The sequence below is a fragment of the Lonsdalea quercina subsp. quercina genome, assembly GCF_000688655.1.
GTDB lineage: Bacteria > Pseudomonadota > Gammaproteobacteria > Enterobacterales > Enterobacteriaceae > Lonsdalea > Lonsdalea quercina.
Genome location: NZ_JIBO01000004.1, coordinates 115,344 through 173,014, shown reverse-complemented (window position 1 = coordinate 173,014; position 57,671 = coordinate 115,344). Strand labels below are relative to the sequence as shown.

Below are 57,671 nucleotides of genomic sequence, written 5' to 3'. Positions count from 1 at the left end.
AGGCTTTCCTCGCGAGCCAGCGCCAATGTTGTCAACGCTGCCTTCGCACGGTCACGCAGCGCTTCAATCGTTTCTTCATCCAGCCCGTCAATCTCAAGCAGTTCTTTGATCGGCACATAGGCCAGCTCTTCTAAGGTGGAGAAGCCTTCTTCCACTAGAACAATGGCGAATTCTTCGTCGATGCTTAGATGCTTAGTAAAGACATCAATCGCCGCATGCGCTTCGGCCTGATGTTTGGCCTGCAGGTCTTCAATCGTCATCACGTTCAGTTCCCAGCCGCTGAGCTGTGATGCCAGGCGAACGTTCTGACCGTTACGGCCGATAGCCTGAGCCAGGTTTCCTGACTCTACGGCAATGTCCATGGTGTGATTGTCTTCATCTACCACGATAGAGGCAACATCTGCGGGCGCCATGGCGTTGATGACGAACTGAGCAGGATTGTCATCCCACAGGACGATATCGATACGCTCACCACCCAGTTCACTGGAAACGGCTTGAACGCGCGCGCCGCGCATACCCACACAAGCGCCGACGGGGTCGATGCGTTTGTCGTTAGTCTTAACGGCTATTTTAGCGCGTGAACCTGGATCGCGGGCCGCAGCTTTGATTTCGATGACTTCTTCGCCGATTTCCGGTACTTCAATGCGGAACAGTTCAATCAGCATTTCAGAACGAGAACGACTGACGAATAGCTGAGCACCACGCGCTTCAGGGCGAACCGCATACAGTACGCCGCGAATACGGTCGCCAGGGCGGAAGTTTTCACGCGGGAGCATATCTTCACGGCCAATCACCGCTTCGGCGTTGCTGCCGAGATCCAGAGAGATGTTATCGCGGGTGACTTTCTTAACAACGCCGGTAACGATTTCACCTTCTTGCTCGCGGAACTGATCGACCACCATGGCACGTTCAGCTTCACGCACTTTCTGTACGATAACCTGCTTGGCGGTTTGGGTGGTGATGCGGTCGAAAGTCACAGATTCGATCTGGTCTTCGACATAGCCGCCCAGCTCAATGCTTGGGTCTTCGAATTGCGCTGCTTCCAGCGTAATTTCACGGGTGGGCTGCGTCACTTCATTGACGGCTACCCAACGGCGGTAGGTGTCAAAATCGCCGGTTTTGCGGTCGATGCAGACACGGACGTCAATTTCCTGCTCGTATTTTTTCTTGGTTGCCGTTGCCAGTGCGATTTCCAATGCTTCGAAAATCTTTTCACGCGGAACAGCTTTCTCATTGGAAACTGCTTCAACAACAGCCAGAATCTCTTTGTTCATCCTAGTTGCCTCATCCAAACTTTAAAAGTGGGGTACCAGATTCGCTTTCTGGATGTTGCTCAGCGCGAACACTTCATCTTTGCCTTCCACCGTTACCGTGATCATCTCACCTTCAACGGCTTTGATTATTCCTTGCCATTTACGGCGGTTCTGGACAGCCATACGCAATACCAGACTCACTTCTTCACCGAGGAAACGCACGTAGTGTTCGGCCGTGAATAAAGGACGATCCAGACCTGGCGAAGATACTTCCAGGTTATAAGCCACGGTGATCGGATCTTCAACATCCAACACCGCACTGACCTGATGGCTGACATCAGCACAATCATCAACAGTGATCCCATCGTCACTATCAATATAGATACGCAGCGTCGATTGGCGACCCCGGACGAACTCAATGCCCACCAGCTCAAAGCCTAATGCTGCAACGGGTGCTGAAATCATCTCTGTTAACTTTTGCTCTAATGTGGACAAGCCCACCCCCAAGACATAAAAAAAGGGCTTAATAGCCCAGTAATTCTGTTGTCAGATAACAAAAAACCCCGATATACGGGGCTTTATGCAACTGGACCCTATTACCACGGATAACCGCGGTATAACTTACCATTAAGAATTCTTTCAAAACCGACTGTGGAATCAATTGAAACTTACTGAGCAGCTTTGAAAGAAAACCTAAAGGAAAGTTAATTGGTTGCGGGGGCCGGATTTGAACCGACGACCTTCGGGTTATGAGCCCGACGAGCTACCAGACTGCTCCACCCCGCGTCCGAAAACGTGGCAAATATTACGCTGATAACCGCAAAAAAGCAAGTTATCTATAGGATTGGTACCGAGGACGGGACTTGAACCCGTAAGCCCAATTTGGGCACTACCACCTCAAGGTAGCGTGTCTACCAATTCCACCACCTCGGCATCACTTCTTACTTCTATAACTGGCAACAATTTTTGTTGCCGATAACGCTGTATTACTTAGGAATATCGCTCGACGGCGTAGCTGGTGCCGTGTTCTGCTGAGTTTGCGCCGGCTCAGGCTGACTTAAACTTTCCCATTCACTGCCTTTTTGGCTGTGGTTAGAACTCATATTGCCCAGAATCAGACTGATGACAAAGAACAACGTTGCCAAAACAGCCGTCGTACGGGTCATGAAATTGCTTGAGCCGTTTGAGCCAAACAGGGTAGCTGACGCACCCGCTCCGAACGAGGCACCCATATCGGCACCTTTACCTTGCTGCAGCATGATCAACACAACCAGACCAATGGATACCAGCAGGAAAATAACTAAAAGCGCTTCGTACATAGATGTACCTATTACTTTATCCCCAACTTTTCATGAGGATGCTGAATTCTTGCGGCTTAACCGCTCGCCATCCGCAGTCGGAATACAAAAGCTATCCCTTATAAAGCGGGTTTGAATACTAACCAAAGCATTCTGTCTAAGCAAGGCTAATTTGGCTCGCAATGATTGATTGGGGAAAAAAACAGCGACGGAATTGACTTGTTCGAGAAGTCTTTAATTATCTAGCTGATTCTTCAGAAATTTAACGCCATCAGCGGACACTAGAATTTTGCCGATGACGTTTCCATTTTAGAGGAGATGTTATCCCACCGCTTTCACGGCATCGGCAATCGAATTGGCTAAAGCCGTCACCGTAGTCTCATCTTCACCTTCAACCATGACTCGGATCAGCGGTTCGGTGCCCGATTTACGTAACAGGACACGACCGCGACCGCCGAGCTGTGACTCCGCATCCAGCGCAGCCTGTTTAACCGCGTCGCTTTCCAGCGGATCATCTAGGCCGGCGAAGCGGACGTTGACCAGCACCTGTGGAAACAATTTCATGCCGCTACACAAATCGTGCAACGTCATGTGGTTGCGGGCCATTGCGGTCAAAACTTGCAACCCTGCGATAATACCGTCCCCCGTGGTCGTTTTATCCAGCAGGATAACGTGGCCTGAATTTTCAGCGCCAATACGCCAGCCTTTGGACTGCATCAGTTCTAACACATAACGGTCCCCGACCTTGGCTCTAGCGAACGGAATGCCAAGCTGTTTGAGAGCAAGCTCCAGACCCATATTGCTCATCAACGTACCGACAGCACCACCACGGAGCTGGCCTTGGCGTAAGCCTTCGCGTGCGATGATGTACAGAATTTGATCGCCATCGACCTTGTTACCCTGGTGGTCGACCATAATCAGACGATCGCCATCTCCGTCAAAGGCCAAGCCCACATCGGCTTTTTCAGCTAGCACCCGACTCTGAAGCTGCCTTACATCCGTTGCACCACACTCTTCATTGATGTTCATTCCGTTGGGGTTACAACCAATGGTGATCACCGTCGCGCCCAACTCTCTCAGCACGCTGGGCGCAATGTGATAAGTCGCGCCGTTGGCACAGTCCACCACGATTTTGAGGCCGTTAAGGTTAAGCTCGCTCGGGAAGGAGCCTTTGCAGAATTCGATGTAACGACCTGCCGCATCCACAATTCGGCTCGCTTTACCGAGTTCGGAAGACTCAACGCAGGTGATTGCCTTTTCCATTTCGGCTTCGATCGCTTCCTCAACTTCGTCAGGCAATTTGGTGCCGTCGATGGAAAAGAACTTGATGCCGTTATCGTAGAACGGGTTATGGGAAGCCGAGATCACGATGCCAGCTTCCGCCCTGAAGGTGCGAGTCAAATAGGCTACGGCGGGCGTTGGCATCGGCCCCGTGAAGGACGCCGATAACCCCGCGGCAGCCAAACCGGCTTCCAGCGCAGATTCAAGCATATAACCCGAAATTCGGGTGTCTTTACCAATGATGATCTTTCTGGAGCCATGTCGAGCCAAAACCTTCCCGGCCGCCCAGCCCAGCTTTAATACGAAATCGGGGGTAATGGGAGAGTCACCGACTTTGCCACGAATACCGTCAGTACCAAAATATTTACGGCTGCTCGTCATCTTTTATTCCTTAGCTGAAAGTGTAGCTTCAACAACACGCATAGCATCCACGGTTGCTTTTACGTCATGAACTCGAATGATCCTGGCTCCCTTTAGCGCAGCAATTACTGCGCAGGCGACACTGCCATAAACACGTTCTTTAGGCGGAACGTTAAGCAGTTGGCCAATCATTGATTTTCTGGACATCCCCACCAGCAGGGGCAAACCAAATTGATGCAGGCTTTCCATATGAGCCAGCAAGCTATAGTTGTGCTGCAGGTTTTTGCCGAATCCAAATCCGGGGTCGAGCAATATTTGCTCGCGAGGAATTCCTGCAGTGGTGCAGCGACTGAGATGATGCTCGAAAAAGGTGACAACATCCTTCATCAGGTCATCGTAGTGCGGAGCCTGTTGCATCGTTTGCGGCAATCCTTGCATATGCATTAGGCATACGGGAAGTTGAGTCTCGGCGGCGGCACTCAACGCGCCCGTTTCCTGCAAAGAGCGCACATCGTTGATCAGATGCGCTCCAGCGGCCGCCGCCTCAGCGATCACTTCCGGTTTTGAGGTGTCGACGGATATCCATACCTCAAAGCGTTGCGACAATGCTTCTACGACGGGGATTACGCGGTCCAGCTCTTCCGAGACGCTGACTTCATCCGCACCAGGCCGTGTTGACTCGCCGCCGACATCGATGAACGTTGCGCCAGCCATGACCATATCCTGTGCATGAAACAGCGCTTTATCGAGAGNATTGTGTTGGCCGCCATCGGAAAACGAATCCGGCGTCACATTCAAGATGCCCATCACCTGCGGGCAGGAGAGATCAATGACCGATCCCCGAGCGTTCAATTTCATTCCTTCTTCCTCAAAACCACAGCCCGCCCATGGCGCTATGCCTGGACGTAATCAGCAAAAAACCCCGGCAAGCCGGGGTTTATAAACTACTGGTGTCAGTTTCAACAACACGCTGTCACACCGCGCTTACTTGTCGCTCAATGGACCTGACATAGCATTGCCCGTGCCAGGCTTCTCCGGTTCATCAACCGGGGTCGGCGCATTAGGCGTTCCGCTATCATCAGAGTTGTTATTGTTGGACGAAGGTTCTTCCCAGCCAGCCGGCGGACGAACATCCTTGCGCCCCATTAGATCATCGATCTGCGGCGCATCGATGGTTTCATATTTCATCAATGCATCCTTCATGGAATGCAGGATATCCATATTCGCCATCAACAATTCGCGAGCACGTTGATAGTTACGTTCGATCAAGGCCTTAACTTCCTGATCGATGATGCGAGCCGTTTCGTCCGACATGTGTTTCGCTTTCGCCACGGAGCGACCGAGGAAAACTTCCCCTTCTTCTTCCGCATACAGCAAGGGTCCCAGCTTTTCTGAGAAGCCCCACTGCGTCACCATGTTACGAGCGATAGAGGTCGCAACCTTGATGTCATTGGAAGCCCCCGTAGAAACATGCTCAGAACCATAAATGATTTCTTCAGCCAGACGACCGCCGTACAGCGTTGAGATCTGACTTTCCAGCTTCTGACGACTGGCGCTAATCGCATCACCCTCCGGGAGGAAGAAAGTCACGCCCAGTGCGCGTCCACGCGGAATAATGGTCACTTTATGAACGGGATCATGCTCAGGCACCAGGCGTCCGATGATGGCGTGACCCGCTTCGTGATAAGCAGTCGACTCTTTTTGAGATTCCGTCATCACCATAGACCGGCGTTCTGCACCCATCATGATCTTATCTTTGGCTTTCTCAAACTCGACCATGGAGACGACACGCTTGCTGCCACGTGCGGCGAACAATGCTGCTTCATTGACCAGGTTAGCCAAGTCGGCGCCGGAGAACCCCGGCGTGCCGCGAGCAATGACAGAGGCATCAATATCCGGTGATAGTGGTACGCGACGCATGTGAACTTTCAGAATCTGCTCACGACCACGGACATCCGGCAGTCCTACAACAACCTGACGGTCAAAACGACCTGGACGCAGTAATGCGGGGTCCAGCACGTCAGGGCGGTTCGTTGCAGCAATGACGATGATACCTTCATTCCCCTCAAAACCATCCATTTCCACTAGCATCTGGTTCAGCGTCTGCTCACGTTCATCGTGACCGCCACCCAAACCAGCGCCACGCTGGCGACCGACAGCATCGATTTCATCGATAAAGATGATGCATGGCGCTGCTTTTTTCGCTTGTTCGAACATGTCACGAACACGAGATGCGCCCACGCCCACGAACATTTCGACAAAATCAGAACCGGAAATGGTGAAGAATGGGACTTTAGCTTCACCCGCGATAGCTTTCGCAAGCAAGGTTTTACCGGTACCAGGAGGGCCGACCATCAGCACGCCTTTCGGAATTTTACCGCCCAACTTTTGGAAACGGCTAGGCTCACGCAGATATTCGACCAGCTCGGCCACTTCTTCTTTGGCCTCATCACATCCGGCTACGTCCGCAAACGTCGTTTTGATCTGGTCTTCGGTGAGCATGCGTGCTTTGCTTTTGCCGAACGACATGGCGCCTTTGCCACCACCGCCCTGCATTTGACGCATGAAGAAAATCCAGACGCCGATCAAAAGAAGCATCGGGAACCATGAGATAAAGATCGAAGCCAACAGGCTCGGTTCTTCTGGCGGTTCGCCGACTACTTTTACGTTTTTAGTCAGAAGGTTATCCAGCAACTTGGGATCGTTGACAGGAATATAGGTCGTGTATCGGTTGCTGTCTTTTTTGACCACAGTGATCTCACGCCCATTGATTCGTGCTTCACGGACCTGATCCTGATTCACTTCAGTTAAAAAGGTTGAATAATCCACCCTACGGCCATTCGACTCGCTGGGCCCAAAGCTCTGGAATACAGACATCAGCACGACTGCGATGACTAACCAGAGAATCAGGTTTTTCGCCATGTCACTCAAGGGATTAACCTCATATTACAACTGTGTTAAAAAATAGCGTAAGGGTACTACAGTTTACGCCCTGTCGCTACAATGTACACCTCGCGGGACCTGGCCCGGGAGGATTCAGGCTTACGCGTCTTCACCGTCGTAAACAGGGATCGTACTTCACGCAAATACTCGTCAAAGCCTTCTCCCTGAAATACTTTAACGACGAAACTGCCGCCCGGAGCCAAGATATCTCGACACATCTCCAACGCAAGTTCCACCAGATACATGGAACGCGGAATATCGACTGCCGGAGTACCGCTCATGTTAGGGGCCATGTCGGACATCACCACCTGAACTTTCTGATCGCCAACCCTTTCGAGCAACGCTTTCAGTACCATTTCATCGCGAAAGTCGCCCTGAAGAAAGTCGACGCCCACGATAGGATCCATCGGTAAAAGATCGCAGGCAATAATCCGACCTTTGCCGCCGATTTGGCTGACGACATACTGCGACCAACCGCCTGGAGCGGCCCCCAGGTCCACCACGGTCATACCGGGTTTAAACAGTTTGTCGCTCTGTTGTATAGCATCAAGTTTAAACCAAGCGCGTGAGCGAAGCCCTTTTTTCTGCGCTTGCTGCACATATTTATCGCTAAAGTGTTCCTGCAACCAACGACTGGAACTCGCAGAACGCTTTTTGTTAGCCATCTATTTTCCAACTATTCTTAATTAAGGCGCTTTTGTCGTACCGAACGTCTCATTGGGTGCCAACCAACCACTCTACAATGGTGATAATGATGAGATGGCGGTAGAATGACCCGTTTTCAATCCCAACCTAAGCAAAAAAGACCATGAATCTGAGTAACAAACAAAAACAGCACCTGAAAGGCCTGGCACATCCGTTGAAACCGGTTGTCCTGTTAGGCAACAACGGCCTTACCGAGGGTGTACTGGCTGAGATCGAGCAGGCTTTAGAACATCACGAACTGATCAAAGTAAAAATCGCTGCTGAGGATCGTGAAACCAAAGGGTTAATCGTCGATGCGATCCTGCGCGAAGCCAAAGCCGTCAAAGTCCAGGTCATTGGCCACACCTTGGTGCTCTATCGTGCCGCTAAAGAACGGAAAATTGTATTGCCACGATAACATTTTTTACCTCAGGTTACTTTGCATTGACTGCAAAGTGCCATGACCTCTGGTAAGAGAAAAGGCCGCATGCGGCCTTTTTCTTTTCTTTACAAATACTGTCGATATCACGAGCAATCAAAGGTACTCGACCTTCAAAATCTCATATTCCACCAGCCCCCCTGGGGTGTTGATGGCGACGATATCGTCTTCTTCTTTGCCGATTAAGCCGCGCGCGATGGGCGAGTTAACCGAGATAAGGTTTTGTTTGAAGTCAGCCTCATCATCGCCAACGATGCGATAGGTCTGTTCTTCTTCTGTATCGACATTCATCACTGTAACAGTGGAGCCGAAAATAACACGACCGTTAGCGGCCATTTTAGTGACGTCGATCACCTGAGCGTTTGAAAGCTTCGCTTCAATTTCCTGAATGCGGCCTTCGCAGANCCCCTGCTGCTCACGGGCTGCGTGGTATTCCGCATTCTCCTTCAGGTCACCATGTTCGCGCGCGTCAGCAATCGCCGAAATGATTTCTGGTCGGCGAACCATTTTCAAATACTCAAGTTCTTCGCGTAACTTTTCAGCACCACGTAACGTCATCGGAAACTGTTTCATATTGTCTATACCTCTAAAAATCCATAGGACTTAAATCACCGTCTTCCTGACGCGATAGAATTAACGTGCGACGGGGTGTCTTTTTTCTGCAGCGTACCCCTGGCAATTCAAACAAAAGCGGCCCAGCCCGGAAATAATTTTTCCAGGGCAGGCTCGGTTTTGCATTTTGATACGTATTTTACCCCAGAGTTCCATGGGGATCATCGTTTACTTTAGCCTACTTAGGGCCGTAGTATTGCCACACGTTACCCTGTGCTAAACCGAGATTATGCGTTTTTTATCTATTGTTACCGGCCTTCTCTGCACCTGTATTCTGCATACTGCCTCGGCTGCCGCCCCGGTAGAGGACTATATACAATACCTGCCTCACGGCGCCAATCTGGCGTTAGTGGTGCAGAAAGTCGGGGCGCCATCTCCCGCGCTTGATTATCACAGCCAACAAATGGCGCTCCCGGCCAGCACGCAAAAAGNCATTACTGCATTGGCGGCATTGCTCCAGCTCGGTCCTGACTTTCGGTTTACGACCACAATGGAAAGCGCAGGCTCCGTCAGTAACGGCGTTTTGCGTGGAAATCTGATTGTGCGTTTCAGCGGCGATCCAACGTTGAAACGCCAGCAGATTCGTTCCATGGTACAGGGATTGAAAAAAAATGGTATCCACGAAATTACCGGCGATGTGCTAATCGATACCTCCGTATTCGCCAGTCATGACAAAGCACCCGGCTGGCCGTGGAACGATATGACACAGTGTTTTAGCGCGCCCCCTGCCGCTGCCATCGTCGATAGAAACTGCTTCTCGGTATCGCTCTACAGCGCTCCCAACGCCGGTGAGAATGCTTTCATTCGCGTAGCCTCTTATTACCCCGTTCAGATGTTTAGCGAAGTCAGAACGCTCGCGAAAGGCTCACCCGACGCGCAATATTGTGAACTTGATGTTGTTCCGGGAGAACTCAATCGCTTTACCCTTACCGGCTGCTTAACGCAGCGTTCAGACCCCCTCCCCCTGGCATTTGCCATTCAGGATGGCGGCAGTTATGCCGGCGCAATCGTAAAAGATGAATTGCTGGAAGCGGATGTCCGTATTGGCGGCAGCCTGCGCAGGCAAACCCGGCCGGGAATAACGGGAACAGTTTTGGCACAGACGCAGTCCGCCTCACTGCATGAACTCCTGACCATCATGCTGAAAAAATCAGACAACATGATTGCGGACACCGTTTTTCGCACCATCGGGCATGAACGATTCAATGTGCCCGGCACCTGGCGTGCAGGCTCGGATGCGGTGCGTCAGATCTTACGGCAGAAAGCAGGCGTCGATCTTGGCAACAGCGTCATCGTGGATGGTTCCGGCTTGTCGCGCCACAACCTCCTTGCGCCCGCTACCATGATGCAGGTGCTGCAATATATCGCTCAGCACGATAATGAGTTGAACTACATCAAGATGCTGCCGTTGGCGGGATATGACGGCACGCTTCGCTATCGAGGCGGATTACATGAAGCAGGCGTAGACGGCAAGGTTTCAGCAAAAACGGGAGCATTGCAGGGCGTGTACAATCTGGCTGGCTTTATCACGACGTCCAGCGGTCAGAGAATGGCCTTCGTACAGTATCTCTCTGGGTACTCCGCAGATGACGAGAAAACGCGTCGTGTTCCTCTGGTTCGCTTTGAGAGCAGACTCTACAAAGATATTTATCAGAACAATTAAAGCGCGTGGAAGCCTAGATAAAAAACACCCTTATCTGCATAAGCAGATAAGGGTAATTGATACAACAAGCAAACTTTTATTATTCGTGAACAACGTCAGGCTTAATGCTGGTAGATAATCTCCACGCCATCATCGTCTTCTTCGTCCCAGTCATCGTCCCACTCTTCTTCTGCTTCGTCTTTCACCGTTTCCAGCTGTTCACGATGATAGTCATCCCACATGAACTCCACTTTCTCTGGTGTCGATTTCTCGTCTTCCGCCTGCATTTTCGGCTGAGTTTTGAGGAAACTCATCACATCCCAACAGAGCGCATTGACGCCATCACGACTCGCGGCGGAAATCAGATAATAATGACCTTCCCNCGCCAACGCGGCCGCGATATCACGTGCGCGTTTTTCAGCTTCGTCTTTGTCCAGCAAATCGCTTTTGTTAAAGACCAGCCAGCGCGGCTTCTCAGCCAGAGTTTCACTGTACTGATGAAGTTCGTTGATGATGACTTTCGCGTTTTCGATCGGATCGGACTCGTCTATCGGCGCCAGATCAATCAGGTGAAGCAGCACGCGGCAACGTTCCAAATGTTTCAGGAACCGGATACCCAGACCTGCGCCTTCGGAGGCCCCTTCAATCAGGCCTGGGATATCAGCGACGACGAAGCTTTGTTCGCTATCCATACGCACAACACCCAGGCTCGGAACCAATGTTGTAAACGGATAGTCTGCCACTTTAGGTTTAGCCGCAGACACAGCACGAATAAACGTTGATTTACCCGCGTTCGGCAAACCCAACATCCCTACATCGGCCAACAGCAGCAGCTCCATCAGCAGTTCGCGTTCTTCACCCGGCGTGCCGTTCGTTTTTTGACGAGGCGCCCGGTTAACTGAGGATTTAAAGCGGGTGTTGCCCAGACCGTGCCATCCCCCTTTCGCTACCATCAGGCGTTGCTGATGACGGGTCATATCCCCCAAAATTTCCCCTGTGCCAGTATCTTTAATACGGGTCCCGACAGGAACTTTGATGGTGATATCCTTACCCCGTTTGCCGGTACAGTCGCGGCTTTGACCATTCTGACCACGTTCTGCGCGAAACGATTTTTCGAAGCGATAGTCGATCAGGGTGTTCAGGTTTTCATCGGCAACGAGATAAACGTCGCCACCATCGCCACCGTCCCCACCATCCGGGCCGCCGTTAGGGATATATTTTTCACGACGGAAGCTAACACAACCATTACCACCATCGCCAGCCACCACCAGAATGTTGGCTTCATCTACAAACTTCATGAACTCTCTCCGCAAAAAAACCAATAGAGAATAATTGACTTTTTTTGACTGTTATTGGTTCTCTTTGGCGTAACTCTTTGATTTTATTAAGGGCAGCTTTTGAAGCCATCCGTCACTGAAAACGACGCAGTCAGAACCATCACGGTAAAATGGGCGCTGATTGTACCTGCTTAGCGCGAAGATTTCACCTGTATTAAAAATAAACAGTCATCACGGCCNGTGAGGATTGACCGACAAGCCGAATCATTTACCGTCTGAATTGATGCCCGGGACTTCGCTTAACTGCTGTTTTATCGGAAAAAAACGATGCCCAATCGCTGAAAACATCGCCCCAGCCACGACCACGAACGCACCGATGTAACCGATAAAATTTAGCGAGAGAGGTGTAAAGACTAAAGGCCACCCTAATGCCAATAAATCGGAAAACATCAATGTAAACAGAGGGGTTAGAGTAATAATGGCGCTGACCTGAGCCGCCTGCCAACGTGCCATTGCCTCTGCCAGCGCACCATATCCTACAACTGTGTTTACGCCGCAAAAGACCAGGCACGCCAGTTGCCAACGACTCAGTTGAAACACGACGTCAGGTTTTGCTATCGGCGTGATAAAAATCACGCACAGTACGTAGAGCAGAAACAGGAGCTGTTGGGATGACAGTCGTCGTAGAAGGACTTTTTGAGCGACGCCATAAGTGACCCAAACCGCCGCGGCCCCCACACCTAATAGGACGCCCAACGTGTAATCACTCAGACGGGTAAAAATCTCAATTAGGCTGGTGTTGAAAAACATCAACAAACCGCTCAATAGCGTAATCGCGCCAATCACCTGAGTCACACGCATTTTTTCTTTCAGAATGAGAACGCTGGCAAACATCATCCCAACTGGGGAGAGTTGGCCGATAACTTGAGAAGCCGTGGGGCTAAGATACTTTAATGACGAGCTGAATAGGACAAAGTTGCCCAGCAGCCCGCACGTTGCGATAAGCAGCAATACCCACCAACGCCGACGCCGTAGCAAACGAAGTCGGGGCATCGTTCCTCTTAAGTAGAGAAGGATAAAAAGCCCGAACGAAGCCATCAGAAATCGATACCAAACAACGGTATATGGATCCATAACACTTAAAACTTGCTTCATGGCGATGGGCAAAGCGCCCCAGCAAACAGCCGTGGTTAAAGCCAGGCAGAGCCCCAAGCCAGCATTCTGTTTCATAGTGTTATCCGCAGCGGATGATATTTACAGTATCGCCAAACGAAAAAAGCCCTGCAACATGTGCAGGGCTTTTAAAAGGCTTAGAAACTGTAATTATTCAGCAACGATGCTGATAAATTTACGGTTTTTAGGACCTTTGATTTCGAACTGAACTTTACCGTTGGACAGTGCAAACAGCGTGTGGTCTTTACCACAACCAACGTTAGTACCAGCATGGAACTTGGTACCACGCTGACGGACGATGATGCTGCCTGCCAGAACGGATTCACCGCCGAAACGTTTTACGCCCAGGCGTTTACTTTCTGAGTCACGGCCGTTACGAGTGGAACCGCCAGCTTTTTTATGTGCCATTATTCGCTCTCCTAAAACTTAAGCGCTGATGCCGGTGATTTTCACCTCAGTGAACCACTGACGGTGACCAGCTTGTTTACGGTAGTGTTTACGGCGACGGAACTTAACGATTTTAACTTTCTCGCCACGACCGTGAGCAACAACTTCAGCCTTGATTTTACCGCCATCGACATAAGGAACGCCGATTTTGATGTCTTCACCATTAGCGATCATCAGAACCTGGTCAAACTCAACGGCTTCACCAGTTGCGATATCCAGCTTTTCCAAGCGAACGGTTTGACCTTCGCTTACTCGGTGTTGTTTACCACCACTTTGGAAAACTGCGTACATATAAAACTCCGCTTTCCGCGCACCCTATTGACTTTGGAAGTGCGCTATAAATATTCACAATAGGGCGCGAATTCTACGCAAAAATCCGAAGCATGACAAGTGCAGAATCGAGCAACATGAAGAAAAAGGATACAAGCCATTAACTGCCGTTTATCTGCGTCATTTTTCAAGTACAATCAACACAACCTTTTCTTATTTAACGCCGATCAAGAACATCAGTACGGCGATAGCGTTGAAGAAATCAGCTGGCAGATACAATGAATCTAGAACAAATTACAGCGTTGAGCTCCAAGGATATGTCCGCCGTTAATAAGATTATCCTGGAACATCTGTCCTCCGATGTCGCGCTTATCAATCAGTTGGGCCATTACATTGTCAGCGGCGGTGGGAAACGCATTCGGCCGATGATTGCTGTTCTGGCTGCCAGAGCTTTAGCCTACCAGGGCGACAAGCACGTTACCGTTGCGGCATTAATCGAATTCATCCACACCGCTACCCTCCTGCATGACGACGTGGTCGATGAATCCGACATGCGTCGGGGAAAAGCAACCGCAAATGCCGCCTTTGGCAACGCTGCCAGCGTCTTAGTCGGCGACTTTATCTATACACGCGCTTTTCAGATGATGACAGGGCTTGGTTCGTTGCAGGTTCTTACGGTGATGTCCGATGCGGTTAACGTCATCGCGGAAGGCGAGGTACTGCAGCTGATGAACTGTAACGATCCTAACATCACCGAAGACAGCTATATGCGCGTGATCTACAGCAAAACGGCACGCTTATTCGAAGCCGCCTCTCGGTCTTCCGCTATTTTGGCTGGCGCGACCGCAGAGCAAGAGAAAGCGTTGAAAGACTACGGACGTTATTTNGGAACCGCATTTCAGCTGATTGACGACTTGCTTGATTACAGCGCTGACGGCGAAACTCTGGGCAAAAACACCGGCGACGACCTGAATGAAGGCAAGCCTACCCTACCGCTGCTGCATGCCATGCGTCATGGTAACCCACAGCAAAGCGCTATGATCCGCGAGGCGATTGAACAAGGCAATGGTCGTCATTTACTGGCCCCGGTGCTGACGGCGATGCAGGAGTGCGGTTCGCTCGGCTATACACGCCAGCGAGCGGAAGAAGAAGCAGACAAAGCCATCAGCGCACTGCAATGTCTGCCAGAAACCCCTTATCGCCTAGCCTTAGAAGGGTTGGCGCACATGGCCGTTCAGCGAGAGTTCTGAACGTCCCCTTGGGTGTCGCTCGCTTGCGGCGAGCCGCCCAGTCGAGACAACATCGCCAGAGCACCTTCATGCAGAATGTGATTTATCAGTTGTGTGCGTTCGCTTCCTGTTAATTGGTGATAAACCTGAATCCACGTCGACAATAACTCAGTCTCTGCCGGCGTGGCATACTCTGGGACAGGTGACTCCTCCATCATCAGTGAATGCTTAACGCTGTCGGGTAAGCTCCAGATAGCGTATTCCACGCCTTTCCCCTGCACGCCTTTACGNCGCCGTTTCTCCCAGCCGTTTTCTTTGGCCTTCTTATTCAGCCCCTGTCGGGACGTCGGTAATCCGGCCACACCCAATAATTCTTTAGTCGCAAACCACTTTTTATCCATATTTCCCTCCAAGTTGGCCTGACATTCCATGCTTAGCAATTCCCAATAGAACGAGAATAGACAATAGGATTACATAAAGTTTCCACATAATAGATCAACATAAAGGAAAGCTCTAATCATTAAACATAAGAAGAGACGTAATGCGTTAACGTAATCTAATGCGAGGAATCAGGCGCGAGCAATGAGGGGATAAGCGCAGGAAGCGCTGCCATTCCTGTAACAGGAATGGCAGAAAGATCATTCAGAGGTCTCGTTTGTAATGGGTGAGGTAGAAGGTGAGCACAACCCTAACTGTTTAAGAGTCGCATAGACGCCTTCTCGCATAATGTAGCTAATCAACTTTTCGCGCTCAGAGACTGAAAGTTGTTGATATATCTGCATCCACACCGGTAGCATATCCGATGGCTTCGCTGAATATTCTCCGGGTGTTTCCTGCATCAGCAATAAGGACTGCTGTACAGATTCGGGCAAGCTGTGGATGGAATATTCAACACCTCGCCCTTGCACACCTTTTCTGCGACGTTTTTCCCAACCATCTTCTCGGGCACGTTTATTCAATCCTTGCCGTGATTTAGGGAGTCCGCCGATGCCAACCAACTCGCTGGTCGCAAACCACTCTTTTTTCATGTCCATTTCATCCCGATAGTGCTACTCATTACAAAAAAAGATTTATTGGGAAATTATTTTGGAAATAATTAGAAAACTGATGATATATTATTTCCAAATAATGGTTTTTTAGTTAATGAAACCATTTAACCCAATTCGTTAGTTATACCACTAATACACTGTCGTCTTATAGCACTAAGGGAAGGATTATGAATTCAAGGAAACATGACTGGCACCCTGCTGATATCATTGCGGCGTTAAAGAAAAAAGGGACTACCCTTGCCGCGGTATCACGGTCTGCTGGATTAAGTTCGTCCACGCTTGCTAATGCTATATCTCGCCCATGGCCGAAAGGAGAGNGGCTGATTGCGGATGCGTTAGGGATACATCCTGCCGAAATCTGGCCCAGCCGTTACTATGATCCGGAGACAAACGAACTGCTCGATCGCAAAAAACTGATTCGACCGCAATGAATAAAAAAACCGGAGAAAAGATTCTCCGGTTTATGTTCAAGTCTTAGACGTACAGTAACGGTTATTGTTCGACGAAGGCGACGCCCATCGCAATATCTTCTTTCAACGTCTCCAGCATCTCATCTAGGGAACGCTGCTCGAAGTCGCTAAGAGAGCCAATAGGCATATACTGGGCAACGCCTTCTTTGCCCAGTAACAAAGGCTGGGCGAAGAAGCGGGCATAATCGCCATCGCTTTCAACATAAGCACATTCAACAATATCGCTTTCGCCTTGCAACGCTCGAACCAAAGAGACGCCGAAACGCGCGGCGGCTTGGCCCATAGACAAGGNCGCAGAGCCGGCTCCGGCTTTAGCTTCAACCACCTCCGTGCCAGCGTGCTGAATGCGCTCTGTCAGCTCAGCCGCTTCCTGTTCGGTAAAGCTGACTCCAGGGATCTGCGATAACAGCGGCAAAATGGTCACGCCGGAGTGACCCCCAATCACGGGCACTTCGATGTCCTGGGGGTTCTTGCCTTTAAGCTCCGCGACAAAAACATTGGACCGAATGATATCCAGCGTTGTCACACCGAAGAGTTTGTTTCGATTATATACCCCTGCCTTTTTTAACACTTCTGCGGCAATAGCCACGATGGTGTTTACCGGATTCGTGATAATCCCAAGACAGGCGTTTGGGCAAACTCGAGCGACTTGTTCAACCAGATTGCGGACAATGCCGGCATTGACGTTAAACAGGTCGGAACGATCCATGCCCGGCTTGCGAGCAACACCGGCGCAGACCAGAACGACGTCAGCCCCATCCAATGCGGGAGTCGCATCCTCACCGCAGAAACCTTTGATGTTTACCGCTGTGGGTATGTGGCTCAAATCTACAGCAACACCTGGCGTTACGGACGCAATATCATAAAGCGATAACTCTGAGCCTGAAGGAAGCTGGGTTTTGAGAAGAAGTGCCAGAGACTGACCGATACCGCCGGCGGCTCCAAGAACAGCAACTTTCATCTTAAACTCCTTATTTTATTATCATTAGTTAAATATGCCGTGGATTTGTTTCGTTACAAACGTCCGTGCTCATAATAAAAAGTAGAATCAGGCAACCAATCAGCGCATCAAGGGCGCAGCGTGGCTCATAATAAATTAAAACGCACACAGGTTATAAAAATGTAACTAAGGTAACTAAAGTAACAGGCGCTGCTTCCACTCATTACCCAGGTAGATACAGATTAATCACGGCAAACAAACAACAACCCTAAGCAATTGCATAACATTCCAGTTACCTTTGTGTGAGCAGGCGCACATTCTCCAGTTTTATTTTCGACTAGCAACTATTTCCTCAACAAAGCCCGCCACATCGATTGACTAGGCGCCCAGATTGCATAAAAATTCATTCCACAGCATAATATCGTTATGACTAACAATGATGGACTGCAGCCAAATGCGTCATTCAACAAAGCAAGAAGATTTGGTGAAAGCGTTCAATGCGCTATTAAAAGAAGAAAAATTCAGTTCTCAGAGCGAGATCGTGCAAGCCCTGCAGGACGAGGGATTTGAAAATATTAACCAGTCCAAAGTATCGAGAATGCTCACCAAATTCGGCGCAGTTCGTACGCGTAATGCCAAGATGGAAATGGTGTACTGCCTCCCCGCTGAACTTGGCGTACCGACCACATCAAGTCCGTTAAAAAATCTGGTACGGGATGTGGACCTCAATGAATCCGTCGTCGTCATCCATACAAGCCCGGGTGCCGCTCAGCTCATCGCCAGGTTATTGGATTCATTGGGAAAATCAGAAGGGATACTGGGGACGATCGCCGGAGATGACACCATATTCACCACACCGGCCAAAGGGTTCAGCGTGGAGCAGCTCCACGAGGCTATTCTTAACTTGTTCGAACAAGAGCTATAAGCCGTCTTACAAAGACGGCAATTCAGCCAGCGGCCAACGCGGCCGCACCGTTACGCCTAATGACGTCACGCCACCTTGCTGCAAACGGATAGCGCCCGCGTAGGCGATCATCGCACCATTATCCGTACAGAACTCAGGACGGGCATAAAACACTTCGCCACCGCGTTTAACCATGACCTCAGCCAGTCTTTCCCGCAACGTACGGTTAGCGCTGACCCCGCCGGCGATGACGAGCCGTCTGAATCCGGTGTCATCGAGCGCTCGTCGGCATTTGATCGCGAGCGTATCCACCACCGCATCTTCAAATGCGCGCGCGATGTCCGCCTTAGTCTGCTCGTCTTTACCCTGTTTGCGGATAGTATTTGCAGCAAAAGTTTTCAGCCCAGAAAAACTGAAATCCAGTCCAGGCCGGTCGGTCATCGGACGTGGAAAAGTGAAGCGCTCCGCCTGTCCGGACTGAGCCATTTTTGACAACAGCGGACCTCCGGGATAATCGAGCCCCAGCAGCTTGGCCGTTTTATCAAACGCTTCTCCAGCCGCATCGTCGATTGACTCACCCAGCAAACGATATTCGCCGATCCCCGTTACGCTGATTAACTGAGTGTGGCCACCCGAAACCAATAAGGCGACAAAAGGAAATGCGGGTGGATTATCTTCCAGCATGGGAGCGAGCAGGTGCCCTTCCATGTGATGTACCGGGATGGCCGGCACATTACACGCGAACGCCAAGGAGCGCCCGACCGTCGCGCCGACCAGCAGCGCGCCGACCAGACCAGGACCAGCAGTGTAGGCGATTCCGTCGATATCTTTACGCTGCAGCCCGGCTTCCTGCAGTGCCGCCTGAATCAAGGGTACGGTTTTACGGACATGATCGCGGGACGCCAGCTCAGGAACGACACCGCCATAATCCGCGTGCAGCTTTACCTGACTATATAGCTGGTTTGCCAGCAGTCCGGCTTTCGTGTCATAAATCGCGACTCCCGTCTCATCACAGGACGTTTCAATACCCAATACGCGCATTGCTGTTTTTCACTCTCGGTTACGGTTAACAAGCGGCTTGCTTCAAGCGGCGAATAGTCTACCATAAGCGCTCCCATTTGAGCGTGGACATAAGACCGCGAGGTTTGTTATTGCCGCAGTGCTTTACAACGGCCTCGTAGTTGCAGTAGAATTCCGCACCATTTTGAAAAGGCTGGCACCAGGTCAGCGACAAACCGAATTTATTGAGGTGAGAGGCACATGCCGGTAATTAAAGTACGTGAAAACGAGCCGTTCGACGTAGCTCTGCGTCGCTTCAAGCGTTCCTGCGAGAAAGCAGGTGTTTTGGCCGAAGTTCGTCGTCGTGAGTTCTATGAAAAACCGACAACTGAACGTAAACGCGCTAAAGCATCTGCAGTAAAACGCCACGCGAAGAAACTGGCTCGAGAAAACGCACGCCGCACTCGTCTGTATTAATTTTAGGAGGTGCCGCCTCCGATCGCGTGATTAATCCGCAGACTTAGCAGTTGCATACGAAGGCCGTGCATTTCCGAAAGGAATGCGCGGCTTGTTGTCGTTTATAAGCTATGAATCAGGGGCTTATGGCTGGACGAATCCCNCGCGTATTTATTGGTGACCTGTTGGCTCGCACCGACATCGTCGACTTGATCGACGCACGCGTGAAGCTGAAGAAACAGGGCAAGAATTATCACGCGTGTTGTCCATTTCATCACGAGAAAACCCCTTCGTTCACCGTTAACGGCGACAAACAGTTCTACCATTGTTTTGGTTGCGGCGCCCATGGTAACGCCATCGATTTTTTGATGAATTTCGACAGGCTGGAATTTGTTGAGACCATTGAGGAACTGGCGACCATGCACGGCCTTGAAGTGCCTTACGAGGCGGGTTCGGGGCCCNCTCAGATTGAACGTCATCAGCGACAAAGCCTGTACGAGCTGATGGATCAATTAAGCACGTATTACCAACATACTCTACATCAGCCAGCCGGCACCCCAGCCAAAACCTATCTGGCGAAACGTGGTCTCAGTGACGACATCATCAGGCATTTTGCGATTGGATGTGCGCCGCCCGGTTGGGATAACGCGTTAAAACGTTTTGGCCGCAGCAGCGAAGATAAAAGAACGCTGAACGATGCGGGCATGTTGGTGACTAACGATCAAGGGCGCACTTACGATCGTTTTCGCGAGCGCGTTATGTTTCCTATTCGGGACAAACGAGGGCGCGTGATCGCCTTTGGCGGTCGAGTATTGGGGGACGGTGTTCCCAAATATCTTAACTCGCCGGAAACGGAAATCTTTCATAAGGGTCGCCAGCTTTACGGCCTGTATGAAGCCCAGCAAAAACACCCCGAGCTAAGACAGCTATTGGTGGTTGAAGGGTATATGGACGTCGTCGCTCTGGCTCAGTTCGGCATTGACTATGCCGTAGCTTCGCTGGGAACGTCAACGACTGCTGATCACATTCAGTTGCTCTTCCGCGCCACCGACCGTGTTGTCTGCTGTTACGACGGTGATAGAGCCGGACGGGATGCGGCATGGCGCGCGCTGGAAACCGCCTTGCCTTATCTGGACGATGGACGCCAGCTGCTGTTCATGTTTTTACCTGATGGCGAAGACCCGGACACGCTGGTGAGGCAGGAAGGGAAAGCCGCTTTTGAGCAGCGTATCGAACAGGCAATGCCGCTATCTTCATTCCTGTTCGACACGCTGTTGCAGCAGGTCGACATGAGCACGCCGGATGGCCGCGCCAAGCTGAGTACGTTGGCACTGCCGCTAATTGGTCAGGTGCCGGGCGAAACGCTGCGGTTGTACTTACGCCAGCAGTTGGGCAAAAAACTGGGATTGCTGGATGATTCCCAGCTTGATCGTTTGATGCCCAAGACGACGGAGCATTCATCGTCTTATCAGCCTCCACGGCTAAAAGTCACAACTATGCGTATACTGATAGGACTTTTAGTACAAAATCCCCGGCTGGCGGCCGAGGTACCGGCGCTGGCGCTGGAAGGTAGCGACGAAAGTAAAATGGCGGGATTGGGCTTATTCCTCGATCTGGTTCAGACCTGCAATGAAAGTCCAGGCATGAGCATGGGACTGTTGTTGGAAAAATATCGCGACAGTCAATATCGCAAACAGCTTGAAACCATGGCCGCCTGGAACCATATGATCGTAGATGAGGAGATCGAGGAAAAATTCAGGATCAGCCTGGCTGAACTTTACGATCAACTGCTGCAGCTTCGTCTGGACACGCTGATAGCCCGAGACAGAACACACGGGCTTAGTGCGGAAGAACGAAAGGAACTCTGGTCATTGCAGCTGGCCCTTACAAGAAAAAACTGATTACCGAGGCTTAATTGCCGATGAATAGTAGGGTTGAACCCTACAGAGTGCCGTGACGGGGGCTGCGGCGATAGCAAAAACCCCTACTGTTATTGTCAGCGATTACGCTGACCGACACCAACCCAAATACTCTGAAGTGTGGATACCGTCTTATGGAGCAAAACCCGCAGTCACAGCTCAAGCTTCTTGTCACCCGTGGTAAAGAGCAAGGCTACCTGACCTATGCTGAGGTCAATGACCATCTGCCGGAAGATATCATCGACTCCGACCAGATCGAAGACATCATCCAGATGATTAATGACATGGGCATCCAGGTGATGGAAGAAGCACCGGATGCAGATGACCTTCTGCTGGCAGAAAATACCAATGACGCAGACGAAGATGCGGCAGAGGCAGCTGCGCAGGTGTTATCCAGCGTTGAATCCGAAATTGGCCGCACGACCGACCCTGTGCGCATGTACATGCGCGAAATGGGTACCGTTGAACTTTTGACGCGTGAAGGTGAGATTGATATTGCCAAACGCATTGAAGATGGAATTAACCAAGTTCAGTGCTCTGTGGCCGAGTATCCGGAAGCCATTACCTATCTGCTGGATCAGTACGACCGCGTTGAAGCAGGCGAAAGCCGCTTGTCCGATTTGATTACCGGTTTTGTCGATCCCAATGCGGAAGAAGACATCGCACCCACCGCGACTCACGTGGGTTCCGAGCTTCCTAGCAAAGAACTCGATGATAACGATGACGATGATGACGATGACGACAGCGATGACGACAACAGCATCGATCCAGAACTGGCTCGCCAGAAATTTGCCGAGCTGCGCGATCAGTATGAAGTGACCCGTCAGACCATTAAGGCTAACGGTCGCAGTCATGCCAAGGCCGCACTGGAAATTCTGAATCTGTCCGAGGTTTTCAAACAGTTCCGTCTGGTGCCTAAACAGTTTGATTTCTTGGTCAACAGCATGCGCACCATGATGGATCGCGTGCGTACGCAGGAACGTCTGATCATGAAGTACTGCATCGAGCAGTGCAAAATGCCGAAGAAAAACTTTGTGACGCTGTTTGGCGGCAACGAAACCAACGATAAGNGGTTTGAAGCCGCTCTGGCCTTGAATAAACCGTGGTCTGAAAAGCTGCGCGAAGTGCAGGACGACGTTCATCGCAGCATGTTGAAACTGCAGCAAATCGAAGAAGAAACCGGACTGACGATCGAACAAGTCAAAGACATCAACCGTCGTATGTCGATAGGTGAAGCGAAGGCACGCCGTGCCAAGAAAGAGATGGTTGAGGCGAACCTGCGTCTGGTGATCTCTATCGCCAAGAAATACACCAATCGTGGCCTGCAGTTCCTGGATCTAATTCAGGAAGGGAACATCGGTCTGATGAAAGCCGTAGACAAATTCGAATACCGTCGTGGTTACAAGTTCTCAACTTACGCCACATGGTGGATTCGTCAGGCCATCACCCGTTCCATTGCAGACCAGGCGCGTACCATCCGTATCCCGGTGCATATGATTGAAACCATCAACAAACTCAATCGTATATCGCGTCAGATGCTGCAGGAGATGGGTCGTGAACCGACTCCGGAAGAGTTGGCGGAACGTATGCTGATGCCGGAAGACAAGATCCGTAAGGTGTTGAAAATCGCTAAAGAGCCGATCTCGATGGAAACACCGATCGGTGATGACGAAGATTCGCATCTGGGCGACTTCATCGAAGATACCACGCTGGAGCTGCCGCTGGACTCAGCCACGTCTGAAAGCCTGCGCTCCGCAACGCACGACGTTCTGGCGGGCCTGACGGCGCGCGAAGCGAAAGTGCTGCGTATGCGCTTCGGTATCGACATGAACACCGACCACACGCTGGAAGAGGTCGGCAAACAGTTTGACGTTACGCGCGAACGTATCCGTCAGATTGAAGCCAAAGCACTACGTAAACTGCGTCACCCCAGCCGTTCTGAAGTGCTTCGCAGCTTCCTGGACGACTAATTCTGTCTGTTTAAGTATAGGATCGGCTTGCCGGTCCTATACTTACCCTTCCCTTACCCTTCCAACAGACATACAGGCAAAAAAAATGAAAACCCACTACCTCAACGCAGGCATCGCTCTTGCGGCATTGCTCTCCTTTTCTTCCTTCGCCGCCAACCACGCACTGAGCGGTTGTCAGGCAAAAGAGCACAACATCGAGCAGGAAATCTCTCAGGCCAAAGCGCATGGTAATCAAANCCGTATTGCCGGACTGGAGAAAGCGCTGAAAGAAGCCAAAGCGAACTGCACGGATAGCGCGCTGCTTCAAAAGCGTCAGCAAAACGTCGATGAAAAACAGCGTAAGGTTCAGGTGCTAGAACGGGAAGTTCAGGAGGCTAAACAGTCTGGGAAAGCGGAAAAAGTGAGTAAGAAAAGCGCCAAACTGGAAGAGGCGCGCCATGACCTGAAGCAGGCTCAGAAAGAGCTTAACCACTAATTCAGCATCCCCCGGTTGCTTGCATATCATCCTCCCTTCGGCACGACCGGGTTTCTTTATTTCCTCTCCACCACTAGGCATGCAACGCTTGATATAGCTCTCGGTAAGATGCCGTTAGCGAGTCCAGCGTCGCGCGATTCAAGCCGCTTGGATTCGGCAAAACCCACACCTGAGTCTCTCCCAGAGAAGTGTCTTGCCGGCCCCAGCCCACTTGACTTCGACCAAATGCCTGAGAATAAGCCTGCTTCCCTAACACAGCGAGCGCTCGCGGCTGATATCGCATGATCTTTTCACGTAATAGCTCCCCACCCTGCTTTAGCTCGTGACGAGCCAACTCCGAGGCTTCTACGGTCGGTCGCTCTACTAGCATAGTGATTCCACAGCCATAATTCGGCAGGAGTCCCTCCTCTTCCGGCGCTAATTGACGTTCGGTAAATCCTGCCTTGTGAATCACCCGCCAGAAACGATTGTTGGCATTCGCGAAAGGATAGCCGTGATGAGCCGTAGAAAGCCCCGGGTTGATACCACAAAAAACCACCTGCAGATGTGAAGCCAGAATATCCGTAATCATCTCACCCTCGTCATGTTATCTCTGATGTTTAAGACAAATTCCAGCAGTAATAACAACAGGCTAGCCCTGTTTAGAAAACCGCCACCTAACTGTATGTCTATAGACCTACCTATAAAGGGTAACGTATAATCAGCACCCGCTGGCCCCTTAGCTCAGTGGTTAGAGCAGGCGACTCATAATCGCTTGGTCGTTGGTTCAAACCCAACAGGGGCCACCAATTTTTAGCTTTAGAATCACATATTTAAGCCACTCTCGCGAGTGGNTTTTTTGTTGCTTAAATATAAATTGCCAGCAAAATGGCAGCAGAGATTTTCATAAGCCCAATAAAAAACCCGCCGTAGCGAGTTTATTTGTCAAAAATTCATATGCCCCTGGCCATCATTTGATGGATGCGGAGCGGCATGTTCAATCACTCCTGAAGCAACGATGTAGCGCACGATGGTTTCATGAGTCATAAAGGTCGCGCCACAATTAATAGCCGGCACTGGTGATACAGTCTGCTCGTCTCACGAGAGATAGAGCGGCTGCTCTTGGCATAAGCGGCGGTTTGGCAAAGCAGGCAATATCCCGCAGCGGTGTTTAATCATGACACTGGCAGGACATAGGTAGCCGTGTAATAATTGATCATCGGTCTATGGTGCAATGCCGCCGGTTATATCAGGACGGCTCAAGCCTTTCCGACACGACACCCTATTCCATTGATATCGTTAATTTTATAGTAAAAGGATTATTACTATGCCGGGAGCCGCCCGTCTAAACGATATCGGCAGTGGTCACGCGTGTTTTCCAGCGACCCCCGTCGTCGCAGGTAGTCAGGACGTTATCATCAATGGNCAGCCCGCCGCACGACAAGGTGACGGCGTTCAGCTCCACGGTTGCCCCTGCCCCAACGTGCCCCACGGTCTTCATCCGCGTCAAATAGCCGCTGGCTCTTCTACCGTCATCATTAACGGTAAGCAAGCCGCCCGTATCGGCGACGAGATCAACTGCGGCGGCAATATCGTGAGCGGAAGCAGTAACGTCATTATCGGGAATATCCCTTATCAATCTCCGGTAGCGGGCTGTGCTCAACAATCCGCCCAGCGGCGTGATCCGCTCCTCGCTTTATCGCCTATGTTGACCACCCCGCCGGTTTTTGCGAAATCCTGCCTGCGCGGTGAAGGCTGCACAGACGCGGGAACGGAGAAAGAGACGGTTGATAACTTTGGGCAGATGGCGTTATTTGCTCAGCCTGTCGTCGACGATTGCTGTGGGTATCGTCCCCCTCACGCAAACAAACCGGTGGTGCAGCACGCACAAGCTGCGAAGAAGAAAAAGCCCTCTCAGTTCACTGAACCGGCCGCGGCATCAACCCCCGTTCAACTCACTGGCTCGGAGCCCTGGTATAAAACGCTTTATTACCTGATGTCCTCAAAGGAAATAGCAGTAACGCCGACGCCATTGGCTAAATCAGCCATCGAACCAGTTGCCGCAGCAGTCCCCGTCGCTACGATGTCTGCCGGAAATACGGNGGCAACCCGAGCCGCCGTCACCACGATGACACAGGTTTGGGGGCAAGTGACATTGACTGAAGGCACACTGGCAGCATCAACTACGGTGCCTTTACTCGGTGTGCTGTTTTCCGCGTTGTACAGCCCAGCCGTTGGCGAAGGGAGCGACAAGGTGCCGGGACGTGATGAGCACTGGCTGGAAGACACACTACGGCAGAAAGGCTGGGCAGGAGAAACCGCTACGACCCGCGTGCGCTTTTTCTGGCGTCCCGACATTCACGGCAATATGCAGGTCTACGGCGTACATACCGGCGAAGGCACGCCGTACGAAGGTGTGCGCGTCGCGAATATGGTGTGGAAACCCGAGCAAAGCCGCTATGAATTTACGCCCGCACCGGGCGTCGACGGCCCCAAAATCACCTGGACGCCCGCCAATCCGGAGGGCTCTGAGCCACTATCGCAGACAGAAACGCCGGTCGCCCCTATCGATCAACCGACCATCCTGGTACACCCGATCCCGGACGGCACAGAGGAGACCACAACGCCGCCGTTCCCGATGCCGGATGAGCGGGACTTCAATGACTGGATACTGGTATTCCCAGCGGACTCAGGCATAAAGCCGATTTATGTTTACCTGAAATCGACAGCAAGAGATGAGCCGGGCATCGTGACTGGACAAGGAGAAGTACTGACCGGCGAAGGGAAATGGCTGGACGCCGCCAGTTCAGGGCTGGGCGCACCAATACCGGCCCAAGTTGCCGATAAACTACGTGGAAGAGAATTTAAAACATTTGACGCATTCAGAGAAGCATTTTGGTTAGCAGTTTCAGAATGTCCTGAATTATTAGAACAATTCAAAAGATCTAATCAGGTTTTGATACAGGCAGGAAACGCNCCTTNCCCCATTCCGTTAGAGCAAGTCGGGGGAAGAAAAACATTCGAGCTCCATCATGTTAAGAACATACAACATGACGGCCCAGTGTATGACGTCGATAACCTGAGAGTTAATACACCTAGAAATCATATCAATATACATAAATGAGAGTAGAAACAAATGAAACTCAAAGAAAATATTAACGATTATACAGAGAATGAATTCATCGATTTTTTGAAAGAGTTTTTTGAAAACCCTAAAAATCTGAAAGGTAAAGAATTAAAAAATCACATAGAGAAATTAGTTTCTCACTTCGACAAAATTGTCGAGCACCCAGAAGGTAACGGTCTAATTTTCAACCCACCCGATGATCGAGATGACTCACCTGAAGGCGTGATCAACGAGATAAAGAGGTGGCGAAAGTCGCAAGGCCTTCCGTTATTTAAAGACTCAAAATGATCATGTAGGGCTGACAAATCACTGTCGGCCCCCATACACCCTAAGACTTTATATGTTGGTAGTCACCCCAGACAAGATATCACAGCGCCAAAAAGTGTAAACTCACTGGCTCGGAGCCCTGGTATAAAACGCTTTATTACCTGATGTCCTCAAAGGAAATAGCAGTCACGCCGACGCCATTGGCTAAATCAGCCATCACGCCAGTTGCCGCCGCAGCAGTCCCCGTCGCTGCGATGTCTGCCGGAAATACGGTGGCAACCCGAGCCGCCGTCACCACGATGACACAGGTTTGGGGGCAAGTGACATTGACTGAAGGCACACTGGCGGCATCAACTACGGTGCCTTTACTCGGTGTGCTGTTTTCCGCGTTGTACAGCCCAGCCGTTGGCGAAGGGAGCGACAAGGTTCCGGGACGTGATGAGCACTGGCTGGAAGACACACTACGGCAGAAAGGCTGGGCAGGAGAAACCGCTACGACCCGCGTGCGTTTTTTCTGGCGTCACGACATTCACGGCAATATGCAGGTCTACGGCGTACATACCGGCGAAGGCACGCCGTACGAAGGTGTGCGCGTCGCGAATATGGTGTGGAAACCCGAGCAAAGCCGCTATGAATTTACGCCCGCACCGGGCGTCGACGGCCCCAAAATTACCTGGACGCCCGCCAATCCGGAGGGCTCTGAGCCACTATCGCAGACAGAAACGCCGGTCGCCCCTATCGATCAACCGACCATCCTGGTACACCCAATCCCGGACGGCACAGAGGAGACAATTGTAATCCCCCCTGAATTTAGTCTTACCGCGTAATAGAGTTCTCTGGCTAAAATACAACCAATGGAGGCTCATCATGAAGAAAGCGCGTTTCACTGAAACTCAGATCCTGCGGGTTCTGAAAGAGGTTGAAGGGGGTCGACACGTGAAGGATGTTTGCCGCGAAAACGGTGTGTCGGAAGCCAGCTATTATAACTGGAAAGCCAAATACGGCGGCATGGTGTCCTCCGATATTAAACGAATGAAAGAGCTGGAAGAAGAGAATCGCCGATTAAAGCAAATGTATGCATCCCTCAGCTTAGATCATGTAATTCTTAAGGATGTTGTAGCAAAAAACTCTAGCGGTGCCTGAAAAGCGTGAGCTGGTGCGTTATGTCATGACGGAACATCAGGCCAGTGAGCGACGTGGGTGCCGCATTATCGGTATTAGTCGAAGTCTGTTGCATTACCGCCCGAACACGACACGGGATCTGCCGGTGGTCGAGGCACTACAAAAATTGGCGCATCAGTATCCGGCCTATGGCTTTGGACTAATGTTCAATAAGTTACGCCAAGCAGGATTACCGTGAAATGCAAAACAGGTTTACCTTATCTACTGTCTATTAAAACTCAATTTTCGACGCAAAGGAAAAAAACGCCTACCTAACAGGCATCCACAACCGTTGGTTTTTCCGCCTAAAATGAACCACTGTTGGTCAGTTGATTTTATGAGTGATGCCTTGATCGACGGGCGGCGATTCAGGTTATTTAACGTCATTGATGACTTTAATCGGGAAGCGCTGGCCATCGACGTTGATTTAAATATACCGGCTCATCGTGTTGTGCGTATTCTGGAACGATTAAGCGCAGAACGAGGCTACCCGGCTTTTATACGAAGTGACAATGGGCCAGAACTCACTGCCGTTGCTTTAGCCGAATGGGCAGAATGACATGGTGTGAAACTCGATTTTATTCAGCCAGGCAGGCCGATGCAGAATGGATTTATTGAGCGATTTAACAAAACGCTACGAACAGAAATACTCGATAGGTATCTGTTCAGAACACTGTCAGAAGTCCGCGTGCTAACAGAAGACTGGCGCACAGAATATAACGAAGAACGCCCGCATAGCTCACTGGGTGATATGCCACCCGTTATCTATGCGAGGCAAACATTGGCCGGAGATCCTCACTGGCGGTGGTACTAAAAAACGGAGGGACTACAGGATTATTTACGCATTAAGCGAAATGCTGCATTCGCTTAATGACATCACAGTAAGAGCGGCCATGTTCACTTCTACCAAGCCTTTCTTCTGTTTACCCTTCGGTTGATGAGCAATTTTCCATACTCAATCAGGTTTCAAGCGGTTTCTTTGTTGATTCCAGTGCGGCGGCAGTACTCATCTAACGGCAGGTACGGCTCAGGGAAGATAATTGTAATGTTAGGACACATAAGGCAAACTCTCGTTCAGCACCCACACGGCAACGTGGGGCAATAATTGGTACATCACGAAAACAGGAGAAAGGCCATTTTGTATTTTACTGATTTTCAATAAATTAATTTGTTAATTCGATATTGGGATTCGTGATGCAAAAAACCACCTTTGGCCTTAGCTTGGAAAGTGGCCCCATTCTAGACAGGGTGATCACTGCGTATGGCTTTACCTCAAAGATGATGCTTGTTGAGCATCTTGGCACGGCAGCCAGTAGCCTTTCAGGCCGTTACAAACGCGGTGGATTTCCTGCAGATAGAGTGGTGAGGTGTATGGCGGAGACAGGTGCAAGCCTTGAATGGCGTGTAACCGGAAAGGGTGAAAAGCTCGACCAAACAGAATCAAATCTTCTTGAGATACCACGGCAAAAAATTGTCGACGGCCAGCTTTATGAGGCGGGTGTTTACATGTTTGATAAAGCCTCTTTTTTACGCGGTAACCTGCTGCCGACCAAACCCGCTTGCGTAATTGAAGGCGATTCTCAATACATCATTGAGCAGCACTTCCCGGAAATTTATGACGATACCTGGCTGGTAAAGATCGAAGGTAAAGCAAGTATCCGCATATTGACGCGTATACCTGTTAAAAAAGTACGCGTCAGCGGCGTTGGGGTTTCTTTCAATTGCTTAATCGAAGATATAAACATTCTTGGCAGAGTTGCATTAACCATAAAATAATCAAGGAATGAAAATGATTGACTACAAAACAGCATCAAAAGAACAGCTGAAAGCAGAAATGAAACGACTGAGCTCTGTCGTATCGGATGTGCCGTTCGCTACCAAGAAAGAGTTTTTCCATCTTCCTGAAATACTAAGCGAAGGTGAAACACCTTTAGCGGTAGCAACTGGAATAATGGATGGCAACACATGGTTAATTACGCTGACAAATAAGCGTGTCATATTTTTAGATAAAGGCATGCTCTATGGGGTTAAGCAGATCGATGTCAACCTAAGTAATATCGTCAGTGTGGGAGGAAAGACAGGAATACTTCTAGGTGAAATTCTCATTTCTACTAGCGGCCAGAATTACACTATAAAAAACGTAATGAAAGCATCTGTTATCCCTTTTACAAACTTGATAAACGAAACCCGTAATAACCAAAGAGAACCATCACAAAAGCCGCAGCAGCCTACTGAATCATCGATTTCTTTTGATGAAAAAATAGAAAAAATCAAAAAATTGGCTGCAATGAAAGAAGACGGAATTTTGACTGACGAAGAATTTCAAATACAAAAACAGCGTATTCTGAACGATTAAATGCGTGTTGTCGCTGAGAATCCCGAGCTAATAGAGCAATTCGTGCCAGCTAACAAGGCCCTGATCGCAAAAGGGCGATCTCTCTATGCAATACCTTCAGAGCAGTTAGGGAAAAGAGCTGTATGTAGGTTCTTCATATTGAACGTATCGTTAACGGAGGGGCTGTTTACGACATGGATAAAATATTTATCGTTACGCAAAAACTGCCTGGCATGATTCATTCCAAGAGGGGAATATGACAACCATATATCAAAACTTGAATGACTATACGCAGGATGATTTCCTTCAATTCGTTAAGGATATTGTGGGGGCGAATTCATCAACTAAAGATGAACATTATGCTTGGGTTCGTCACTTCGAACTGCGTGATCCGGACTTTACCCCACCAATGCACACAACACCTCACCACGACGTTGCCGTAAAGAGAGCGTGAGAATAAGAACGTGGCGCGCAACCCTATGCCCTCCGAGTTAAATAAACATCTTCATAATAACAAGGGAAAGTTTCCGGCATAACGGAGAAAAAAACGGGCATAGACCTTGCGATACATTGAGGCCAATTATTAATTCGTCACCTCTCTCATCTTATTTAATTAAGGTATCTTTTGACACCGTTTCATTATTAACTGACTGATATATCGCAAGCCATCATGAATTAAATAATGGAGGGAACAGGATAATGTATCCTATAGTCATCCAGACGCATCAACGTCACATTATCTAAGCATATTGATTAATGAACTATCTTAACTATTTCCACCTCAATACTTTATAAAATAACATTCCCCCACCCTATGCAGAGCAGGAAAGCCGCCAGCCCGCGCATAACAAGAAACAATCGGAGGAAGTTGTAGCGCTAATTTCACACCTAAATCCAGTTTTTTCAACCAGAAAAAACCAGAAAACCAGCATCTAAAATCAAAAAAATAGACTTATACGATACATTAAAATTAATCATCTTCTAAATTTGGCTTAGGAGCCAAAGCCCCTATAATTTAAGTCAATATATCTAAATAAAACAGGAGAAGTGGGTAAATTCATTCAGCCAATAATGAATCCATGGTTATTAATAATCTGCCATTTAATTGATTAACGTCCATCATCGCTTGCCATTATTAATAACAAGCGCTGTAAATTTCAATTACCCTACCTATATATGTCTCTTTGTCATAAGGATACATATAAAGAAGTGGTCACCTATGACTGAGGAATAATATGAAAACAGTACGTTCTCTTGCTCTTTCCCTACTGAGCACTGCGCTGACTTTGTCTGTTGTTGGCGCAGCTCATGCGGCTACGGGGTCATTGACCGGTGAGATCGGCGTTCAGCTGNCCATTGGTGAAGGTTGTACGGTTTCCAACAATAATTCGTCCAGCGGAACGAACGAATGGGGAACCTTGAACTTTGGTGAATACGCCGACTTGACCAGCGCCGTCAACGGTACCGTTATTGGGAAAGATGGCAGTAGCACCGTGTCCATCACCTGCAGTAATGGCCTGTCCCCTTCCCTGGCTTTAGATGGCGGCCTGTATGGTACTTCCTCGGTACGTAATCTGTCATCCAACGGGGGCAGCACCGTCATTCCTTACCACCTGTACTCCGACAGCGGCCGTAGCTCCGAAATCGCGATTAACGGCTCTCTGTCCCTGAATGCCGACGGCAGCGCGCAAAGCATCCCGATTTATGGCCGTATTTCTCCTTCGGATCAATCGACTACCGCGCCCGCATCCGGTACCTATACAGATACAGTGACCGCGACACTGTCTTGGTAACACCTGTAACCAGGGAGAGACGCATTGAGATTCATTGTTGTAGCAAGTTTGGGAAAGCGTTTATGGCAGTGGATGCCACTTCTCACCAGCCTGTTCGTTTCTCCCTGTACCCCGGCCAGCAGCGTCAGCAAACAGTTTACGGTAGCGGCGGTCATTGATAGCGGTTGCGTCTTCGGTAACAGCGCCACAACTTCGACCACCAGTTTAGGCACCTTGAACTTCGGCGAAAGGGCCGTTTTGGATAGCAATATTGACGTTACCAGCACCAGCGGCGGCGGCTCCATTGTCGTAACTTGCACACCTGGGCTCGCCATCAGTATCGCGATGGACTACGGGGTTAATGGCGGAAACAGTTCGTCACGCTACATGGTAGGTAGCAACAGCAGCGACACCATTGCCTATCAGCTCTATCAAGATGCCGGACGCAGCGTCGTCTGGGGAACCGGCTCCCTGGCCTATGGTGTTTCCTCCTTTCCCAGCGGTACGCAAAGTTATCCGGTCTATGGCCGTCTGTTTTCATCCACGAACCAACCTGCGGCGGGCACATATACGGACACGGTGACTGTGACACTTACCTATTGAAAAAATTGAATAAAATGGAAAAAATACTTACAAAATGGCATGTGGCGCTCCTTGCAGTTTTACTCGGTTTATTCACCGCTTCCGCACTCGCAGCCAGCTCCGTACTGGTCTGGCCGATTTATCAGGTTATCGAGTCGGATGAAAAGGGATCCGCCCTCTGGCTGGAAAACCGCGGTTCATCTGCGGTGACGCTACAGATCCGCGTTCTGGCCTGGCAACAACAGGACAGCAAAGATCGCTACGCGAATCAGACCGATGCTATCGCCAGCCCACCGTTCGCCACCGTGCAGCCTAATCAACGTCAGATGATCCGGCTCATGAAAACGATCGCCGTCGCGCCGCAGACCGANCGCACCTATCGCATCGTGATTGATGAAATCCCGNCGCTCAACACCGCCGGTAAAACCCAGTCGGGGCTGAAGCTGCAGATGCGCTATTTGTTGCCGTTATTCATGACCGGCGACGGAGTCAAACTTAAACAGCCTAAAAATAAACATCCCGACGACTCGATGTTAACTCACCCTTTACTCAGCTGGCGCCTCATCCACAAAGGCGAACACACTGAGCTTGCGATCAAAAATAGCGGCATCGTCCATGCGCGGCTGAGTAATACCTTCTTTGGCGATAAGCCACGCGTGACCAAATCGTCGATTTCGCTGGCTCAGGGCTTTTTCACTTATGTGCTGCCGGGCCAGGAGGTTCGCTGGCCGCTGCCTGCCAATAAACGCCCCGCGATGAATAGCCATCTCTACGCTCAATTAGCCGATAACCACCAGCCAACGCTCATCAGCCCCGCGCCTTAATGAGGGAAGAGAATGCTTATTTTATGCCATGGATATCGGCTGCGGCGCCATATTGAGGTCATATCCTTCTTCATTTTAGCCTATGGTGCTCCGGCGATGGCGGCGCAAGAATATGGCGATTTGCCCAAACCGCCCCAGACTGCGCCCGCGGTCGAGAACACTACGTATTACCTGACGTTGATTGTGAACGGTGTATCGGACCGTCAGGTGGTTCCGGTGCAGTACATTCGCGGACATTTCTCTGTGGAGTCCGGCGTTTTGGCGAAAAACCACATACATACCGGAACGCAACGTTCCGGCTGGGTCGACGTTAACGCGCTTCCCGAGGTGAAGGTTTATTATGACGCCGGCAACCAGTCGCTGAATCTCACCGTCCCACTAGAGTGGCTGCCAGAGCAGTTGGCCAATAGTGGGGAAATGATTGAGGAGACGAAAGCGCAAAGCACGCCCGGCCTGGCGTTCAACTACGATGCGTATTACTTCAAGGGCTATCAGTCCTCGCAAAGCGTGACCACCTGGCTGGAACAGCGGCTGTTTAACGATTACGCCCTCATTTCCAACACGGGGACCTATTCTCACTATTTCGGCCACACTCAAACCGACGGCGGCAACAAAGGATATCTGCGCTACGACACCTTTTGGCGCTACAACGATATCGACGGTATGCATACCTTTCAGGCAGGGGATTTCATCAGCAACTCCCTGACCTGGAGCAATTCAGTGCGTATGGGAGGAGTGCGGTTTAGCCGCGATTTCGCAGTGCGCCCGGATATCGTCACTTACCCGTTGATTCAGTACGCCGGGGCGAATCCGTTGCCGAGTACGGTGGATCTGTTTATTAATGGCTACAAGGCCAGCAGTACCTCGCTGAATTCCGGGCCTTTTACGCTGACCAACGTCCCGTATATCAATGGCGCGGGCGAAGCGACGGTCATCACTACCGATGCGCTGGGACGACAGGTTTCCACCAGCGTCCCCTTTTACGTCTCCAATACCTTGTTACGTAAAGGGCTGGATGACTTCGATGTGTCCCTCGGGATTTTGCGCCGCAACTATGGCGTGAAAGATGCGGATTACGGTCAGTCGGCGGCCAGCGGCATTTATCGTCGCGGCCTGACTGACTGGCTGACGTTGTCTAGCCATCTGGAAACCTCGGAAAATCTGCTACTCGGCGGCGTTGGCGGCGATCTCGCCATCGGTCATTGGGGCACGTTGAGCAGCGCCTACAGCCATAGTCAAGACAATGGTCAGGGCGAGCAGTTCGTCGTTGGCTACTCCTATTATGCAAATACGGTGGGGATTGCGGCTCAACACGCCGAGCGCAGCGTCAACTACCAGGATTTAAGTGTGGCCTCCAGCGGTGGACATCTCAGCAAACAGTCCGATCAGATGACGTTCAGTACAACGCCTTTTGGGCTTGGCAACGGCACGCTAGGGTTAGGCTATTTCGATATTCGTGCGCATGACGACACCCGAACCCGTCTGGCTAACCTCTCCTACAGTTGGTCCATTTGGGACAAAGCCAGCATGTATTTCTCATTGAATAAAAACATCGGGGGTCACGGCTACGGCGCACTCCTGCAAATGATCGTTCCGCTGGACAACGGTATCTCAGCTACCGCCAGCGTTCAGAAAAACTCGATGGACGAATATACCGAACGCGTGTCGATGACGCGCACTACGCCGACAGAAGGCGGAGTGGGCTGGAACGTCGCCTACTCGGGCGGCGACAGCCACGATCAGCAGGCCAGCCTCACCTGGAAAACACAACGGGCGACCTATCAGGCGGGCCTGTACGGCGCAACCTCGGCTTACAACTACTGGGGCGATCTCAGCGGTTCTGTGTTGTATATGGACAACACGTTTTTCGCAGCCAACAGAATTAACGACGCCTTTATCGTCGTCAGCACCGACGGCTACCCCGATGTTCCGGTCAAATATGAAAACCAGCAGGTAGGCACGACCAGTAATACCGGTCATATCCTGGTTCCCTGGGTCAGCGCCTATTATCCGGCCCGAGTCGAAATCAACACGCTAGAACTGCCTTTGGGCATTGATGCCCCTGAGACCGAACGACGCGTGGCCGTTAAGGAAGGCAGCGGCGCGCTGGTCAGATTTAGCGTCCGACAGGTCCATTCGGTCAACCTTAATCTGGTGGACGATAAGAAAGCGGCGTTACCGGTGGGTTCTTACGTCACGGATATCGTCAGCGGACAAACCGCCATCGTCGGCTATGACGGTCAGGTATTCATGGAACAGGTCAAGCCGCACCTCAAACTGCGCGTTCAGCGTTCAGACAGCGGTACCTGTGTATTGAATATCGATTTGCCGGATAACAAACCCGGCATCGTTATTCTGGGAGAGAAAGTGTGTACAGCTACGGAAATGAGGGCGGCTACCGCGCCCTCGAGGGATAAATAACATGACTATGTTTCGGTTACTTATGATGCTGCTTTTAGGGACGTCGGGACTGTCCACCGCCTATGCGGGCTGCAGCTCGTCATCCAGCAGCTCGTCATTCGGCTCCATCAGTTCATTTACGCTCGCCAGCACCGCGCAGACGGTGGAATCCGGTAGCGGGTTTTCCTGCTCCGGCAGCCTGCTCTCGCTGATCAGCACCAACACCGTGACCGCCACTATTTCGTCGACCAGCAACGCCTCTGGCTCCACGCCGCAGATGTATAACGCCAGTACCGGCGAGTACATCCCCTACACTATTTGCCAAGACTCCGGATGCAGCGCCACCTACCCGATAGGGAATACCATCAAATGGAGCAGCACCACGCTGCTCGGGTTGCTGGGGCTGTTCAACTCTAGCGACGGGACGTTGCCCATCTATCTGAGGACGTCGACTGGCGCCAATGTGGCCGCCGGTACCTATACCGATAACATCACACTGTCCTGGTACTACAAAATTTGCTTTGTCGGAGTGCTGGGCATCTGCGCCTATACCACAGGGACGGACACATCGGTCGTCCCGGTCTCCATGGTCGTCACCAACGACTGCTATATCGACAGCGCGCCGGACGTTAACTTCGGCACCCAGGCGCTTCCCAGCAGTTTTTCCACCATCAACAATGCGCTTAGCGTACGGTGTACGCGCAACGCCACCTACACCGTCGGCCTCTCCAGCATTAACGCCGGCAGTGGTAATTGGCGCCAGATGAACGCGCTCATCAACGGCTCCNCCTACTCATTGCAATATCAGTTCTACCGATCGGACGGCACCGAATGGACCAGCGAGAATAATTACGGAGCGACGGGATCGGGGGATTCGCAAAACATCAGCTACACCGCGAAAATCAACCCGAATCAGAGCAATGTACCGGCGGGCGCGTACAGCGACACAGTTACCGTGACGGTGACCTATTAGCCAGGCAAAGACAGACGGACCCTGTCCGCCTGGCCTCATCAACTATTGGCCGGGGTGCTGCTCCAACCATTTTTGCATCTGTTCAATTTCCGGCTGTTGCGCCTTGATGATGTCTTCCGCCAATTTACGCAGCTCGGGATCTTTGCCGAATCGCAGCTGTGTTTTCGCCATCGCGATCGCGCCTTGATGGTGTGCGATCATGCCTTGCGCAAAGGCGGCATCCGGGTTCTGGGTCGACATGCTTTTCATCATATCGCGATGCATGTTTTCCATATCTTGCTGATAAGCCTGCTCAAAACCCGTTGAATCCGTGGAGTTGTGGTTACCGTCGTGCATGCTTTCAGCCGCCAACGCACTTAACGGAGCCAGAAGAAAACCCACTAACAGCCAGTGACGATGTTTCATGATCTAGGACCTCATCATAGTAGGAGAAAGAAAAACGTATCCCCTGTCTTCGGGGGAAAGGTCAAGGCGCACCGGGCGAAAATGTCGTCGGCAGCGCGAAAAAAACGCCGTCTCGCGGATCAAGCGTAAGACGACAGGCAAAAAAAACCGCCGAGTGACGAAAAAGTCACTCCGGCGGTTGACGAGCCGATGATTACTGTTCGGCTTTAGGCGCGTCATCAGGCTTAGGCGCGTGTTCGCCTTTAGCCAGACGTTTTTCAAAGTTCGCGTTGAACTGTTTTTTCTGTTCCGGCGTCAGCACGTTATAAATCTTGTTCTGCGTTTCGAGATGCTTCAGCGTACGCGCTTTGCTGGCCTCTTCCATCTTATCTNCCACGCTTTCTGCTTTGGCCGCATCGAAGCTGTCAGCAGCGATGACGTCGTGCATTGCGGTGCGGTCTTCCGGCGCCGGGCGAGGCGCATCCTTACGGGCGCTCTCCATGATCTCGTGAATTTTCTGCTTTTGATCTGCGGTCAGGTTCAGGCCTTTGAACATCATGCCATGTTCCATTCCCTTATCCGGGCCGTGATGCTTCATCATGTGCTCGCCATGCGGCTTCGCCGGTTTAGTCTCTTGTGCGTTAGCAAAGCCAGCCGCGCCAAAAGCCAGTGCGGAAGCAATCACGATAGCGGTTAATTTAGACATAGACTCCCCTCATATATGGTTTACCAGCATTAACGCTGTTCATCATTCGTTGTCAGGGATGAGTATAGGTCACAGAACTTAAGGTAATGAGAGCAAGGGTAAAACTTTGAAAGGAGAATCGGCGAGAAAACCGCCATTTGTGGGCAAAGCGATAAAATTACGTAAGAAAAAATGAAGATTAACAGAATGATGCAAGGATAAAGGAGAGTGCCTGACGCCTCTCCTGTTCCCGGTCAGGGCAAAGACTGGCAGAACGCCTCGGCGTCTTTGGCCAGCGCATCGATATGGGTACGGATCACATTGACCTTCTGTAGCAGAGGATTGCGCTCCGGCGACGCGCTAACCGAATTCATCCGCGCCACCAGCGTTTCTATCTGCTCTCTCAGTTCCGCTTCCTGCTCCTGGGCCAGCGTCAATTGCGCATTGAGCTGTTGAACGTGCTCGCGCCAATGCTGCTGCTGTTGCTGCACGCTGGACTCCAGCGCCTGCAGCGCGCTGTCCAGTCGCGCTTCCCACTCATCAATACACATAGAGATTCCTTTGCCTGAATATCCCGCGAATTATAATGACAGTCTCTCTTGACCACAAATCGCCCATTCAGGCTCAGGCATCGTTTACCGGGCTAGCGACGTTTGGCTGCGTTTTTCATGGCGCGCAACACAACGAATTTCGGATTGCTCGCGATAGTTTCGCAATTCCCAAACAGGCGCTTGAGCTTCTGGAAATAGTTCAGGTGGCGATTGCCGATAATCCGCAGTTCCCCNCCAACACTGAGACAACGCTTCGCATCCATGAACATCTGCCAGGCGATATCGCCCGAGATCGCCTGCTGCTGATGAAACGGCGGATTGCACAGCACGGCCTGAAGACTCCCGTCGGCGATACCGGACAGCGAATTATTAACCGCAAACCCGCAACGTTCGAGATCCTGCGGTCGGTTTAACTCCACATTTTTACGGCTGGAGGCCACCGCCATATAAGATTCATCCAGGAAGCTGATGGTGGCCTGCGGATTAAGATCAAGGGNGGTCAGACCCACCACGCCGTTGCCGCAACCCAGATCGACGATATTGCCTTCCAGCGCCTGCGGTAAATGCTGCATGAACAGTCGCGCGCCGATATCCAGACCGCCGCGCGCGAAGACGTTGGCGTGATTGGCTATCTGGAAACCGTGTTCGGGCACCGGCCATTCCGTTAGCGGCAAGGGCGAGCCGGCTTCCCGACCATCGGGCTGGCAATAAATCAAGCGCGCCTTCTTCCAGGCCAGAGAGGTCCGGGTCGGACCCAGGATCTGTTCGAACAACGCAAGCGTCGAGGTATGAATGTCGCGCGCCTTCGCCCCGGCGATGACGACCGTTTGTGGCGTCACCACTTTACTGAGCATTCGCAGTTGATGCTCCAGCAACGCCAACGTCTTTGGAACTTTGATGACCACCATCGCCGGAGCCGCAGGCAGTTCAGACAGGCTATCCAGCAAAGTTACCGCCTCGGCGTCAAAACCGTTCAGCGCCAGATTGTGCCGTGTCGCCAATTGGCTGAGATACGAATCGCTGATGCTGCAAGGCGATTGCGCCTGTAACCCACAGGCCAGCGCGCCGAACGCGTCGTTAAAAATCAGGCAGGGTCCGTCGCCCAACGGCATGTCCGCCAGTTCGCGCAACAGATATTCGTCGGCCGCTTCCCAGGCCTGCAGTGCGGTCTCGTGAGCCGAGAGGGGATAGCGCACCAGCGTCAAGGTGCTCGTTTCCAAATCGAGTTGGCTCATAGCCTCTCCTGTAAAAATGCAAATTTGCGCTGTTTATCCCCTAAAAGAACGCGTCAGTAAATGCTTTTCTCATCATTGTGTTTCCCTTGTTCGAGTACAACCTGCGGCACCCTGACCGAGGTTCCCCGCACTGTGGGCGAAGTCGGTTTGACCGTGGTCAAAATTTCACCTACCTTTAATCACGCAAAGGGGAGTAACTTCTTCGCCGGTCAGTCGTCATTACAGTGCGCTTGCACTCGGTTACCGGGCAACCTTAATGCGTACGCACATTAAGTTGTAAGTGAGACCTTGCCGGAAGGCGAGGTTCATTTGTGATTAATGCGCACAAACGGCCCACGCCTTACGTCGTGGGCCGTTTTGTTTTCACATATTAAGGATATGAGCTATGGCTTCCATAGGCACACCGTGGTTGTGGGGCAGCTTCGCTGCCATTGTAGTGGTCATGCTGGCTATCGACCTTTTCTCTCAGGGGAAAAAAGGATCGGCGGTCATGACGTTCAAGCAGGCGGCCAGCTGGTCCATCGTGTGGGTCACTATGGCCGTGCTGTTCAACGCCGGTTTTTGGTGGTATCTCACCAGCACGATGGGCCGGGAGATCGCCGACGCGCAGGCGCTGGCCTTCTTTACCGGGTATCTGATTGAAAAAGCGCTGGCGGTCGACAACGTCTTCGTCTGGTTGATGCTGTTTAGTTACTTCGCCATCCCGGCGCAGTATCAGCGCCGTGTGCTGATTTTCGGTGTGCTGGGCGCCATCGTGTTGCGCACTATCATGGTGTTCGCAGGAAGTTGGCTGGTGACGCAGTTCCAGTGGCTGCTGTATATTTTCGGCGCATTTCTGCTGTTTACCGGCGTCAAAATGGCAATGGCGAAAGACGATGGCGCGGCGGTCGGCGACAAGCCGGTGGTGCGCTGGCTTCGCAAGCATCTGCGGATGACGGACGCCCTGCAAGGCGAGCGTTTCTTTACCCGCCAAAACGGCCTGCTTTATGCCACGCCGCTGTTCCTGGTGTTGATCATGGTGGAAATCAGCGACGTTATTTTCGCAGTGGACAGTATTCCCGCCATCTTCGCGGTAACGACCGATCCCTTTATCGTACTGACTTCCAACCTCTTCGCTATTCTCGGTCTCCGGGCCATGTACTTCCTGCTGTCCGGCGTGGCCGAAAAGTTCTCACTGCTGAAATATGGTCTGGCGGTGATCCTGATCTTCATCGGCGTCAAAATGATGCTGATCGACCTCGTCCATATCCCCGTTTCGCTGTCGCTCGGCATCGTGGCGGCAATACTGATGGTGACCATACTGATCAATATTTGGATCAATCGACGAGCTGCACGCTGACTTCCGTGACGTCATTTTTGCGACACTGAATAAAACGCCCGGTAAAATACCTGACCGGGCGTTCTCTTTTCCATGTTATTCCGATGGTTGTCTATACTGTGCCTGTTTGTCGGCTTTTTGCCGGTCGGACATCATCAGGACAGTAGGAAAAAGGTCATAAAACGTCGATTTCTGTCAGTAAGTGTAAAATATGGGTATATCCACGATTCTCGCGGCTAAGACCTCGAATTTTCTGACTTTTATCGCTGATATTTCCCTATCTCAGCCCTACCTATTTTGTTACAGTTATGGCGTTTTTTTTATATTTATCGGTAGCAGATTGGGCAACCCCCCTGAAACAGGATGGCGGTCATTTTAACGCGCAATGACTCCACGCAGTCGTGGCCATCCGCTGTATTACCGTCGTCGTTTCCGGTATGCCGACCCGGGATCGTTCGAATATTAAAATCAATAAATAACGCATCATCGAGTCCCGTTTCATTGCCGATGCATCAGGCTAAACCTGCTTCTCGCCGAAAGAAGCCTTGTTGGCGCAAATTCACGCTATACCAGCAGGATTTGAACTTACCGTGACCTATTGCCGTTCATGGGGGGCAGAGAATTTATCCCCGTGCCGCAGTACAGGAATACCAGATGGAAATGATTAAAGAGCTTCTTAACGCACTCTGGCACCAAAACTTCGACATACTTGCCAACCCCAAGCTGGTTTGGACGATTTACGGGCTACTGTTCCTGATCCTCGTACTGGAAAATGGTTTGCTGCCCGCCGCCTTCCTGCCGGGCGACAGCCTGTTGATACTTGTCGGCGTGCTCATCGCCAAAGGCACAATGAACTATCCATTTACTATCGCTCTGCTGACCACCGCGGCCAGCCTGGGCTGCTGGATGAGCTATCTGCAAGGCAAATGGCTCGGCAATACGAGGCTAGTGCAGAGCTGGCTTTCTCACTTGCCCGTGCATTACCATCAAAGAGCGCACCAGTTGTTCCACCGTCACGGCCTGTCTGCGTTACTGATCGCGCGGTTCCTCGCATTTATCCGGACGCTGCTGCCCACCATCGCCGGGCTATCCGGGCTGAATAACGCACGCTTCCAGTTCTTCAACTGGATGAGCGCTTTCCTGTGGGTCATCATTTTGGTGTCGCTCGGCTATGCGCTGGGCAATACGCCAGTCTTTCGTAAATACGAAGGCCAGCTGATGTTTTTCCTCATGATGCTGCCCCTGGTATTGCTCTGCATCGGATTGGTGGGATCATTGGTTGTACTCTGGCGCAAGAAACGCGCCGTTAATCGTGGAAAAGGACATTAATACATGGTAAGCCGCTGGCTGAAAAACAAGCCCGTCTGGCGTCTACTGCTACTGCTGTTGCCCGTTATTATCATGGTGACGTCATCACGCCACACGCCCGATGAAGTCACCCTGCATATCAGCCCACAGCATCAGGGCGCCCCTCTTCCTGATGGGTTTTACATTTATCAGCGTCTCAACGAGCGCGGCATCGGCATTGAAAGCATCATCCCGGCGCAGGACAGCATTGTGGTAAGACTGTCTTGTCCGGAACAGAGCAGAGATGCGCGCGAGGTGCTGCGCATGGTGCTCCCGCAGGTCAAGGTCGTGACTCAGATAGCAAAAAGCGGTCAGCCCGCGCAGAAGTACTCCTCGCCGCCATCATCTCATTTGGGATAAGTCCTCGGGGTTACCTCACCGTACTTCCGTCACCGCCGTTGCGGCGTCTTTATCGCAATCTCCGCAAGGGTTTGCCGCGCGCAATTTGAAATATCGTCTATAGTTGAATATCAGTTTTCATCACATTAGGGAGTTTTGCTATGTCTCGTGAATCCAATTCAGAACAGCAGTTACGTGAAGAATTACGATCTCTTGGCGACACGCTGGAAGAAGTGCTGCGTAGCTCCAGCGAAAAGTCTAAGGGCGACCTGGAAAAACTGCGCGAAAAAGCGGAGGGCGTCCTGCAGGAATCCCGCTCCCGACTGAATGAAACCGGTGAACGTATCAAAGCTCACACGCGTGAAGCGACCGGACAGGCTGAAGATTACATTCGTGAAAAGCCTTGGGCTGGCGTTGGGATTGGCGCGGCCGTGGGCCTCGTCGTCGGCATTCTGCTCGCACGTCGTTAATCGCTATGAGTGATCAAGAACGACAAGGCCCCGCCATTGCCTGCGTCGCGACGGTGAAACGTATCATCACCTTGCTAGCAGGNATGGTTGAAACGCGGGTCAAGCTCGCCGTCGTCGAGCTTGAACAAGAGAAGAGCAATCTGGTTCAGTTGCTGCTGTTGGTTGGGCTAACCCTGATATTCACCACATTTGGTCTGATGTGCCTGATTGCGCTGGTGATTTGGAGCTTGCAACCTGAGTATCGCTTACTGGGACTGTGCTGGACAACCGGGATTCTGCTTGGACTGGCGGTCATCGGCGGCCTTTGGGCGCTGTTGCGCGCGCGCAGTGCGACCCTGCTCAAAGAGACCCGGAAAGAGCTGGCTAACGACCGGGCGTTGCTGGAGGAAAAGCTGAAGTGAGCCGTAAACGGTATCTGGCGCAGGAAAAAGCGCGGCTGGTGAGTTTAATCCACCAGCAACGTATTGAACTGGTCTCGGAAAAAAGGCAGTGGCTTGAAGCGACTAAATCGTGCGATCGCTATTGGCAAAAACTCGTCGGCATGCGTAATTATCTGATTGCTGGTGCGGGGTTTATCGCCGTCGTCAGCCTGCGACGCCCCGGCCGTCTGCTCAAAGTGGCTCGTAAAGCCGCAGGCGTTTGGGGTGCAATAAAACTGGTACGAAATATTCTCCCTCGCGCCTAGCTCACACAGACATAGCCATACCCCCGGACGTATGGCTATTCATTCCCCTACATTTAAATCAATTTAATTGAACAAAAAAGACAATTTTACTTGCTGTCTTACCTCTCCCTTCCCTTCTAACATCTCTCTCAACCGTAATGCGCGGCTAAAAACCGATTAATTATCGAGAGTTAATCGCCATTAGAGTGCTGAATCGCACTAGGTCGACCGGAGAGAGAATTGATGAAAAAATCAGACAGTATCCTGATATTAGTTGCCCGTATACTCATGCCGATACTGTTCATTTACGCCGGTTACGGCAAACTGGGCGACGCCTACGCCGGCACTCAGCAGTACATGCAGGCGATGGGCGTACCCGGCGCGTTGCTGCCCCTCACTATTCTTCTGGAGCTGGGCGGCGGGCTGGCAATCCTGTTCGGATTTCTCACTCGCATCGCCGCCGTCTCGACGGCAATTTTTACTCTTCTTACCGCGCTTATTTTCCACCACGATTTTGCGCAAGCGGGTAATGAACTGATGTTTATGAAAAACCTATCCATTTCGGGTGGTTACCTCCTGTTATTCGTCACTGGACCCGGCGCTTACAGTCTCGACCGCCTATTGAATAAGAGGTGGTAATACCCAGAACAGTCGTGCTGTACTTATTGCAACCGGCCGTGTGAAATGCCACACCACAGTTTTCAAGCTGTTTCACGCTGGCGGGTTGTGGCTCAAGAGATAGCCGATATAAGCTGGCGTTCAGCGCGATATCACTTTGGGGAGGAGAGCACGATGGGACAATTAGTTGAAGGGCAATGGCACGACACCTGGTATGACACCTCGTCAACAGGGGGGCATTTCCAACGTCCGCAAACCTCATTCCGCCATTGGGTGACGCCCGACGGTCGCCCCGGTCCCAGCGGCGAAGGCGGCTTTCGCGCAGAGTCCGGACGCTATCACCTATACGTTTCGCTCGCCTGCCCGTGGGCGCACAGGGCGCTGTTAATTCGCAAGCTGAAGGGGTTGGAAAAGTACATCGGCGTCTCCGTGGTGCACCCTTTGATGTTAGAACACGGATGGACGTTCGCGACCGATTTTCCAGAGGCTACCGGCGACAGACTCTATCAACACAGCTACCTTTATCAGCTCTACCTGCACGCCAAGCCGGACTATAGCGGCCGAGTGACCGTACCCGTATTGTGGGATACGCAGCAACAAACCATCGTCAGCAACGAGTCGGCGGATATTATCCGCATGTTGAATACGGCGTTTGACGAGGTAGGCGCGACACCGGGAGATTACTACCCGCTGGCGCTGCGTGAGGAGATTGATGAGTTGAACGGATGGATTTACCCTCAGGTTAACAATGGCGTCTACAAGGCGGGCTTCGCCACGCAGCAAAGCGCTTACGATGAGGCAGTCGCGCAACTGTTTGAAGCGCTGGACCGGCTGGAACAACGGCTGAGCCAACAGCGTTATCTGACCGGCTCACGTCTAACGGAAGCCGACCTGCGGCTATGGACCACGCTCGTTCGCTTCGACCCGGTCTACCACACCCATTTCAAGTGCGACCGCTGGCGTTTGACGGATTATGAAAATTTGTACGGTTTTACTCGGGATATCTATCAACTTCCAGGTATCGCTGACACGGTTAATATGGATCACATTCGCCACCACTATTACCGCAGCCATGCCACGATTAACCCCTGCGGCATTATCTCCATCGGCCCGGAGTTATCGTTAACAAAACCGCACGACCGAGAGAGCCGATTTCGCCTCTAATGCCCAGTAAAGGCTCAGNGTGACGGCAGAACCGGGGGGGGGCGCCCGCATTGCCGTCCTTTCAGTTGGCGCTCATCAGGAATCACGCAATACTTTGGGGATTTCCCGTAGCAGCCACGACTTGGCTTCGCCCATGTTGTCGCGGCGCCAGGCCATGATGATCTGGCTCTCGAAGGTGCTTTCCGGGCTGACTACCCGCAGCCGCCCTTCAGCAATATCCTGCGCCACCAGTTCGTAAGGGATCGTCGCAACGCCTAGCCCGGCGAGCAAAGCCCGGCGTTTATCGTCCATGGTACTCACCGTCAGCCGAGGCTGTTTATCCAACAATTGCACCGTGAGCACAGGGCGGTCGCGGGCGGTATCAGCAATGGCGATGCCTCGATATTTGACGCGAGTCACCTCTGACAGCGGTTCGGGTTCATGATGAATGGGATGATCCGGGCTAGCGACATAGACGCTTTTCACCGAATAGAGCTTGCGCGTATTAACCTCGGACGTTGCACGGAAATGCATATCCGGAGAGATCACGATGTCGGCACGGTCTTGTTCCAGCCGCTCCCAGGCGCCTGCCAGTACCTCGGTCAGAATAGAAACCTGCGTGTTGGCTTTTTGCGCCAACTTGTCCAGCAGNGGGAAAAGTCGCTCCGTCGGCACCAACGCTTCCGCGACAATGGTGACATGGGTTTCCCAACCGCGAGCCAGCGCTTCGGCATCCGTCGTCAGCTTATCGGCCGCTTCCAGCAGAACTCGCCCACGTTCCAGCAGCATCCTTCCCACATTGGTGAATTTAGTGCGATGACCCGAGCGGTCGAACAAAACCACGTCCAGTTCATCCTCTAACTTTTGCATGGTGTAGCTCAGCGCTGAAGGCACTCTTCCCAGCTCATCTGCCGCGGCGGCGAAGCTACCCCGACGATCAATAGCATCCATCACCCGCAACGCTTCCAATGTTAACGCCCGATCTTTCGACATAAATATTCTCATTCAGGATTTTTGAACGTCCTCACCAGATTAACTAGCTAACAATCAACCGTCCAGCCTATTACCTTTGTAAGGTCGAATAATTATGAGGGCCTGACACCATGATCATTAGCAGAGCAGCAGAGCAATGCGGCAAGGCTGACTACGGATGGCTGCAGGCACGATACACGTTCTCTTTCGGCCACTATTTTGACCCTGACCTGTTGGGATTCGGCTCGCTACGCGTGTTGAATCAGGAAGTCCTGGCGCCCAAGGCCGCCTTCCAGGCGCGGACCTATCCGCGCGTCGATATCCTGAATATTCTTCTGCAAGGCGAAGCCGAATATCGGGACAATAACGGCAGCCACACGCAGGCTAAAGCCGGCGACGTCATGTTGCTGGCGACCCAGCCCCACCTCAGCTATAGCGAACAGAATATTGCCAACGACATACCGCTGACCCGTATTCAGCTATGGTTGGATGCCTGTCCGACGCGCGAAAACCTCTCGCTACAGCGTATGTCTCTGAACGGCGAGCACTGTCAGTTGCTGGCTTCCCCAGATGATGAAAATGGCAGCCTACACCTAAGACAACAGGTCTGGGTTTACCATCTTGATCTGGCCGCAGGAGAATCGCTGACGCATGCCTTGAAGGGAAACCGCGCCTACGTTCAGTCTATTCACGGTGAGTTTGGCATCCGCTGCCAAGTCGATGAGGGCAAAATGCTGCGTTGCGGCGACGGGGCTTTTATCCAACAGGAAACGGCCATCGCCCTGCAGGCGAAAACGCCGGGGCGGGCCCTGCTGATCGATTTGGTGGTGTAGCGCTTTCCCTGCCTGACTCGGCGTTTTTGCGGAGTCATGGTAAGATAAACCATTATCCTCACCACTTTTCTTCAGGGTTACAGCAATGGATTCAACCGATCCGACCAAACTTCTTGCTCAGGCTGAACGACTATGTCAGCAACGCAACGTGCGACTTACGCCGCAGCGTCAGGAAGTACTGCGTCTGATGGCCCAACAGCCCGGCGCCATCAGCGCTTACGACTTGTTGGATCTGCTCCGTGTCGCTGAACCTCAGGCTAAGCCCCCCACCGTTTACCGCGCGTTGGATTTCCTGCTCGAACAAGGATTTATCCACCGAGTGGAATCCACCAACAGCTACGTGCTGTGCCACCATTTCGAAGAACACAGCCATACCTCGGCGCTATTTATCTGCGACCGTTGTCGCCAGGTAACGGAAAGCCCCACGGAAGGCATCGAAGAGATATTGCGGCAGATCGCGGTCCAGACGGGATTCTCCTTACGCCACAGTGTAGTCGAAGCGCACGGTATGTGCGTTGAGTGCAGGAAAATCGAAGCCTGCGACCATCGCGACAGCTGCAACCACGACCACAGTATCGTCATCAAAAAACGCTGAGCAGCGTATCGTTTTCAGAGTCGGCCTTATCAGTGTCGAACGGCGATACTGAGAATGGAATCTTAGGAAAAAATTAGAGGTGGGAGAAGGGACTGAGGCGGTGAATAATGTTTGGCTTTGCTTCGGTTTTGCCCGTTACGTTCAGCAAGAAAGACCAAACGTAACGGAAGATGCATAAACGGGGCGTTCAGCAAGCAGGCCTATCAACTCCAGTCGCTATTGCGAATGACGCCGACGGCTAGTCCTTCAATAGAAAAATTTTCCTTGCTCAGATCGACCACGATAGGTGAAAAATCTTTGTTTTCAGCTAACAGTTGCACTTTGTTGCCCTGCTGCTTCAATCGTTTTACCGTGACTTCGTCCTCAATGCGCGCCACAACAACCTGACCGTTGTGAACATCCTGCGTTTTATGCACAGCCAATAAATCGCCATCCAGAATACCGATGTCTTTCATCGACATACCGCTAACTCGCAGCAGGAAATCGGCATTTGGCTTAAACATGGTCGGATCGACCTGATAATGACATTCGATATGCTGTTCAGCCAGGAGAGGTTCCCCTGCTGCAACGCGACCAATCAAGGGAAGACCGAGCGACTCTTCTTCCATCAATAGACGGATACCGCGGGATGCACCGGTGACAATCTCAATCACGCCTTTACGGGATAGGGCTTTTAGGTGTTCTTCAGCGGCATTAGGAGAGCGGAATCCCAGCTGCTTAGCGATCTCTGCTCGGGTGGGTGGCATACCGGTTTGTGAAATATGATCGCGAATAAGATCATAAACCTCTTGTTGTCTGGTCGTTAAAGCTTTCATTCCGCCCCCTGGTTGTTTATACAGTTTCGCTGTGAGTATATACAGGGAAACTGCCTATGGGAACTGAGAAATCGCGTTATGCCTTGTTTTTTGGCGTCATTCATGAGAGCCATCACGCAAAATGGCCCCACAGCAAGACACCCCAGACCACGGCCGCCAACAGACAAGCCACCAGCACCGCAGCTGACCCAAAATCTTTCGCTCTCCCCGCAAGCTCATGATATTCCTTGCCAATTCTATCCACCACGGCTTCGATAGCACTATTCAGCAACTCGACGATCACAATCAGCACTACCGCGCCAATCAACAATAACCGTTCTAATATTGAAACTGGCAACCAACAGGCAATAATGATGCCTGCCAGAGTAAGAATGGTTTCCTGACGAAAGGCCGCTTCATGCCTCCATGCCTGTTTGAGTCCTTGCAACGAATAGCCCGTTGCCTTGACAAGGCGGGTAATCCCGGTCGCCTTATTCATGATCCTTGCTTACTCCCTTTTTATTTAGTTTCGAACGCAATTTTGGCGTTACCCCATTGTCTCATGACCACAGATATCCGATAAGGTTTCTGTTATCCTTGCGGCGCATTGCTAATAAGAGGTTCTCAGTTGTTATGTCAGGTTGGCGTAAAATATACTATAAGCTATTGAATTTCCCTCTAAAACTTTTGGTAAAGAGCAAAATTATTCCTCTGGATCCGATCGCTGAGCTGGATATCGATCCTACACGTCCTATTTTCTACGTTCTGCCCTACAATTCCAAAGCAGACTTACTGACGCTGCGTGAAAAGTGCCTCGCGCTGGGGCTGCAGGACCCACTCGAACCCTTGATTGTCGACGGGGAAGCGCTGCCGAGCTACGTATTCGTCAATAATGGCCCGCGCGTATTTCGCTACTATGTGCCCAAAGAGAAATCCATCAAGCTTTTCCACGACTATCTGGATCTGCATCGCGATAATCCGTCGCTGGATGTCCAGATGGTGCCGGTTTCAGTCATGTTCGGCCGCTCGCCTGGGCGCGAAGGGCATCAGCAGGAAGCGCCTCAGCTGCGCCTGCTGAACGGCATCGAAAAATTCTTTGCGGTTCTGTGGCTGGGACGCGACAGCTTCGTTCGTTTCTCAACGCCAGTATCCCTACGCTATATAGCGACAGAGCACGGCACGGATAACTCCATCGCCCACAAACTGGCTCGCGNGGCGCGTATGCATTTCGCTCGTCTGCGACTGGCCGCCGTCGGTCCGCGCCTGCCGGTCAGACAGGAGCTGTTCAAGAAACTGCTGTCATCGAAAGCCATCGCCAAAGCGGTGGATGACGAAGCCCGAGCCAAGAAAATCTCGCGTGAGAAAGCCCAGCAGAACGCAATTGCGATGCTGGAAGAGATCGCCGCCGACTTCTCCTATGAAGCGGTGCGTCTGACGGACCGCGTACTGGGCTGGACCTGGAACCGGCTGTATCAAGGGATTAACGTCCATAACGCTGAACGCGTTCGGCAGTTGGCTCAAGACGGCCATGAAATCGTTTATGTTCCCTGTCACCGCAGCCACATGGACTACCTGCTGCTTTCTTACGTGCTGTATCACCAGGGGCTGGTGCCGCCGCACATTGCCGCAGGAATCAACCTGAACTTCTGGCCGGCGGGTCCTATCTTCCGCCGCCTCGGCGCATTCTTCATCCGCCGAACCTTCAAAGGCAGCAAACTTTATTCCACCTTGTTCCGCGAGTATCTCGGCGAATTGTTCACCCGTGGTTATTCGGTAGAGTACTTCGTGGAAGGCGGACGCTCGCGCACCGGTCGCCTGCTGGATCCAAAAACAGGCACGCTGGCTATGACGCTTCAGGCCATGCTGCGCGGCGGCACGCGACCCATTACGCTGGTTCCGATTTACATCGGCTACGAGCATGTGATGGAAGTTGGCACTTACGCCAAAGAGCTGCGCGGCGCCACCAAGGAAAAAGAAGGGTTTCTCCAGATGGTGCGCGGACTTCGCAAGCTGCGTAATCTGGGACAGGGTTACGTCAACTTTGGCGAACCGCTGCCGCTGATGACTTATCTCAACAACAAGGTTCCGCAGTGGCGCGACGCCATCGACCCAATCGAAGCGCAGCGCCCCGCCTGGCTGACGCCTACCGTGCAGGACATTGCCTCCGACATCATGGTACGTATCAACAACGCTGCGGCGGCCAACGCCATGAATCTGTGTTCAACCGCCCTTCTGGTGTCGCCCCAGCGCGCAATGACCCGTACGCAGTTGGAAGAACAGCTAGAATGCTATCTGCAACTGATGCGCAACGTGCCGTATACCGAAAACACGACGACGCCGAACAAGACGCCTGCCGAACTGATCGACCATGCGTTGAAGATGGACAAATTTACGGTCGAAAACGACAAGCTGGGTACCATCATCAGCCTTCCTAGCGATCAGGCTGTGCTGATGACCTATTACCGCAACAATATTCAGCATCTGCTGATCCTGCCTTCTCTGGTCGCCAGCATTATCGTGCACCATCGGCGCATTACTCAGACCGAGTTGTTACGCCAGGTGACGTTGATTTATCCGTTGCTGAAAGCGGAGCTGTTCCTGCATTACGAAACGGCGCAATTGGCCGATGTCCTGCAGGCGTTGACGTCCGAGCTGGCGAATCAACGCTTGATCGAGTTAGACGGCGAAAACCTGACGCCGAATAGCGAGCGTAGCCGCCCATTGCAGCTGCTGGCCGCTGGCGTTATCGAAACGCTACAGCGATACGCCATCACCTTCCTGCTGCTGAAGGGCGACCCGACGATCAATCGCGGTACGCTGGAGAAAGAAAGCCGTGCGATGGCGCAGCGCCTGTCCCTCCTGCACGGTATCAACGCGCCGGAGTTCTTTGATAAAGCGGTCTTTTCTACGCTGGTCAATACGCTGCGCAGCGAAGGATATATCAGCGACAGCGGCGATGCCGTGCTGGAAAAAGTGCAGGCGATCTATGCGATTTTGGGCGACGTGATTACACCGGAAGTCAGGTTAACGATCGAAAGCCCCGCCGTAGTCGTAACGGCGCCGACGGTGCAACAGAATAAACAAGTGGAATAATACGGCATGTGCCTGCGGCAAGTCGGCCGCAGGCCTTTCTCTAGAGACTCAGCGCTATCCCGACGAACAGCGCCATCCCTACAAAGTTGTTATTGCGAAAAGCCTTGAAGCAATTATCGCGATCCCGCCCCGCTATCAGCGTCTGCTGATAAACAAACAGCCCCGCTACCGCCAGCAACGACCCATAGTACACTGCGCCGAGGTCGGAAATACGCCCTAAAATTACCATCGCCCCCAGCATCAACAGTTGCAGCACGCCGATGATAACGGTGTCGTAACGACCGAACAGGATAGCCGTCGACTTCACGCCGATCTTGAGGTCGTCATCGCGGTCGACCATCGCATACTCGGTGTCGTAGGCCACGGTCCAGCACAGATAAGCGAAAAACATCAGCCAGCAGCTGACAGGTAGCGACTCGCTAACGGCGGCATAGGCCATGGGGATCGACCAACCGAAAGCCGCGCCCAGCACAACCTGAGGCAGATGGCTGAACCGCTTCATAAAGGGATAAACCCAGGCCAAGGCCAGCCCGACGACCGACAGCCAGATCGTCGTGGAGTTTAACGTCAGCACCAGCCCAAAGGCGACCAGCGCCAGGATCACGAACAGCGTTTTCGCGGACTGCTCNCTGACCATGCCGCTGGGTAAGGGTCGCGATGCGGTACGCTTAACATGACCATCAAAATGGCGATCGGCGTAGTCGTTAATGACGCAACCCGCAGCTCTCATCAGGAATACGCCCAGCACAAACACACAGAGTGTCCAGCTTGCTGGCGCGCCGCGTCCCGCCAACCATAGCGCCCACAGCGTCGGCCACAGCAGCAACAGAGAGCCTATCGGCTTATCGATCCGCATCAGGCGACAATACACCATCCATCGTCCCGTCGTTAAAATTCGTTCCAACTCATCGTCTCCTCTCTACCGTTCAGCATCAGAACTGAGCGGAGAATAAATAGGGGAATCAGGCAAAAAAATTTCTGTCAGCAATAAAGGATGGCCCGCCAACCGCAGTCGTGAACGGCGAGCCCACAGATCGCCGCGATGTCCGGGATTGATAAAGTCGCGTTCCGGCGCGCCGTGTTGAAACAGATATCGTCCGAGAGGCACACGCCCAATCTGCGTCAACGCTTGGTTTGATTTCTGCAGCGTGCGCTCAGGGATCACCGTACGGCCAAATAACCAAGGTCTACCGTCACCATACAGCGTCACTTCCCGAAGCCAGAAGCGTTCGCTGACGGGCAATAGCGGCAACGCCTCCCCTAAGGCCGATGGCGAGATAAAACCTTCGTGGGAGACCTCCACGTCGAGACGCCGGCAATGGGTCTCCAATCGCGCAGTCATTGAGTCTCGATAGGCGAGCCATTCGGCGACTGCGGCAGGGACATCTGTGAACTCGCACCAGGTCACCGGGCGCAGGAGATCTACCGTCTCATCTGTCATTGCCCCCTCCTCGCCTTGGGTTTAGTAAATAAAGTAAACGGTTTCCATTGTAGCGTAGAATAGCGCATTGATGAGTTGTTATGCCCTTGGGATTAATGATCTGCATGATTTTCATACACTCGTTATGCTATTAAACGCGCCGGAAGCAAATATGGCGTTATCGAGCCAAAGAAGTCAGGATCAAGCGTTATCACCGGCCGCTCATCCGAATTTCATGATATTTCAATGCCATCACGCCATGGCATATTCACGCGCCATTGCCCGCCTTATGGGCTATTAATACAATAAAAATCCCGCTATTAATAGCGTGGCTTATTTTCACCTTTCGGGATTAGAGCAGTTTGCGATAAAAATTGCTAATTGTTTGATTATAGGGACAAAAAACCATACTTTCGCAATGGACAATCGCCCCCCTTAGAAATAGTTTTTGGTTTGTGGGCAACTGGGAAAGCATGAACTGTCTCCCTAAAGATTCTGCCGTTTCATTGATTAATTACCCTCTTCGCTATATTTCGCGCCGATGGTGATCCTCAAAAACAATTTAGCCTGCCATCTATTAGACAGTTTTTTTGCTCGCGACAGCCACGGCCTTTCATTTATNCCCCCCCCAATTGTAAGGGTTATTTAACCGCCTGTTTCGTAGCTTAAAAAATTGAATTTGAGTCAATAAAACTTAGTAGCCTGATGCAGCGCTGATCGTCGACTTGAGTTGAATGACAGCGTAAACAAGACGAACCGCGGCAAGACATAAAAAAACGACCGGGTAATGTTGACCCGGTCGTTCTTTATTGGCTATCAGGGCTTGGAGGGATGCTGGCGTTATAGGTGCCGTCAGCCGCCTCCTAAGCGATGATGCGATGCTTAACGCATCTTACATCATGCCGCCCATACCGCCCATGCCGCCCATACCAGCAGCGCCTAAGTCTGCTTTATCTTCTTTCGGCAGGTCTGTCACCATACATTCGGTGGTGATCATCAGGCCAGCGACAGAAGAAGCGTACTGCAGAGCAGAGCGCGTTACTTTGGTCGGATCCAAGATACCCATGTCGATCATGTTGCCGTACTGTTCGCTAGCGGCGTTGTAACCGTAGTTACCTTCGCCCGCTTTCACGTTGTTGGCAACAACAGATGGCTCTTCACCGGCGTTGGCGACGATCTGACGCAGAGGAGATTCCATCGCGCGCAGCGCAACACGGATACCCACGTTCTGATCTTCGTTTTCGCCAGTCAGTGAACGGATTGCATTCGCTACGCGAACCAGCGCAACACCACCACCGGCAACCACGCCTTCTTCAACCGCGGCACGGGTCGCGTGCAGGGCATCTTCAACGCGCGCTTTTTTCTCTTTCATTTCAACTTCGGTAGCCGCACCGACTTTGATGACCGCAACGCCGCCAGCCAGTTTCGCTACGCGTTCCTGCAGTTTTTCACGATCGTAATCAGAGGTCGCTTCTTCAATCTGCTGACGGATCTGAGAAACACGGCCCTGGATAGTCGCTTCTTCACCGATACCGTCAATTACAGTAGTGGTGTCTTTGTTGATGACGACGCGTTTAGCCTGCCCCAGATCTTCCAGCGTTGCTTTTTCCAGCTCCAGACCGATTTCTTCAGAGATCACGGTACCCGCAGTCAGCGTAGCGATGTCCTGCAGCATGGCTTTACGACGGTCGCCAAAGCCCGGTGCTTTCACAGCCGCGACTTTCACGATGCCGCGCATGGTGTTCACCACCAGAGTCGCCAGGGCTTCGCCTTCCACGTCTTCAGCAATGATCAGCAGCGGTTTGCCTGCTTTGGCAACAGCTTCCAGTACCGGCAGCAGTTCGCGGATGTTGGAGATTTTTTTATCAGCCAGCAGGATATACGGGCTTTCCAGCTCAACAGAACCGGTTTCCGGCTTGTTGATGAAGTAAGGAGACAGGTAACCACGGTCGAACTGCATACCTTCAACCACGTCCAGTTCGTCCTGCAGGCCGGTGCCTTCTTCAACGGTGATCACGCCTTCTTTACCGACTTTTTCCATCGCTTCGGCAATCAGCTTGCCCACGGTATCGTCGGCGTTAGCGGAGATGGTACCTACCTGAGCGATGGCTTTGGAGTCAGAGCAAGGCACAGACAGTTTTTTCAATTCTTCGACCGCGGCGATAACGGCTTTGTCGATTCCGCGTTTCAGATCCATCGGGTTCATACCCGCGGCAACGGCTTTCAGACCTTCGTTGACGATGGACTGCGCCAGTACGGTAGCGGTAGTCGTACCGTCCCCCGCAGCGTCGTTCGCTTTGGAAGCCACTTCTTTAACCATCTGAGCACCCATGTTTTCGAACTTGTCTTCCAGCTCGATTTCGCGGGCGACGGACACGCCGTCTTTGGTGATGGTCGGAGCGCCGAAGGATTTATCCAGCACTACGTTACGACCTTTCGGCCCCAGGGTGACTTTAACTGCATCAGCCAGTACATTCACGCCGCGAAGCATTTTTACTCGAGCGTCGTTACCGAAAATTACGTCTTTAGCTGCCATTGGTTGTTTCCCTTAAATTCGTTCAGTTCAGAGGATTACGCACGATTAGGCTTCAACGATTGCCAGGATGTCGCTTTCGGACATGATCAGTACTTCATCGTTGTCGATTTTTTCTGTCTTCACGCCATAACCATCATTGAAAATAACGGTATCGCCAACTTTCACATCCAGCGGTTTAACTTCACCGTTTTCCAGGATACGCCCATGACCTACAGCCAGGACTTCGCCACGGGTAGATTTCCCCGCTGCAGAACCGGTCAGAACGATGCCGCCAGCTGATTTTGATTCAACTTCTTTGCGCTTGACGATAACGCGGTCATGCAATGGACGAATTTTCATTGATAGCTCTCCTTTGAGAAAGTCCATGTCAGTTTAGGTAACATGCCGGATATGCTTTTATATCCGACCTGGTGCAAAAGTAAGTGGGGACGTTTCGACGGGCTTCAAGGGAGAAAGGTAAAATTTTTTCTCTTTGTTCGCACTTTTTCACGGTCTGTGAAAAAAACTCAACAGATCAAATAGCTAATAAAAAAAGACCGCCTGAATCAGCGGTCGTCATTTTCATCATGTTTTTCGATGCGTTCAGGGCGTTGATCTTTACGTTGATATTCGCCCTCGAAGACATCGCCCTGCGCTCCGTCCGGACCCGACGAGCGCGAACGCCAGAGATGCAAATGCGGCATCAGTTTCAGCGTCAGATGCTTTTGCAACGCTGGCAGCAACAGCAGCAGGCCGAGGAAGTCGGTGAAGAACCCCGGCACCAGCAGCAGAAATCCCGACATCACCAGCGAAACGCTTTTCACCATTTCCGCCGCCGGGCTTTCTCCCGCTTCGATTTTTCGCTGCATTTGAATAAAGGTTCTGATTCCCTGATTGCGGACCAGTGAAACGCCGAGGCAGGAGGTAAACNCCACCAGCAGCAGCGTAATGGCGATACCCAGCACATGGGCGACCTGGATGAAAATGAAAATTTCAATGTAGGCCAACAGGAAAATCAGTATTAAAGGTATCCAGCGCACCCGGTGCTCCTGTAATTGATATTTAACGTATTAATAAAAAGTATATTCCTAAAACCAGCGCTCGTAATATGCTATCGGCGCAGTCATAAACAGCTCTCGGTGCGCATTCAACGCGCCCATCATCTCGTTACATTACGGTTGAAAT

The 57,671-nt window shown here is 51.6% G+C and carries 59 protein-coding genes, 3 tRNA genes and 4 pseudogenes (1 of these 66 only partly in view); 33 read left to right on the top strand and 33 right to left on the bottom strand.

The features are described from left to right. From nusA to rlmE, 9 genes are all read right to left on the bottom strand, one after another. Window positions 1-1,274, bottom strand: partial view of a transcription termination factor NusA gene (nusA, locus tag RZ35_RS03705; RefSeq protein WP_026742093.1) — the 5' portion only. Its footprint begins 217 nt before the window's first position; only the first 1,274 of its 1,491 coding nucleotides appear in the window; it begins with the start codon at window positions 1,272-1,274; the stop codon falls past the left edge of the window. 21 nt (window positions 1,275-1,295) lie between these two features. Then, the gene (gene rimP / locus RZ35_RS03700) at window positions 1,296-1,748 is read right to left on the bottom strand and encodes a ribosome maturation factor RimP (protein WP_026739639.1); all 453 of its coding nucleotides are present in this window, start codon (window positions 1,746-1,748) and stop codon (window positions 1,296-1,298) included. Between the two features lie 214 nt (window positions 1,749-1,962). After that, window positions 1,963-2,039 (bottom strand) — tRNA-Met (locus tag RZ35_RS03695). A gap of 59 nt (window positions 2,040-2,098) precedes the next feature. Beyond that, window positions 2,099-2,186 (bottom strand) — tRNA-Leu (locus RZ35_RS03690). A 53-nt stretch (window positions 2,187-2,239) separates the two neighbouring features. Continuing rightward, window positions 2,240-2,572 (bottom strand): preprotein translocase subunit SecG, encoded by a 333-nt coding sequence (gene secG / locus RZ35_RS03685; protein WP_026742092.1) that lies wholly within the window; start codon window positions 2,570-2,572, stop codon window positions 2,240-2,242. A gap of 300 nt (window positions 2,573-2,872) precedes the next feature. After that, a complete protein-coding gene (glmM, locus tag RZ35_RS03680) occupies window positions 2,873-4,213 on the bottom strand; it encodes a phosphoglucosamine mutase (RefSeq protein WP_026742091.1) in 1,341 nt (446 codons plus the stop codon). 3 nt (window positions 4,214-4,216) lie between these two features. After that, complete coding sequence (gene folP, locus RZ35_RS03675) at window positions 4,217-5,050, bottom strand: dihydropteroate synthase (RefSeq protein WP_026742090.1); 834 nt, start codon at window positions 5,048-5,050, stop codon at window positions 4,217-4,219. A gap of 126 nt (window positions 5,051-5,176) precedes the next feature. Beyond that, window positions 5,177-7,123: an ATP-dependent zinc metalloprotease FtsH gene (gene ftsH, locus RZ35_RS03670; protein ID WP_071999749.1), complete on the bottom strand. Its 1,947-nt coding sequence runs from the start codon at window positions 7,121-7,123 to the stop codon at window positions 5,177-5,179. 47 nt (window positions 7,124-7,170) lie between these two features. Next, window positions 7,171-7,800, bottom strand: coding sequence for a 23S rRNA (uridine(2552)-2'-O)-methyltransferase RlmE (gene rlmE / locus RZ35_RS03665; protein WP_026739634.1), 630 nt, complete (start codon window positions 7,798-7,800; stop codon window positions 7,171-7,173). A 143-nt stretch (window positions 7,801-7,943) separates the two neighbouring features. Between rlmE and yhbY the strand changes: the two genes are divergently transcribed. Beyond that, window positions 7,944-8,237: a ribosome assembly RNA-binding protein YhbY gene (gene yhbY, locus RZ35_RS03660; RefSeq protein WP_026742088.1), complete on the top strand. Its 294-nt coding sequence runs from the start codon at window positions 7,944-7,946 to the stop codon at window positions 8,235-8,237. A gap of 117 nt (window positions 8,238-8,354) precedes the next feature. On the opposite strand, the gene greA is transcribed toward yhbY, so the two are convergent. Further along, the gene (greA, locus tag RZ35_RS03655) at window positions 8,355-8,831 is read right to left on the bottom strand and encodes a transcription elongation factor GreA (protein WP_026742087.1); all 477 of its coding nucleotides are present in this window, start codon (window positions 8,829-8,831) and stop codon (window positions 8,355-8,357) included. 268 nt (window positions 8,832-9,099) lie between these two features. Between greA and dacB the strand changes: the two genes are divergently transcribed. Further along, window positions 9,100-10,533: a serine-type D-Ala-D-Ala carboxypeptidase gene (gene dacB, locus RZ35_RS03650; protein ID WP_026742086.1), complete on the top strand. Its 1,434-nt coding sequence runs from the start codon at window positions 9,100-9,102 to the stop codon at window positions 10,531-10,533. 101 nt (window positions 10,534-10,634) lie between these two features. On the opposite strand, the gene cgtA is transcribed toward dacB, so the two are convergent. From cgtA to rplU, 4 genes are all read right to left on the bottom strand, one after another. Next, entirely contained in the window at window positions 10,635-11,810 is a 1,176-nt protein-coding gene (cgtA, locus tag RZ35_RS03645; protein ID WP_026742085.1) for an Obg family GTPase CgtA, read from the bottom strand. 243 nt (window positions 11,811-12,053) lie between these two features. Next, on the bottom strand, window positions 12,054-13,019 hold the full coding sequence (locus tag RZ35_RS03640) for a DMT family transporter (protein ID WP_026742084.1): 966 nt from the start codon (window positions 13,017-13,019) through the stop codon (window positions 12,054-12,056). Window positions 13,020-13,112: 93 nt separating this feature from the next. After that, window positions 13,113-13,370 carry a 50S ribosomal protein L27 gene (rpmA, locus tag RZ35_RS03635; protein ID WP_026739628.1) on the bottom strand — a complete coding sequence of 86 codons (258 nt, stop codon included), beginning with the start codon at window positions 13,368-13,370 and terminating at the stop codon, window positions 13,113-13,115. An 18-nt stretch (window positions 13,371-13,388) separates the two neighbouring features. Beyond that, window positions 13,389-13,700, bottom strand: coding sequence for a 50S ribosomal protein L21 (gene rplU / locus RZ35_RS03630; RefSeq protein WP_026739627.1), 312 nt, complete (start codon window positions 13,698-13,700; stop codon window positions 13,389-13,391). Window positions 13,701-13,957: 257 nt separating this feature from the next. Here rplU and ispB point away from each other — a divergent pair, with 257 nt between their 5' ends. Next, complete coding sequence (gene ispB, locus RZ35_RS03625) at window positions 13,958-14,929, top strand: octaprenyl diphosphate synthase (protein WP_026742083.1); 972 nt, start codon at window positions 13,958-13,960, stop codon at window positions 14,927-14,929. Here the strand turns inward: ispB and RZ35_RS03620 are convergent. Further along, window positions 14,914-15,309, bottom strand: coding sequence for a DNA-binding protein (locus tag RZ35_RS03620; protein ID WP_026742082.1), 396 nt, complete (start codon window positions 15,307-15,309; stop codon window positions 14,914-14,916). The two genes, ispB and RZ35_RS03620, sit on opposite strands and share 16 nt — an antisense overlap. A gap of 237 nt (window positions 15,310-15,546) precedes the next feature. Continuing rightward, window positions 15,547-15,936: a DNA-binding protein gene (locus RZ35_RS03615; RefSeq protein WP_026739624.1), complete on the bottom strand. Its 390-nt coding sequence runs from the start codon at window positions 15,934-15,936 to the stop codon at window positions 15,547-15,549. A gap of 188 nt (window positions 15,937-16,124) precedes the next feature. Between RZ35_RS03615 and RZ35_RS17115 the strand changes: the two genes are divergently transcribed. Beyond that, on the top strand, window positions 16,125-16,388 hold the full coding sequence (locus RZ35_RS17115) for a helix-turn-helix domain-containing protein (protein ID WP_071999748.1): 264 nt from the start codon (window positions 16,125-16,127) through the stop codon (window positions 16,386-16,388). A gap of 61 nt (window positions 16,389-16,449) precedes the next feature. On the opposite strand, the gene mdh is transcribed toward RZ35_RS17115, so the two are convergent. After that, window positions 16,450-17,388: a malate dehydrogenase gene (gene mdh / locus RZ35_RS03610; protein ID WP_026742081.1), complete on the bottom strand. Its 939-nt coding sequence runs from the start codon at window positions 17,386-17,388 to the stop codon at window positions 16,450-16,452. A gap of 433 nt (window positions 17,389-17,821) precedes the next feature. Between mdh and argR the strand changes: the two genes are divergently transcribed. Next, on the top strand, window positions 17,822-18,292 hold the full coding sequence (gene argR / locus RZ35_RS03605) for a transcriptional regulator ArgR (protein ID WP_026742080.1): 471 nt from the start codon (window positions 17,822-17,824) through the stop codon (window positions 18,290-18,292). Window positions 18,293-18,298: 6 nt separating this feature from the next. On the opposite strand, the gene tsaD is transcribed toward argR, so the two are convergent. Continuing rightward, window positions 18,299-19,312, bottom strand: coding sequence for a tRNA (adenosine(37)-N6)-threonylcarbamoyltransferase complex transferase subunit TsaD (gene tsaD / locus RZ35_RS03600; RefSeq protein ID WP_026742079.1), 1,014 nt, complete (start codon window positions 19,310-19,312; stop codon window positions 18,299-18,301). Between the two features lie 219 nt (window positions 19,313-19,531). Here tsaD and rpsU point away from each other — a divergent pair, with 219 nt between their 5' ends. The 4 genes from rpsU to RZ35_RS03580 all read left to right on the top strand — a co-directional run bounded on the left by rpsU (window position 19,532) and on the right by RZ35_RS03580 (window position 24,090). Further along, window positions 19,532-19,747: a 30S ribosomal protein S21 gene (gene rpsU, locus RZ35_RS03595; protein ID WP_001144069.1), complete on the top strand. Its 216-nt coding sequence runs from the start codon at window positions 19,532-19,534 to the stop codon at window positions 19,745-19,747. Between the two features lie 125 nt (window positions 19,748-19,872). Next, window positions 19,873-21,627 carry a DNA primase gene (gene dnaG / locus RZ35_RS03590; RefSeq protein WP_026742078.1) on the top strand — a complete coding sequence of 585 codons (1,755 nt, stop codon included), beginning with the start codon at window positions 19,873-19,875 and terminating at the stop codon, window positions 21,625-21,627. 152 nt (window positions 21,628-21,779) lie between these two features. Beyond that, window positions 21,780-23,615 (top strand): RNA polymerase sigma factor RpoD, encoded by a 1,836-nt coding sequence (gene rpoD / locus RZ35_RS03585; protein WP_026742077.1) that lies wholly within the window; start codon window positions 21,780-21,782, stop codon window positions 23,613-23,615. Window positions 23,616-23,700: 85 nt separating this feature from the next. Next, on the top strand, window positions 23,701-24,090 hold the full coding sequence (locus tag RZ35_RS03580; protein WP_026742076.1) for a DUF1090 domain-containing protein: 390 nt from the start codon (window positions 23,701-23,703) through the stop codon (window positions 24,088-24,090). Window positions 24,091-24,163: 73 nt separating this feature from the next. On the opposite strand, the gene mug is transcribed toward RZ35_RS03580, so the two are convergent. Next, on the bottom strand, window positions 24,164-24,661 hold the full coding sequence (gene mug, locus RZ35_RS03575) for a G/U mismatch-specific DNA glycosylase (RefSeq protein WP_026742075.1): 498 nt from the start codon (window positions 24,659-24,661) through the stop codon (window positions 24,164-24,166). Window positions 24,662-24,802: 141 nt separating this feature from the next. Here mug and RZ35_RS03570 point away from each other — a divergent pair. Then, window positions 24,803-24,878: transfer RNA gene (locus RZ35_RS03570), tRNA-Ile, on the top strand. Between the two features lie 136 nt (window positions 24,879-25,014). Here RZ35_RS03570 and RZ35_RS18240 read toward each other — a convergent pair. Then, window positions 25,015-25,220 (bottom strand): annotated as a pseudogene (locus RZ35_RS18240) (ogr/Delta-like zinc finger family protein). Between the two features lie 176 nt (window positions 25,221-25,396). Between RZ35_RS18240 and RZ35_RS03565 the strand changes: the two are divergent. The 4 genes and pseudogenes from RZ35_RS03565 (at window position 25,397) to RZ35_RS17610 (ending at window position 29,438) form a co-directional block, all read left to right on the top strand. Next, on the top strand, window positions 25,397-27,193 hold the full coding sequence (locus RZ35_RS03565) for an S-type pyocin domain-containing protein (RefSeq protein ID WP_026742074.1): 1,797 nt from the start codon (window positions 25,397-25,399) through the stop codon (window positions 27,191-27,193). 12 nt (window positions 27,194-27,205) lie between these two features. Continuing rightward, window positions 27,206-27,484 carry a bacteriocin immunity protein gene (locus RZ35_RS03560; protein WP_026742073.1) on the top strand — a complete coding sequence of 93 codons (279 nt, stop codon included), beginning with the start codon at window positions 27,206-27,208 and terminating at the stop codon, window positions 27,482-27,484. A 281-nt stretch (window positions 27,485-27,765) separates the two neighbouring features. Then, window positions 27,766-28,269, top strand: a pseudogene (locus RZ35_RS03555) (S-type pyocin domain-containing protein); the annotation flags it as partial. Window positions 28,270-28,330: 61 nt separating this feature from the next. Next, window positions 28,331-29,438 (top strand): annotated as a pseudogene (locus RZ35_RS17610) (IS3 family transposase). 24 nt (window positions 29,439-29,462) lie between these two features. Here RZ35_RS17610 and RZ35_RS18235 read toward each other — a convergent pair. Continuing rightward, window positions 29,463-29,683: pseudogene (locus RZ35_RS18235) on the bottom strand (regulator). Window positions 29,684-29,818: 135 nt separating this feature from the next. On the opposite strand from RZ35_RS18235, the gene RZ35_RS03535 reads away from it, so the two are divergent. The 8 genes from RZ35_RS03535 (at window position 29,819) to RZ35_RS03500 (ending at window position 37,510) form a co-directional block, all read left to right on the top strand. After that, a complete protein-coding gene (locus RZ35_RS03535; protein ID WP_026742070.1) occupies window positions 29,819-30,400 on the top strand; it encodes a phage repressor protein CI in 582 nt (193 codons plus the stop codon). Between the two features lie 13 nt (window positions 30,401-30,413). Then, window positions 30,414-30,980, top strand: coding sequence for a PH domain-containing protein (locus tag RZ35_RS03530; protein ID WP_026742069.1), 567 nt, complete (start codon window positions 30,414-30,416; stop codon window positions 30,978-30,980). A gap of 235 nt (window positions 30,981-31,215) precedes the next feature. Further along, window positions 31,216-31,413 (top strand): bacteriocin immunity protein, encoded by a 198-nt coding sequence (locus RZ35_RS18430; protein WP_051625456.1) that lies wholly within the window; start codon window positions 31,216-31,218, stop codon window positions 31,411-31,413. A 781-nt stretch (window positions 31,414-32,194) separates the two neighbouring features. Beyond that, window positions 32,195-32,752 carry a Csu type fimbrial protein gene (locus tag RZ35_RS03520; protein WP_036152588.1) on the top strand — a complete coding sequence of 186 codons (558 nt, stop codon included), beginning with the start codon at window positions 32,195-32,197 and terminating at the stop codon, window positions 32,750-32,752. Between the two features lie 72 nt (window positions 32,753-32,824). Then, window positions 32,825-33,334 (top strand): Csu type fimbrial protein, encoded by a 510-nt coding sequence (locus RZ35_RS03515; RefSeq protein WP_036152579.1) that lies wholly within the window; start codon window positions 32,825-32,827, stop codon window positions 33,332-33,334. Between the two features lie 14 nt (window positions 33,335-33,348). Continuing rightward, window positions 33,349-34,137: a fimbrial biogenesis chaperone gene (locus tag RZ35_RS03510; protein WP_036152578.1), complete on the top strand. Its 789-nt coding sequence runs from the start codon at window positions 33,349-33,351 to the stop codon at window positions 34,135-34,137. 12 nt (window positions 34,138-34,149) lie between these two features. Next, window positions 34,150-36,558, top strand: a complete 2,409-nt coding sequence (locus RZ35_RS03505) for a fimbria/pilus outer membrane usher protein (protein WP_081825687.1) — start codon at window positions 34,150-34,152, stop codon at window positions 36,556-36,558. 1 nt (window position 36,559) lies between these two features. Further along, window positions 36,560-37,510, top strand: coding sequence for a Csu type fimbrial protein (locus RZ35_RS03500; protein WP_026742065.1), 951 nt, complete (start codon window positions 36,560-36,562; stop codon window positions 37,508-37,510). A 42-nt stretch (window positions 37,511-37,552) separates the two neighbouring features. Here the strand turns inward: RZ35_RS03500 and copM are convergent, their stop codons facing one another. The 4 genes from copM to rlmG all read right to left on the bottom strand — a co-directional run bounded on the left by copM (window position 37,553) and on the right by rlmG (window position 40,365). Continuing rightward, window positions 37,553-37,915 carry a CopM family metallochaperone gene (gene copM / locus RZ35_RS03495; RefSeq protein WP_026742064.1) on the bottom strand — a complete coding sequence of 121 codons (363 nt, stop codon included), beginning with the start codon at window positions 37,913-37,915 and terminating at the stop codon, window positions 37,553-37,555. 193 nt (window positions 37,916-38,108) lie between these two features. Next, window positions 38,109-38,600 carry an ATP-independent periplasmic protein-refolding chaperone Spy gene (gene spy, locus RZ35_RS03490; protein ID WP_026742063.1) on the bottom strand — a complete coding sequence of 164 codons (492 nt, stop codon included), beginning with the start codon at window positions 38,598-38,600 and terminating at the stop codon, window positions 38,109-38,111. A gap of 233 nt (window positions 38,601-38,833) precedes the next feature. Then, window positions 38,834-39,130 carry a hypothetical protein gene (locus RZ35_RS03485; RefSeq protein WP_026742062.1) on the bottom strand — a complete coding sequence of 99 codons (297 nt, stop codon included), beginning with the start codon at window positions 39,128-39,130 and terminating at the stop codon, window positions 38,834-38,836. A 92-nt stretch (window positions 39,131-39,222) separates the two neighbouring features. Then, complete coding sequence (gene rlmG / locus RZ35_RS03480; protein ID WP_026742061.1) at window positions 39,223-40,365, bottom strand: 23S rRNA (guanine(1835)-N(2))-methyltransferase RlmG; 1,143 nt, start codon at window positions 40,363-40,365, stop codon at window positions 39,223-39,225. 385 nt (window positions 40,366-40,750) lie between these two features. Between rlmG and RZ35_RS03475 the strand changes: the two genes are divergently transcribed. From RZ35_RS03475 to RZ35_RS03440, 8 genes are all read left to right on the top strand, one after another. Then, window positions 40,751-41,704, top strand: coding sequence for a TerC family protein (locus tag RZ35_RS03475; RefSeq protein WP_026742060.1), 954 nt, complete (start codon window positions 40,751-40,753; stop codon window positions 41,702-41,704). Between the two features lie 633 nt (window positions 41,705-42,337). Continuing rightward, the gene (locus tag RZ35_RS03470) at window positions 42,338-43,012 is read left to right on the top strand and encodes a DedA family protein (protein WP_026742059.1); all 675 of its coding nucleotides are present in this window, start codon (window positions 42,338-42,340) and stop codon (window positions 43,010-43,012) included. A gap of 3 nt (window positions 43,013-43,015) precedes the next feature. After that, window positions 43,016-43,390 (top strand): EnvZ/OmpR regulon moderator MzrA, encoded by a 375-nt coding sequence (gene mzrA / locus RZ35_RS03465; protein ID WP_026742058.1) that lies wholly within the window; start codon window positions 43,016-43,018, stop codon window positions 43,388-43,390. Window positions 43,391-43,530: 140 nt separating this feature from the next. Then, window positions 43,531-43,839: a DUF883 family protein gene (locus tag RZ35_RS03460; protein ID WP_026742057.1), complete on the top strand. Its 309-nt coding sequence runs from the start codon at window positions 43,531-43,533 to the stop codon at window positions 43,837-43,839. A gap of 5 nt (window positions 43,840-43,844) precedes the next feature. Continuing rightward, window positions 43,845-44,240: a phage holin family protein gene (locus RZ35_RS03455; protein WP_026742056.1), complete on the top strand. Its 396-nt coding sequence runs from the start codon at window positions 43,845-43,847 to the stop codon at window positions 44,238-44,240. Next, the gene (locus RZ35_RS03450; RefSeq protein WP_026742055.1) at window positions 44,237-44,524 is read left to right on the top strand and encodes a YqjK-like family protein; all 288 of its coding nucleotides are present in this window, start codon (window positions 44,237-44,239) and stop codon (window positions 44,522-44,524) included. Before RZ35_RS03455 ends, RZ35_RS03450 begins: the two co-directional genes overlap by 4 nt. A 222-nt stretch (window positions 44,525-44,746) precedes the next feature. Next, complete coding sequence (locus RZ35_RS03445; protein ID WP_026742054.1) at window positions 44,747-45,142, top strand: DoxX family protein; 396 nt, start codon at window positions 44,747-44,749, stop codon at window positions 45,140-45,142. Window positions 45,143-45,295: 153 nt separating this feature from the next. Next, a complete protein-coding gene (locus RZ35_RS03440; protein ID WP_026742053.1) occupies window positions 45,296-46,285 on the top strand; it encodes a glutathione S-transferase family protein in 990 nt (329 codons plus the stop codon). A 75-nt stretch (window positions 46,286-46,360) separates the two neighbouring features. Here the strand turns inward: RZ35_RS03440 and RZ35_RS03435 are convergent, their stop codons facing one another. Next, complete coding sequence (locus RZ35_RS03435; protein WP_026742052.1) at window positions 46,361-47,257, bottom strand: LysR family transcriptional regulator; 897 nt, start codon at window positions 47,255-47,257, stop codon at window positions 46,361-46,363. Window positions 47,258-47,367: 110 nt separating this feature from the next. Between RZ35_RS03435 and RZ35_RS03430 the strand changes: the two genes are divergently transcribed. Beyond that, complete coding sequence (locus tag RZ35_RS03430) at window positions 47,368-48,069, top strand: pirin family protein (RefSeq protein ID WP_026742051.1); 702 nt, start codon at window positions 47,368-47,370, stop codon at window positions 48,067-48,069. Between the two features lie 85 nt (window positions 48,070-48,154). Then, window positions 48,155-48,664, top strand: a complete 510-nt coding sequence (gene zur, locus RZ35_RS03425; RefSeq protein WP_026742050.1) for a zinc uptake transcriptional repressor Zur — start codon at window positions 48,155-48,157, stop codon at window positions 48,662-48,664. Window positions 48,665-48,867: 203 nt separating this feature from the next. Here zur and lexA read toward each other — a convergent pair whose 3' ends face one another. Next, window positions 48,868-49,479, bottom strand: a complete 612-nt coding sequence (gene lexA / locus RZ35_RS03420; RefSeq protein WP_026742049.1) for a transcriptional repressor LexA — start codon at window positions 49,477-49,479, stop codon at window positions 48,868-48,870. Window positions 49,480-49,591: 112 nt separating this feature from the next. Continuing rightward, window positions 49,592-49,960: a diacylglycerol kinase gene (locus RZ35_RS03415; protein ID WP_026742048.1), complete on the bottom strand. Its 369-nt coding sequence runs from the start codon at window positions 49,958-49,960 to the stop codon at window positions 49,592-49,594. Between the two features lie 131 nt (window positions 49,961-50,091). On the opposite strand from RZ35_RS03415, the gene plsB reads away from it, so the two are divergent. Continuing rightward, the gene (plsB, locus tag RZ35_RS03410) at window positions 50,092-52,551 is read left to right on the top strand and encodes a glycerol-3-phosphate 1-O-acyltransferase PlsB (protein ID WP_026742047.1); all 2,460 of its coding nucleotides are present in this window, start codon (window positions 50,092-50,094) and stop codon (window positions 52,549-52,551) included. 40 nt (window positions 52,552-52,591) lie between these two features. On the opposite strand, the gene ubiA is transcribed toward plsB, so the two are convergent. From ubiA to RZ35_RS03385, 5 genes are all read right to left on the bottom strand, one after another. Continuing rightward, window positions 52,592-53,455, bottom strand: a complete 864-nt coding sequence (ubiA, locus tag RZ35_RS03405) for a 4-hydroxybenzoate octaprenyltransferase (protein WP_026742046.1) — start codon at window positions 53,453-53,455, stop codon at window positions 52,592-52,594. Window positions 53,456-53,470: 15 nt separating this feature from the next. Beyond that, window positions 53,471-53,992, bottom strand: a complete 522-nt coding sequence (gene ubiC, locus RZ35_RS03400) for a chorismate lyase (RefSeq protein WP_026742045.1) — start codon at window positions 53,990-53,992, stop codon at window positions 53,471-53,473. An 871-nt stretch (window positions 53,993-54,863) separates the two neighbouring features. Further along, window positions 54,864-56,507 (bottom strand): chaperonin GroEL, encoded by a 1,644-nt coding sequence (groL, locus tag RZ35_RS03395; protein WP_026742044.1) that lies wholly within the window; start codon window positions 56,505-56,507, stop codon window positions 54,864-54,866. Window positions 56,508-56,552: 45 nt separating this feature from the next. Further along, entirely contained in the window at window positions 56,553-56,846 is a 294-nt protein-coding gene (locus tag RZ35_RS03390; protein ID WP_026742043.1) for a co-chaperone GroES, read from the bottom strand. Between the two features lie 206 nt (window positions 56,847-57,052). Next, on the bottom strand, window positions 57,053-57,526 hold the full coding sequence (locus RZ35_RS03385) for an FxsA family protein (protein ID WP_026742042.1): 474 nt from the start codon (window positions 57,524-57,526) through the stop codon (window positions 57,053-57,055). Window positions 57,527-57,671 lie beyond the last annotated feature (145 nt).

Bases quoted from the DNA above. Each gene is read 5' to 3' on its own strand.
- secG (WP_026742092.1), bottom strand. From the start codon at position 2,572: ATGTACGAAGCGCTTTTAGTTATTTTCCTGCTGGTATCCATTGGTCTG.
- glmM (WP_026742091.1), bottom strand. From the start codon at position 4,213: ATGACGAGCAGCCGTAAATATTTTGGTACTGACGGTATTCGTGGCAAA.
- rlmE (WP_026739634.1), bottom strand. From the start codon at position 7,800: ATGGCTAACAAAAAGCGTTCTGCGAGTTCCAGTCGTTGGTTGCAGGAA.
- yhbY (WP_026742088.1), top strand. From the start codon at position 7,944: ATGAATCTGAGTAACAAACAAAAACAGCACCTGAAAGGCCTGGCACAT.
- RZ35_RS03640 (WP_026742084.1), bottom strand. From the start codon at position 13,019: ATGAAACAGAATGCTGGCTTGGGGCTCTGCCTGGCTTTAACCACGGCT.
- rpmA (WP_026739628.1), bottom strand. From the start codon at position 13,370: ATGGCACATAAAAAAGCTGGCGGTTCCACTCGTAACGGCCGTGACTCA.
- rplU (WP_026739627.1), bottom strand. From the start codon at position 13,700: ATGTACGCAGTTTTCCAAAGTGGTGGTAAACAACACCGAGTAAGCGAA.
- RZ35_RS03615 (WP_026739624.1), bottom strand. From the start codon at position 15,936: ATGAAAAAAGAGTGGTTTGCGACCAGCGAGTTGGTTGGCATCGGCGGA.
- argR (WP_026742080.1), top strand. From the start codon at position 17,822: ATGCGTCATTCAACAAAGCAAGAAGATTTGGTGAAAGCGTTCAATGCG.
- tsaD (WP_026742079.1), bottom strand. From the start codon at position 19,312: ATGCGCGTATTGGGTATTGAAACGTCCTGTGATGAGACGGGAGTCGCG.
- rpsU (WP_001144069.1), top strand. From the start codon at position 19,532: ATGCCGGTAATTAAAGTACGTGAAAACGAGCCGTTCGACGTAGCTCTG.
- mug (WP_026742075.1), bottom strand. From the start codon at position 24,661: ATGATTACGGATATTCTGGCTTCACATCTGCAGGTGGTTTTTTGTGGT.
- RZ35_RS03560 (WP_026742073.1), top strand. From the start codon at position 27,206: ATGAAACTCAAAGAAAATATTAACGATTATACAGAGAATGAATTCATC.
- RZ35_RS03535 (WP_026742070.1), top strand. From the start codon at position 29,819: ATGCAAAAAACCACCTTTGGCCTTAGCTTGGAAAGTGGCCCCATTCTA.
- RZ35_RS03530 (WP_026742069.1), top strand. From the start codon at position 30,414: ATGATTGACTACAAAACAGCATCAAAAGAACAGCTGAAAGCAGAAATG.
- RZ35_RS18430 (WP_051625456.1), top strand. From the start codon at position 31,216: ATGACAACCATATATCAAAACTTGAATGACTATACGCAGGATGATTTC.
- RZ35_RS03515 (WP_036152579.1), top strand. From the start codon at position 32,825: ATGCCACTTCTCACCAGCCTGTTCGTTTCTCCCTGTACCCCGGCCAGC.
- RZ35_RS03505 (WP_081825687.1), top strand. From the start codon at position 34,150: ATGCTTATTTTATGCCATGGATATCGGCTGCGGCGCCATATTGAGGTC.
- copM (WP_026742064.1), bottom strand. From the start codon at position 37,915: ATGAAACATCGTCACTGGCTGTTAGTGGGTTTTCTTCTGGCTCCGTTA.
- RZ35_RS03485 (WP_026742062.1), bottom strand. From the start codon at position 39,130: ATGTGTATTGATGAGTGGGAAGCGCGACTGGACAGCGCGCTGCAGGCG.
- RZ35_RS03475 (WP_026742060.1), top strand. From the start codon at position 40,751: ATGGCTTCCATAGGCACACCGTGGTTGTGGGGCAGCTTCGCTGCCATT.
- RZ35_RS03470 (WP_026742059.1), top strand. From the start codon at position 42,338: ATGGAAATGATTAAAGAGCTTCTTAACGCACTCTGGCACCAAAACTTC.
- mzrA (WP_026742058.1), top strand. From the start codon at position 43,016: ATGGTAAGCCGCTGGCTGAAAAACAAGCCCGTCTGGCGTCTACTGCTA.
- RZ35_RS03460 (WP_026742057.1), top strand. From the start codon at position 43,531: ATGTCTCGTGAATCCAATTCAGAACAGCAGTTACGTGAAGAATTACGA.
- RZ35_RS03445 (WP_026742054.1), top strand. From the start codon at position 44,747: ATGAAAAAATCAGACAGTATCCTGATATTAGTTGCCCGTATACTCATG.
- RZ35_RS03440 (WP_026742053.1), top strand. From the start codon at position 45,296: ATGGGACAATTAGTTGAAGGGCAATGGCACGACACCTGGTATGACACC.
- RZ35_RS03430 (WP_026742051.1), top strand. From the start codon at position 47,368: ATGATCATTAGCAGAGCAGCAGAGCAATGCGGCAAGGCTGACTACGGA.
- zur (WP_026742050.1), top strand. From the start codon at position 48,155: ATGGATTCAACCGATCCGACCAAACTTCTTGCTCAGGCTGAACGACTA.
- lexA (WP_026742049.1), bottom strand. From the start codon at position 49,479: ATGAAAGCTTTAACGACCAGACAACAAGAGGTTTATGATCTTATTCGC.
- ubiC (WP_026742045.1), bottom strand. From the start codon at position 53,992: ATGACAGATGAGACGGTAGATCTCCTGCGCCCGGTGACCTGGTGCGAG.
- groL (WP_026742044.1), bottom strand. From the start codon at position 56,507: ATGGCAGCTAAAGACGTAATTTTCGGTAACGACGCTCGAGTAAAAATG.
- RZ35_RS03390 (WP_026742043.1), bottom strand. From the start codon at position 56,846: ATGAAAATTCGTCCATTGCATGACCGCGTTATCGTCAAGCGCAAAGAA.